This window comes from Acidovorax sp. Root219 (assembly GCF_001428665.1).
Classification (GTDB): Bacteria; Pseudomonadota; Gammaproteobacteria; order Burkholderiales; family Burkholderiaceae_C; genus Acidovorax.
In genome coordinates this window covers 57,672-115,342 of the sequence record NZ_LMIJ01000013.1, presented here as the reverse complement: position 1 = coordinate 115,342, position 57,671 = coordinate 57,672, and the positions used below count along the sequence as shown (strand labels likewise).

General features: G+C 65.4%; 41 protein-coding genes (1 of these 41 only partly in view). 22 read left to right on the top strand and 19 right to left on the bottom strand.

Going from position 1 to position 57,671, the window contains the following annotated elements; translation table 11 throughout:
- From cysW to ASE28_RS15630, 3 genes are all read left to right on the top strand, one after another.
- On the top strand, positions 1–832 hold the 3' portion of the coding sequence (gene cysW / locus ASE28_RS15640; RefSeq protein ID WP_057267417.1) for a sulfate ABC transporter permease subunit CysW. The gene continues 83 nt to the left of window position 1, outside the view; only the last 832 of its 915 coding nucleotides appear in the window; its start codon lies beyond the left edge, outside the window; its stop codon occupies positions 830–832.
- A 19-nt stretch (positions 833–851) separates the two neighbouring features.
- A complete protein-coding gene (locus ASE28_RS15635) occupies positions 852–1,976 on the top strand; it encodes a sulfate/molybdate ABC transporter ATP-binding protein (protein WP_057204261.1) in 1,125 nt (374 codons plus the stop codon).
- A 75-nt stretch (positions 1,977–2,051) separates the two neighbouring features.
- Positions 2,052–2,588: a disulfide bond formation protein B gene (locus ASE28_RS15630; protein ID WP_057267416.1), complete on the top strand. Its 537-nt coding sequence runs from the start codon at positions 2,052–2,054 to the stop codon at positions 2,586–2,588.
- Positions 2,589–2,723: 135 nt separating this feature from the next.
- On the opposite strand, the gene ASE28_RS15625 is transcribed toward ASE28_RS15630, so the two are convergent.
- The 4 genes from ASE28_RS15625 to ASE28_RS15615 all read right to left on the bottom strand — a co-directional run bounded on the left by ASE28_RS15625 (position 2,724) and on the right by ASE28_RS15615 (position 10,633).
- Positions 2,724–8,042 carry an ATP-binding protein gene (locus ASE28_RS15625; RefSeq protein ID WP_057267415.1) on the bottom strand — a complete coding sequence of 1,773 codons (5,319 nt, stop codon included), beginning with the start codon at positions 8,040–8,042 and terminating at the stop codon, positions 2,724–2,726.
- A 138-nt stretch (positions 8,043–8,180) separates the two neighbouring features.
- Positions 8,181–8,720 (bottom strand): GIY-YIG nuclease family protein, encoded by a 540-nt coding sequence (locus ASE28_RS32060; RefSeq protein WP_157421997.1) that lies wholly within the window; start codon positions 8,718–8,720, stop codon positions 8,181–8,183.
- A 252-nt stretch (positions 8,721–8,972) separates the two neighbouring features.
- Entirely contained in the window at positions 8,973–9,644 is a 672-nt protein-coding gene (locus tag ASE28_RS15620; protein ID WP_057267414.1) for a glutathione S-transferase, read from the bottom strand.
- Positions 9,641–10,633 carry a rhodanese-related sulfurtransferase gene (locus tag ASE28_RS15615; protein WP_057267413.1) on the bottom strand — a complete coding sequence of 331 codons (993 nt, stop codon included), beginning with the start codon at positions 10,631–10,633 and terminating at the stop codon, positions 9,641–9,643. The genes ASE28_RS15620 and ASE28_RS15615 overlap by 4 nt, the downstream gene beginning before the upstream one ends.
- 91 nt (positions 10,634–10,724) lie before the next feature.
- Here ASE28_RS15615 and ASE28_RS15610 point away from each other — a divergent pair, with 91 nt between their 5' ends.
- Complete coding sequence (locus ASE28_RS15610; protein ID WP_057267468.1) at positions 10,725–12,365, top strand: HD family phosphohydrolase; 1,641 nt, start codon at positions 10,725–10,727, stop codon at positions 12,363–12,365.
- Here the strand turns inward: ASE28_RS15610 and ASE28_RS15605 are convergent.
- Positions 12,362–13,222, bottom strand: a complete 861-nt coding sequence (locus ASE28_RS15605; protein WP_057267412.1) for a LysR family transcriptional regulator — start codon at positions 13,220–13,222, stop codon at positions 12,362–12,364. The genes ASE28_RS15610 and ASE28_RS15605 overlap by 4 nt on opposite strands.
- Positions 13,223–13,319: 97 nt before the next feature.
- Between ASE28_RS15605 and bla the strand changes: the two genes are divergently transcribed.
- A complete protein-coding gene (gene bla / locus ASE28_RS15600; RefSeq protein WP_057267467.1) occupies positions 13,320–14,213 on the top strand; it encodes a class A beta-lactamase in 894 nt (297 codons plus the stop codon).
- A 131-nt stretch (positions 14,214–14,344) separates the two neighbouring features.
- Here bla and ASE28_RS15595 read toward each other — a convergent pair whose 3' ends face one another.
- The 6 genes from ASE28_RS15595 to ASE28_RS15570 all read right to left on the bottom strand — a co-directional run bounded on the left by ASE28_RS15595 (position 14,345) and on the right by ASE28_RS15570 (position 22,527).
- Entirely contained in the window at positions 14,345–15,460 is a 1,116-nt protein-coding gene (locus tag ASE28_RS15595) for an acetate/propionate family kinase (protein WP_057267411.1), read from the bottom strand.
- Positions 15,457–16,389: a bifunctional enoyl-CoA hydratase/phosphate acetyltransferase gene (locus tag ASE28_RS15590; RefSeq protein WP_057267410.1), complete on the bottom strand. Its 933-nt coding sequence runs from the start codon at positions 16,387–16,389 to the stop codon at positions 15,457–15,459. The genes ASE28_RS15595 and ASE28_RS15590 overlap by 4 nt, the downstream gene beginning before the upstream one ends.
- Before the next feature lie 167 nt (positions 16,390–16,556).
- On the bottom strand, positions 16,557–17,903 hold the full coding sequence (argA, locus tag ASE28_RS15585; protein ID WP_057267409.1) for an amino-acid N-acetyltransferase: 1,347 nt from the start codon (positions 17,901–17,903) through the stop codon (positions 16,557–16,559).
- Positions 17,904–17,993: 90 nt separating this feature from the next.
- Positions 17,994–20,069, bottom strand: a complete 2,076-nt coding sequence (locus ASE28_RS15580) for an AAA family ATPase (RefSeq protein ID WP_057267408.1) — start codon at positions 20,067–20,069, stop codon at positions 17,994–17,996.
- Positions 20,070–20,081: 12 nt separating this feature from the next.
- A complete protein-coding gene (locus ASE28_RS15575; RefSeq protein WP_057204289.1) occupies positions 20,082–20,327 on the bottom strand; it encodes a hypothetical protein in 246 nt (81 codons plus the stop codon).
- Positions 20,328–20,643: 316 nt separating this feature from the next.
- Positions 20,644–22,527 carry a serine hydrolase gene (locus ASE28_RS15570; RefSeq protein ID WP_057267407.1) on the bottom strand — a complete coding sequence of 628 codons (1,884 nt, stop codon included), beginning with the start codon at positions 22,525–22,527 and terminating at the stop codon, positions 20,644–20,646.
- 197 nt (positions 22,528–22,724) lie between these two features.
- Here ASE28_RS15570 and hrpA point away from each other — a divergent pair, with 197 nt between their 5' ends.
- The 7 genes from hrpA (at position 22,725) to ASE28_RS15535 (ending at position 32,419) form a co-directional block, all read left to right on the top strand.
- Positions 22,725–26,828 (top strand): ATP-dependent RNA helicase HrpA, encoded by a 4,104-nt coding sequence (gene hrpA, locus ASE28_RS15565; RefSeq protein WP_057267406.1) that lies wholly within the window; start codon positions 22,725–22,727, stop codon positions 26,826–26,828.
- A gap of 302 nt (positions 26,829–27,130) precedes the next feature.
- Entirely contained in the window at positions 27,131–27,943 is an 813-nt protein-coding gene (locus ASE28_RS15560) for an HAD-IA family hydrolase (RefSeq protein ID WP_057267405.1), read from the top strand.
- Positions 27,940–29,274: a DUF2254 domain-containing protein gene (locus ASE28_RS15555; RefSeq protein ID WP_057267404.1), complete on the top strand. Its 1,335-nt coding sequence runs from the start codon at positions 27,940–27,942 to the stop codon at positions 29,272–29,274. Before ASE28_RS15560 ends, ASE28_RS15555 begins: the two co-directional genes overlap by 4 nt.
- Positions 29,275–29,277: 3 nt before the next feature.
- Positions 29,278–30,534, top strand: a complete 1,257-nt coding sequence (locus ASE28_RS15550) for a sodium:proton antiporter (RefSeq protein WP_057267403.1) — start codon at positions 29,278–29,280, stop codon at positions 30,532–30,534.
- A 187-nt stretch (positions 30,535–30,721) separates the two neighbouring features.
- Positions 30,722–31,288 (top strand): TetR/AcrR family transcriptional regulator, encoded by a 567-nt coding sequence (locus ASE28_RS15545; protein WP_057267402.1) that lies wholly within the window; start codon positions 30,722–30,724, stop codon positions 31,286–31,288.
- 26 nt (positions 31,289–31,314) lie between these two features.
- Positions 31,315–31,656: an SMR family transporter gene (locus ASE28_RS15540; RefSeq protein ID WP_057267401.1), complete on the top strand. Its 342-nt coding sequence runs from the start codon at positions 31,315–31,317 to the stop codon at positions 31,654–31,656.
- Between the two features lie 34 nt (positions 31,657–31,690).
- Positions 31,691–32,419, top strand: coding sequence for a pentapeptide repeat-containing protein (locus tag ASE28_RS15535; protein ID WP_057267400.1), 729 nt, complete (start codon positions 31,691–31,693; stop codon positions 32,417–32,419).
- 36 nt (positions 32,420–32,455) lie between these two features.
- On the opposite strand, the gene ASE28_RS15530 is transcribed toward ASE28_RS15535, so the two are convergent.
- Together ASE28_RS15530 and ASE28_RS15525 are read right to left on the bottom strand one after the other, a co-directional pair.
- Positions 32,456–32,941 (bottom strand): hypothetical protein, encoded by a 486-nt coding sequence (locus tag ASE28_RS15530; RefSeq protein WP_157421996.1) that lies wholly within the window; start codon positions 32,939–32,941, stop codon positions 32,456–32,458.
- Positions 32,942–32,972: 31 nt separating this feature from the next.
- Positions 32,973–34,040, bottom strand: a complete 1,068-nt coding sequence (locus tag ASE28_RS15525; protein ID WP_057267398.1) for an AI-2E family transporter — start codon at positions 34,038–34,040, stop codon at positions 32,973–32,975.
- Between the two features lie 527 nt (positions 34,041–34,567).
- Here ASE28_RS15525 and ASE28_RS15520 point away from each other — a divergent pair.
- The 5 genes from ASE28_RS15520 to ASE28_RS15500 all read left to right on the top strand — a co-directional run bounded on the left by ASE28_RS15520 (position 34,568) and on the right by ASE28_RS15500 (position 42,357).
- Entirely contained in the window at positions 34,568–37,447 is a 2,880-nt protein-coding gene (locus tag ASE28_RS15520; RefSeq protein WP_057267397.1) for a 2-oxoglutarate dehydrogenase E1 component, read from the top strand.
- Positions 37,448–37,499: 52 nt separating this feature from the next.
- The gene (gene odhB / locus ASE28_RS15515; RefSeq protein WP_057267396.1) at positions 37,500–38,786 is read left to right on the top strand and encodes a 2-oxoglutarate dehydrogenase complex dihydrolipoyllysine-residue succinyltransferase; all 1,287 of its coding nucleotides are present in this window, start codon (positions 37,500–37,502) and stop codon (positions 38,784–38,786) included.
- Positions 38,787–39,049: 263 nt separating this feature from the next.
- Complete coding sequence (gene lpdA / locus ASE28_RS15510; RefSeq protein ID WP_057267395.1) at positions 39,050–40,477, top strand: dihydrolipoyl dehydrogenase; 1,428 nt, start codon at positions 39,050–39,052, stop codon at positions 40,475–40,477.
- A gap of 93 nt (positions 40,478–40,570) precedes the next feature.
- Positions 40,571–41,668, top strand: coding sequence for a cell division protein ZapE (gene zapE / locus ASE28_RS15505; protein ID WP_057267394.1), 1,098 nt, complete (start codon positions 40,571–40,573; stop codon positions 41,666–41,668).
- Complete coding sequence (locus ASE28_RS15500; RefSeq protein ID WP_057267393.1) at positions 41,665–42,357, top strand: hypothetical protein; 693 nt, start codon at positions 41,665–41,667, stop codon at positions 42,355–42,357. The genes zapE and ASE28_RS15500 overlap by 4 nt, the downstream gene beginning before the upstream one ends.
- A gap of 58 nt (positions 42,358–42,415) precedes the next feature.
- Here ASE28_RS15500 and ASE28_RS15495 read toward each other — a convergent pair whose 3' ends face one another.
- Positions 42,416–43,249 (bottom strand): PP2C family serine/threonine-protein phosphatase, encoded by an 834-nt coding sequence (locus ASE28_RS15495; protein ID WP_057267392.1) that lies wholly within the window; start codon positions 43,247–43,249, stop codon positions 42,416–42,418.
- 190 nt (positions 43,250–43,439) lie between these two features.
- Here ASE28_RS15495 and ASE28_RS15490 point away from each other — a divergent pair, with 190 nt between their 5' ends.
- Complete coding sequence (locus ASE28_RS15490; protein WP_057267391.1) at positions 43,440–45,479, top strand: ATP-dependent DNA helicase; 2,040 nt, start codon at positions 43,440–43,442, stop codon at positions 45,477–45,479.
- Between the two features lie 14 nt (positions 45,480–45,493).
- On the opposite strand, the gene ASE28_RS15485 is transcribed toward ASE28_RS15490, so the two are convergent.
- Positions 45,494–46,291 carry an outer membrane protein assembly factor BamD gene (locus ASE28_RS15485; RefSeq protein WP_057267390.1) on the bottom strand — a complete coding sequence of 266 codons (798 nt, stop codon included), beginning with the start codon at positions 46,289–46,291 and terminating at the stop codon, positions 45,494–45,496.
- 189 nt (positions 46,292–46,480) lie between these two features.
- On the opposite strand from ASE28_RS15485, the gene dnaE reads away from it, so the two are divergent.
- On the top strand, positions 46,481–50,032 hold the full coding sequence (dnaE, locus tag ASE28_RS15480) for a DNA polymerase III subunit alpha (protein ID WP_057267466.1): 3,552 nt from the start codon (positions 46,481–46,483) through the stop codon (positions 50,030–50,032).
- 158 nt (positions 50,033–50,190) lie between these two features.
- On the opposite strand, the gene ASE28_RS33090 is transcribed toward dnaE, so the two are convergent.
- On the bottom strand, positions 50,191–50,403 hold the full coding sequence (locus tag ASE28_RS33090) for a hypothetical protein (protein WP_235516141.1): 213 nt from the start codon (positions 50,401–50,403) through the stop codon (positions 50,191–50,193).
- Between ASE28_RS33090 and clpS the strand changes: the two genes are divergently transcribed.
- The 3 genes from clpS (at position 50,348) to phbB (ending at position 54,122) form a co-directional block, all read left to right on the top strand.
- Positions 50,348–50,632 carry an ATP-dependent Clp protease adapter ClpS gene (clpS, locus tag ASE28_RS15475; protein ID WP_008904804.1) on the top strand — a complete coding sequence of 95 codons (285 nt, stop codon included), beginning with the start codon at positions 50,348–50,350 and terminating at the stop codon, positions 50,630–50,632. The two genes, ASE28_RS33090 and clpS, sit on opposite strands and share 56 nt — an antisense overlap.
- Positions 50,633–50,689: 57 nt before the next feature.
- On the top strand, positions 50,690–53,038 hold the full coding sequence (gene clpA / locus ASE28_RS15470) for an ATP-dependent Clp protease ATP-binding subunit ClpA (protein ID WP_057267389.1): 2,349 nt from the start codon (positions 50,690–50,692) through the stop codon (positions 53,036–53,038).
- A gap of 346 nt (positions 53,039–53,384) precedes the next feature.
- Positions 53,385–54,122, top strand: a complete 738-nt coding sequence (gene phbB / locus ASE28_RS15465; RefSeq protein ID WP_057204326.1) for an acetoacetyl-CoA reductase — start codon at positions 53,385–53,387, stop codon at positions 54,120–54,122.
- Between the two features lie 182 nt (positions 54,123–54,304).
- Here the strand turns inward: phbB and ASE28_RS15460 are convergent, their stop codons facing one another.
- The 3 genes from ASE28_RS15460 to ASE28_RS15450 all read right to left on the bottom strand — a co-directional run bounded on the left by ASE28_RS15460 (position 54,305) and on the right by ASE28_RS15450 (position 57,424).
- The gene (locus ASE28_RS15460; protein ID WP_057267388.1) at positions 54,305–55,459 is read right to left on the bottom strand and encodes an ABC transporter substrate-binding protein; all 1,155 of its coding nucleotides are present in this window, start codon (positions 55,457–55,459) and stop codon (positions 54,305–54,307) included.
- 199 nt (positions 55,460–55,658) lie between these two features.
- The gene (locus ASE28_RS15455; protein ID WP_057267387.1) at positions 55,659–56,678 is read right to left on the bottom strand and encodes a hypothetical protein; all 1,020 of its coding nucleotides are present in this window, start codon (positions 56,676–56,678) and stop codon (positions 55,659–55,661) included.
- Between the two features lie 86 nt (positions 56,679–56,764).
- Positions 56,765–57,424 (bottom strand): DUF4124 domain-containing protein, encoded by a 660-nt coding sequence (locus ASE28_RS15450; RefSeq protein ID WP_057267386.1) that lies wholly within the window; start codon positions 57,422–57,424, stop codon positions 56,765–56,767.
- Positions 57,425–57,671 lie beyond the last annotated feature (247 nt).

Genomic DNA, 57,671 nt, shown 5'->3' with positions numbered 1-57,671 from the left:
CGTGGCGCTGGTCTTCATGCTGCTGTTCCTGGTGCTGCCGCTGGCCGCGGTGTTCGCCGAGGCGCTGCGCAAGGGCTTTGGCGCCTACCTCGACGGCCTGCGCGAGCCCGATGCCTGGTCGGCCATCAAGCTCACGCTGATCACCGCGCTCATCGCCGTGCCGCTGAACCTGGTGTTTGGCGTGGCGGCGGCCTGGTGCATTGCCAAGTACGAGTTCCGTGGCAAGGCCTTCTTGACCACGCTGGTGGACCTGCCGTTCTCGGTATCGCCCGTGGTGGCCGGCCTGGTCTACGTGCTGATGTTCGGCGCACAGGGCTGGTTCGGCCCCTGGCTGCAGGCGCATGACATCAAGATCATCTTTGCCGTGCCGGGCATCGTGCTGGCCACCGTGTTCGTGACCTTCCCCTTCATCGCGCGCGAGCTGATCCCGCTGATGCAGGCCCAGGGCAACGACGAGGAGCAGGCCGCCATCGTGCTCGGCGCCACCGGCTGGCAGACCTTCTGGTATGTCACGCTGCCCAACATCAAGTGGGGCCTGCTGTACGGGGTGATTTTGTGCAACGCACGCGCCATGGGCGAGTTCGGCGCGGTGTCGGTGGTCTCGGGCCACATCCGCGGGCAGACCAACACCATCCCGCTGCACGTGGAAATCCTCTACAACGAGTACCAGTCGGTCGCCGCCTTCGCAGCCGCCTCGCTGCTGGCGCTGCTGGCGCTGGTCACCCTGGTCATCAAGTCGATTGCCGAGTGGCGCAACGAGCAGCAAATGAAGGCCGCAGCCGAACTGCCGCCCGAGCGCCCCGCGCCTGCCACCGCCCCCTCTGCGCGCTGAAGGAAGAAGAAAGCACACCATGAGTATCGAAATTCGCAACGTCAGCAAGCAGTTCGGCGACTTCCATGCCCTGCGCGACGTGAGCCTGGACATCGCCTCGGGCGAGCTGATCGCGCTGCTCGGCCCCTCGGGCTGCGGCAAGACCACGCTCTTGCGCATCATCGCCGGGCTGGAGACGGCCGACGTGGGCACCATCCACTTCTCGGGCGAGGACACCACCGACGTGCACGTGCGCGAGCGCAACGTGGGCTTTGTGTTCCAGCACTACGCGCTGTTCCGCCACATGACGGTGTTCGAGAACGTGGCCTTCGGCCTGCGCGTCAAGCCGCGCAGCGAACGCCCGAGCGAGGCACAGATCAAGAAGAAGGTCACCGACCTGCTCAAGCTGGTGCAGCTCGACTGGCTGGCCGAGCGCCACCCCTCGCAACTGTCGGGCGGCCAGCGCCAGCGCATCGCCCTGGCCCGCGCCCTGGCGGTGGAACCCAAGGTGCTGCTGCTCGACGAGCCCTTCGGCGCCCTCGATGCCAAGGTGCGCAAGGAGCTGCGCCGCTGGCTGCGCCGCCTGCACGACGAACTGCATGTGACCAGCATCTTCGTGACCCACGACCAGGAAGAAGCGCTCGAAGTGGCCGACCGCGTGGTGGTCATCAACCAGGGCCGCATCGAGCAGAGCGGCTCGCCCCAGCAGGTGTGGGACAACCCGGCCAGCCCGTTTGTCTACGGCTTCCTGGGCGACGTGAACCTGTTCCAGGGCCGCGCGCACGAAGGCCTGGTACACCTCGACGGCATGCAGCTCGACGCCCCCGAGCACGCCGACGCGCAGGACACCAAAGCCTTTGCCTATGTGCGCCCGCACGACCTCGACGTGCAGCGCTACGCCCCCGGCGCCGGCATCGACGCCGCAGGCCGCCCCCGCGGCATCGTGGCGCAACTGAGCCGTGCCATCGTGGTCGGGCCCATCGCGCGGCTGGAACTTATTCCATCGGACGATCACAAACCAGCGGACAATTCGAATCCCGAGATGCTGATCGAGGCGCAGATCCCCGCGCAGCAGTTCCGGGAGATGGGTTTCAAGGAGGGTGAGACGCTGGTGGTGACGCCGCGGCGCGCCCGGGTTTTTCTGGACCACGCTGCCAACATCTGACGCTTGCCTACCTGGTGCTTTTTGCTGGCACCCGGCGCAAGCCAGGGTGCTGGGGCCTCAAGGGATGACAAGAATATGGTGTTCAAGTGGATCGATAACGCGCCGCGCCGCATCCTCGGGCTGATCAGCCTGGCCTGCGTGGCCATGCTGGCCTTCGGCATGTACCTGCAGCATGTGGTGGGGCTGGAGCCTTGTCCCATGTGCATCGTGCAGCGCTATGCGCTGATCGGCGTGGCCATCTTCACGGGCCTGGCTGCTGCGCGTGATTCGCGCGGCTGGTGGATGTCGCTGGCCGGCATCGCCGTCCTCATCGCCGGCTTCGGCGCCTTTGTCGCCGCGCGCCAGAGCTGGCTGCAGTGGTACCCGCCCGAGGTCGCCACCTGCGGCCGCGACTTCTACGGCATGATCGAAAACTACCCCATCAGCCGCGCCATCCCCATGATCTTCCGCGGCTCGGGCGACTGCGCGGCGATTGACTGGACCTTTCTGGGTGGCTCGATTGCCAACTGGTCGTTTGTCTGCTTTGTGGGGTTTGGGGTGGTGATGCTGGTCGTGCTGGGGCGGCATCTCAAGGGTGGGCGCCGGGGTGGGGCCGGTTATTCGATGGCCTGAAAATTCTCTGCATCCACGCAAAAGGCGCTCCGAGGAGCGCCTTTTGTCTTTGCGAGAGGTTGGAGCGGCTATCAAACTCAGCGAAGCGGGTCTGGCAAGGCGATGCGTGGCAGGCAGCAAGGCTACTACGAAAGCTCAGTTCGTAACTCTAACAGAGCGGAAGACCTCGCTAAGCTGCACAGCAGCAGCACGCCTGTCTCCCATGTCGACGAGCCTGTCGAGTGCTCGCAAGAGCTTTTGCGACATCGCTAAGGGCATCGGTTGCTGCCGCTCGCTGAAGCGCTGAATCAAACCCGACAGCCGCCCTGGCAGCTGTGTGCTTCGCCATCCAGGAGGGGTTCCCTCTCCGGCGAGGAGGTGCTCAATGTTGTCAACGAAATGCTGAATCGGATAGTGCGCGAAGCTGCTTTCACAAAGGTTCATCCAAGAGCGAGCAACGAAGGCGACAGAACCGTGGGCTCGCAATATGGGTTCGAAAATCGGAATCACCGTTTCCACTTCGGCCCAGTTTCGGTTGGCAAAGCGAACGGCACCACCTGCGTATCCGAGGTCAGCGAAGAACAGGTGCTTGACGATGCCGACGAAGTCCTGCCCTGAGTATCCGCCGTGAGCATCGTGGCTCCATCCCTGGTAGGCCAGAACGCGTTGCGTGACAGACGAGAGCAGCGCCAACGCGGTGCGAGGAATCTCAGGGCTGTCGGCCATCTGGGCAATCAGATGATCTGTGAAGCACTCGCCCAAGCTCGCAAATGTCTCGTCATTGGTGGCCATGGCAGGCTCCAGGAACCGCCGTGTGCCTTCTTCTATAGGTACCCTCAGCGCGATCTGGGACAGGAATCGGTACAGATGGCGACGCCATTCGAAGTAGTCTGGGCCGTAGGTGTCATCAAGGTCTCGCCGGCTTCTCGCCCAAGCAGGTGCGATTCGCACAATCGTCCAATTTGCCAGACCCTCGCACCAGTCCAGGAATGGCCCCGCGTGCGGTGGATCCGCCAATGCGGCTTCCAAGGGAATGACCTTCAGAACTTTTTCCAGAAACGCGGTGTCCACGTGCATGGGGTTGACCCGCCACCCGGCATCGACAGTGCGGCCACGTCGACGGCGAGCTTGAACAGCCTCGCCTTCAGTGATTTGCACCCACGGATCAGGCCAAGTGGGTAGTGCCCCCAAGACACGCGCTCTATCTTGGAGACGTTGGAGTTCTTTGGCGACCACACCCTCAATTCGCGCGTAGTGTCGTGACTCTGGGTCTCCTTCAAGACCGTACTGAACCTCATAGAGCGCGAGCGCCGTTGCCAGCCGGATCGCCGCCCACGCGATATCTGGATACTTGGGCCACGCGCCCATCAACGCGCCGAATGCCGCGACTGCGATCTCCTCGTATGGATCGGCGCACAACTCGGTGAGCAAAGACTGAAGTGACTGGACGTCCCCGTCGTCCTCAACAACTGCGAGCAGTGCCCCCAGCCCTTTGGTGGCGTACAGCACCGGATGGTGCATGAGCTTCATGGTGCGGCTGAAGAACGGTTGTGGCACCTCTGGCGTCCGGGCAGCACGAGTGCACACATCAACCGCCCATTGCAAGTGCGGTTCAGACTTTTCAAGCATCAGGATAGCTGCTACACCTGCAACGGCCGATTGCCGTTGATGTGCCAGTTCCGTGTATTCATGTCCGGTCTCGAAGAGGTCTTCGGAGTCGAGTTCCATTGCCGCTGTTGCAGCAGCTTCGAGCGTGAGCGATTCCTTCAGCTTGCCATCATCGAAGTAAGAATGGGCCCAGTTCAGAAGACTGAGATAGCGCCCCATCTCCATGTGCCGGGCTTGCAGCGCCTGGATGTCCTCGCTAGTGGCCTTGGGGTTCTCGTGGGAGATAACCACGTTTGATTCGTCCGGGCTAAGCTCCGCGCGATAGTTCTCACGCTTGCCAATCTCCGCCCAAATCTCCGCTGTTTCCGCGAGGTCCGAACGCACTTCGGCATTGTCTCGTTGCTCGGCGTAGTCGAAGGGCAGGTCCCCTGGGAAGCCTTGGATACGCGCAGACGCTTGTTCTCCTAGCTCTCCGCCCCTGAGCACCATGAGCGTGCCAAGAGAGCGGATGTCCGCACGGCGCACTGGCAGTTCGTTGCTTTTCTTTACCGCCAAGCCGTGAGGTCTATCCTGCGGCGTGATGAATCCGATAAGGTTCGCTGTCTGCGTCATGTCCTCCACCTGACGTCGGATGTCCCAGTGCCAGAGCCGTTGATTCGTCGCGAGGGGCCAGGTTGATGCGGAGGTGTGTTGCGCCTGTAGGGCGATGGCGGCAGCGACAGCGAGGGCCCCTACGGACTGGTTTCCTTCTAAGGTCGCCTTGAGGACGTCGTCGACTGGGGTACCTTTTTCTAGCTCACGGAATGCCCAGGCCTCAAGGGCCATCCAGCCTGAGTTGACGGCCGAGGGCCCGAAGTATCCACGAGCACCCAAGTACAGGCGGCTGTCGCCCCAGAAAACTTGTCGCCCCCACGGAAACTGCATAACGAAAGGAATAGGTGTTTCATCACGCTCGTGGGAGAGGCGATGCAACTGCCTCCATGACCGAATAGCGTGGTTGGCAACTTCCCGAACCAGCCTCCTGCCCTGGTCCGGTGCTTGCTGCAGCAGTGAGTGGAACGGCTCCCTCGTCGGAGCCGCAGGAAAGAAGGAGAAATGGTCGTCGATGGAGAGATGGTCCCATTCAAAGTGACCAAAGCTGTGTGGCACCAGGTGGTCCCCGCCTCGCATTTTCTTCTTTACAACCACTGGGAGGTGCTTGCGCACCACAGACAAAGTGAAGTCGACCAACTCTGAAGGACAAGCGCGTGCGAGAAATGGGCTATGTGTGAACACGGATTTCACTGCCTGACGTGGCATTTGTTCCAGGCGGCTCAAATCTCGGAGGTATTGAGTGACCAGGTGGCCCTGGGTCAGCGAAGAGTTCAGCACTAACGTGCGCAACGCCGACTCTAGCTCGTCCAAGCCGTCCCGCCATTCCTCGATCTCGGCCCAAACCCCGCGCTCCCTCGAGAACTCCCTTCGATGACGTTGATGCTCGACGTGGTATAGCCAAGCTAGGCAAGTCTGTACGATTCGCTCGGATACCGGGTTTCGGTAATGGGAGAACATGTTCTGCCAGACCTCGAACGCCGAAACCACATCTGGTATGACATTGGTGGGAATCTCGGAAGCATGGTCCAGAAGCCAGTCGCAGAAGCGAGCCCAGGCTGCGACGTCCGAAGGATGCCCCCAAATGTCCGCATACAGCATGCGCCTAGCGAGGTCGAGGTCAGGAGCATCTGATTGCGCGAGAACGGACGCATTCGGCGTAGTCTTTTCAGCTTGGTACCAAACGACCACTTTGCGGACCCGCGAGTAGGCGGTATTGAGCATTGCTCGGTCAAACACCGCGGAGTACTGCGCGAAGGTCTCCAGGGAGAACGGACCGACCATCCATGCACGAAGCCATTGAGAGCGGAGTCTTTGATTGCCCTCCAAGGCCGCCAAACGTTCTGCCCAACTATCGCCGCGGGCAAGCTCCGTCTGGGATAGGAGTTCGACCACTCGCCCAAGCGCCGGCGGCTCTCCAATTTCGCGAATGACCTCTGGCCAGGCGTCATCCGCCCGGACCAGGTGTTGCAGGAACGACCATTCGAAAAAGATGTCATGGGAGAACTGCACGGTATGCCCGCGTCTGACAGGTCGAACGATGCCGTCTGCCTCCAGTTCGACGAGGGCCAAAGCATCGACATCGGCTATGGGGATGCGCCTTCCAAGTTGATGCGCTCCTGTTTTAGCCAACTGCACCAATACATTTCGCCGGTAGCCTACCCGCGTGGGATCAGCGCCGTAGCCCCCGCGCTCCCACCACAACGCCGCAAGATCGACTTCGGAAGTGGCCTGCGCATTCGACGAGTCAACCTCTTTGGCAAGCACGGCCGCAAAAAAGGGACGACGAACGACCGCGCGAACTGAATCACTGCCGAAAAGTAGCGATCGAAGAGCTGGCTTGGCTTGCGCAAGCGCCTCGGCTTCCTCGTCGTCGAAAGAATCGATGGTCAGGGTCCGCACTCCTCTTGAAAACAGTTGCGCAGGAAGCCAAGTGCGCAGCGGCTCAATTCCCGTGTCGCGGACTGTGGCCACAACGCACCATCCTGACAGCAACGGCGACGATTGGATGGTGTTCAGCAGGTCCAGGAGGATGCTTCGGTGTTCGACCTCTACACGGTCGATACCGTCGACAAACAGCACGCTGCCGCCGGAGGCCGAAACTTCCACAAGGAGCTCCTCCAGGCTGCCGTGCGTCATGCCTGCCGCGGCGGCGTACTGCGCCCATGTGCTCCCCCGCAAACGGTCGGACTTTAGGAAGAGGACAGTTCCAGAGGAGGCAAGTTGTTCGATCGCCGATCGGAGAACGACAGACTTCCCCGCACCCGGCATGCCGGCAATTTGCACAAAGCCAGGCGACGCCGCAGCCTCGACCACCGCTTGGACGCTGGCGTCGCGGGGCACACTCAAGCCAGAGATGCTGTTCGCGATTTCTGCGGCGGCAAGTTGGCTCTCCTGCTGTATCGCTTGCAGTGCTCCTTGCGCACTCGGTGCCCCAGCCAACCGGAAAGCGCCATTTAGGCGAGCGACAAGCGTCTTGCGGTCGTAGCCTGCAGCGCGCCCTTGCGAGACGCGCACCAAGGCCAGCAACCGGCGCCACAGGTCGTCAGCGCGGGAACGGTCTATTGGAGCCAGGATACCGGCGAGGCCAGCGACTGTCTGCGCCTCGGATGGTGAGCCTTCGGTAAGCAAGTCCAGGCGTATGAGGACAAAGTGACTCAGTAGCTTATGGGTGGCGGCGTCAATCTCGCCGGACGCAACTTTGGACGAGAGGATGTCGCGAACTGCCTCGAACTGCGAGAGCTTTTCTCCTGCGACGCCCTCGGTCTGCAGCTTCGCGACGAACTGTTCCGAGGAGCTCTCTGCTCGCGCCCACTCACAAAGCGTCTCGAAGTTTCTCTTTGCTGCGTCGGAGATTTCGCCGACGATGGCGGCCAGCCTGTCCAACGCAACCTGAAAACCTGCGTCCGAGAGTGTTTCGTAAGCGCGCTCGATCGTCTCTCGGAAGTCAGCATTCGAGCTTGCCGCGCTGATTACCAGCCTGCGCTTGACCTGCGCGCTGAAAGTTATTGCGACCTGGTCAGCGCCCTCTGCCCGAACGATGAGGTCGTCAAGAGGCTGTCCGAACGAACCTTGCTGCACGGAGACATGTCTGACTACGCGGCCCGGAAGGCCTGGGGCTGTCGTTTCGCAGAGCAGCGCTGCCACATAAACCGAAGAAACCGCATCCTCAAAGCTGAAGCCTTGGCCCCCAGTAAGTTCAGGCGACGTCCCGCTCGGTGCTGCTTGCGTGGTGCCTTGCGTCTCCTGACCGTCACTGCCTTGGTCTGTCGTCATTGCTAGGAAAGGTTGGAACAATACTGATCTGCGCGCGGCGAGAGATCCATTCTCCGCATTCAGGAGTATCACCGTGGCCGGGAGGGTTTGGTTTCGGCAGGTTAGAACTTTGTGCGCGAACTAACGCGGTTGTAGCGGTCAAGTCGCCGAGTGCGGTCGCGTGAGGATCTCCTCAAATCCTGCACGATAGTACGCTTCGAACGCCTTGCGAAATGAATCTCGAGCTCCGGCATTTGCTGAGGCGCGACGATTGAGGAGGGGGTCGAATCGTTGAATCCAATCATTTTCGACCTGACTGTAGGTCTCAAGCGATGCTGCGACGAAGTGCAGGCGAAACTGTGCTTCGGGATGCTTATCAGTTATGGTTTGCTGAAATACACGGATCTTGTAGTCGTTGGGTGAATGGGCCTGAAAGTCCTTCATGTAGTCCGAGACACGACGCGCTAGAGATTTCGTTTTTCCTACATAGATTCGATAGTTCTGGTTGCCCACGCCCATCGCCCAAAAGTAGACCCCTGGGCCGCTGTGCACACTGGCCGCGGCGGAACGAATGTCCTGCTTGCTGAGAATTGTGAGCCTGGCATCCGACAGAACCAAAGCAAAACTAGTTTGGACCTCCGCCATTTGGTCTGCACTGAGGGCAAACGGTTCAAGGCCTGGAAAATATGGGATCGACATAAGACATCTACGATGCGTTGGGAAAGTTATGCAATTGGTCATGCGACGGTCTTGTGCAGCTGTCGCATCTCGCATGATTCCATAGATCGAAAATCCTATTCGCTCTTCCCAGCCAGAATCTACATGCAGGGCATTTCTGCTGGGCGGATGGCGATGTACTGGCGGCGCGGCGGTGCGAAAAGATGACCTTACTGTCCCACATTAAACCCAAGAGGCCAAAGTCTCTAGACTTGAAAACGATGAGACTGAGATTCATAGGGCGAGCATCGCTTCCTTGAACGGAAAGCGCACGCCCTCCGTGCCATCCACCCAGGCGGGCAGCTTGTGCATCACGCTGTCGAACAGGGGGCTTGCCTGCCATCGCGCGAGCCAGGCCTGCAGCTGCGGCCAGGGCTGGGCATCCCACCAGCCAGCGTCAATGCCCGCAAACTGCCGCACGAAAGGCGCAATCGCCATGTCGGCCAGCGCAGCATGATCGCCCAACAGAAACGGTTGCCCGGCCAGCCGTGCCTCCAGCCCCTGCAACCACTCCACGGCCTGCACACGCGCCTGGGCAGCATCCGCCTCGGGATACCGGCTCGGGTACTTGCAGCGATCCAGCGCCTGCTTGAAGGGGCCGTCGCATTCGGCGATCAGCGCCAGCATGGCTGCCTCGTCGCCGTGGCTGGGCGTGAGCCAACCGGCGGGGTCGTTGCGGCCCAACGCCCAGCGCATGATGTCCAGGCTCTGCTCCAGCACGGTCCCATCGGGCAGCTCCAGCACGGGCACAGTGGCCTTGGGCGATGCCCGCATCAGGCCCTGGGGCTTGGCGCGCAGCACCACCTCGCGCAGCTCGCACACCTGGCCGCTCACTGCCAGGGCCAGGCGGGCGCGCATGGCATATGGGCAGCGGCGGAAGGAGTAGAGGACGGGCAGGGCGCTCATGCGGGCCCGCCTTCTTCCCCGTCCACACTCCCGCTGCGGGGCGGCGTGCCCGGCTGGCGGGCGCCGATGTGCTCCTCGCCCCGCGCCTTGGCCAGCTGCATCTGGCGCTCGCGTTCGGCCAGGGCCTGCTCCTGCTCGGGCGTGCGCGTGCCGTGGCAGTAGGGGCAGCTCACACCTGCCACGTAGTGGGGCGAGGCCAGTTCCGCCTCGCCCAGGGGCATGCGGCACGATCGACACAGCTGGTGGTGGCCGGGCGCGAGGCCATGGCCCACCGAGACGCGCTCGTCGAAGACAAAGCAGTCGCCATGCCACAGGCTGTCTTCCTCGGGCACCGTCTCCAGGTACTTGAGGATGCCGCCTTCGAGGTGGTACACCTCGCCGAAGCCTTGGGATTTGAGCAGCGCGGTCGACTTTTCGCAGCGAATGCCGCCGGTGCAGAACATGGCCACGCGCGGCTTGCCTTCGAGCACGCCGCCGGGGGCGGACTGCTCGGCCACCCAGGCCGGAAACTCCGCAAAGCTCTTGGTGTGCGGGTTGATCGCGCGCGCAAAGCTGCCGATGCCCACCTCGTAGTCGTTGCGCGTATCCACCACCACCACGGCCGGGTCGGCGATCAGGGCGTTCCAGTCCTCGGGCTTGACGTAGGTGCCCGCGTTGCGCGCCGGGTTCAGGCCGGGCACGCCCAGGGTCACGATCTCGCGCTTCAAGCGCACGCGCATGCGGTAGAAGGGCTGGCGCTCGCCCGGGGCCTCCTTGTGCTGCAGGGCGGCAAAGCGGGCATCGCTGCGCAGCCAGGCCAGCACCGTGTGCACGCCTTCGGGCGGGCCGGCTATGGTGCCGTTGATGCCCTCGGGCGCCAGCAGCAGCATGCCGCGCACGCTGTGGGCGTCGCACAAGGCCTGCAAAGGGTCGCGCAGATCCGCAAAGTCGGGCAGGTCGACGAACTGGTACAGGGCGGCAGTGAGGATGGATGGCGTGACAGACTGCACGGAGGCGGGTGTAAAACAGGACAGAAGGGCTGATGATAACGGTCACTTTTGGTTACGATGGGTGGTCGCCAACGCCGCAGCCAAGGTCGCCATGAGCAAGGAATCCACCGTCCATCTTTTTCGCCGGCTCGAGCAGCTCAACGGCATCGGTGCCGCGCTCTCGCGCGAGCGCGACATCGACCGGCTGCTGGAGAACATTCTGGAGGCCGCCAAGGCCATCACCGGGGCCGATGGCGGCACGCTCTACAGCGTGACCGAGGACCAGACGGCGCTGCGCTTCGAGATCGTGCGCACCGATTCGCTGGACATCCGCCTGGGCGGCACCACGGGCCGGCCCATCGATTTTCCGCAGTTGCCGCTGCGCAATGCCGATGGCTCGCCCAACGATTCGCTGGTGGCGGCCTATGCGGCCATCCACGACCGCACGGTGAACGTGGCCGACGCCTACAGCGAAGAGGGCTTCGACTTTTCGGGCACGCGGCTGTTCGACCAGCGCACCGGCTACCGCTCGCAGTCCTTCCTCACAGTGCCCATGCGCAACCATGACCGCGAGCTCATCGGCGTGCTGCAGCTCATCAATGCGCGCGACCCCGTGACCGGCGAGGTCACCGAGTTCTCGGCGGCCGACCAGAGCCTGGCCGAGTCGTTGGCTTCGCAGGCGGCGATTGCGCTGACCAACCGGCTGCTGATCACGCAGCTGGAGCGGCTGTTCGAGTCGTTCGTGAACCTGATCAACCTGGCCATCGACGAAAAATCGCCCTACACCGGCGGCCACTGCCAGCGCGTGCCGGCCCTGACCATGATGCTGGCCGAGGCGGTGAACACCACGCAGCAGGGGCCGCTGGCATCCTTCACCATGAGCGAGCGTGACCGCTACGAGCTCAAGATGGCCGGCCTGCTGCACGACTGCGGCAAGATCACCACGCCCGTGCACGTGGTGGACAAGGCCACCAAGCTGCAGACCCTGTACGACCGCATCGGCCTGGTGGACACGCGCTTCGAGGTGCTCAAGCGCGATGCCGAACTGGCCGCCCTGCGCCGCCAGCTGGCCTTGCGCCCGGTGGTGGACGCTGCCGCCGAGGCGCAGGAGCTGCAAGGCCTGCAGCACGGCATCCAGGCGCTGGAAGAGGAGCGCGAGTTCATGCGCCGCTGCAACCAGGGCGCCGAGGCCATGCGTGCCGAGGACCAGCAGCGCGTGCGCGACATCTCGGCCGCGCGCCAGTGGCGCAACCCGCAGGGCGTGCAGACCAGCTTTCTCACGGCCGAGGAGCTGGAGAACCTGACCATCCGCTCGGGCACGCTCACCCAGGCCGAACGCGACACCGTCAACTACCACATCGTTGCCACCATCAAGATGCTGGAGACGCTGCCCTGGCCGCGCCATTTGAAGAACGTGCCCGAGTACGCGGGCGGCCACCATGAGCGCATGGACGGCAAGGGCTACCCGCGCGGCCTCACTCGCGACCAGATGTCGGTGCAGGCCCGCATGATGGGTATTGCCGACATCTTCGAGGCGCTGACTGCCGCCGACCGGCCCTACAAGAGCGGCATGACGCTGTCGCAGGCGCTGGCCATCATGTGCAAGATGCGCGACAACGGCCATATCGACCCCGACCTGTTCCAGGTGTTCGTGCGCGAGGGCGTCTACGCGCGCTATGGCAAGGAGTTTCTGGAGCCTGCACAGGTGGACGAGATCCCCCCTGAGGTGATCGCCAGGGCGCTGGTCAGCTAAGAGGCCACTTGCGCCATCAGCCAGTGGTGGAAGGCCTCCATCGCCGGGCTCGGCACACGTGATTTCAGGCGCGTGAGCCAGTAGGCGCCGCGCTGCAGCTCCAGCGCAAACGGGCGCACCAGCCGGCCCTGCTGCAGCTCGCGCGTGAACATGCTCACCGGCAGCAGGGCCACGCCCGCGCCCTGCACGGCGGCCTCGGCCAGGGTCAGGGACGAGTCGAACACGGCGCCGCGCACCACGGGGCAGGGGGCACCGGCCGCCTCGAACCAGGCCACCCATTCGTCTACGCGGTAGGTGCGCAGCAGCGGCTGGCGCGCCAAATCCGCCGGGTGGCGCAGGTGGTGGGCGAGGGCCGGGGCGCACATGGCCGTCATGGGGGCGTGCAATATGCACTGCGCCTCGGTGCCGTGCCAGGCTCCGTCGCCGAAGCGGATCGCGTAGTCCAGGCCCTCGCCGGCCATGTCCACCCGGTTGTTGTGTGTGAGCAGGCGCAGGTCCACAAAGGGGCAGGCCTGCTGAAAGTCGCGCAGCCGAGGCAGCAGCCAGCCCACGGCAAAGGTGCCGACCACGCCCACGGTAAGCACCTCGCGCGGGCGGGCATCGCTCATGTGCTCCAGCGCGGCCGCAATGCGCTCGAAGGCGTCGCTGAGCACCGGCAGCAGCGCCTGCCCCTCGTCCGTGAGCGCCAGGCCCCGGGGCAGGCGGCGAAACAGCGGCTTGCCCAGCCGGTCCTCCAGGTTGCGGATGTGCTGGCTCACGGCCGTCTGGCTCACATTGAGCTCGTCGGCGGCGCGGGTCAGGTTCAGGTGGCGTGCGGACACCTCGAAGGCGCGCAGGGCGTTGAGCGGCAGGTGCATAAGTTTTTCTTGGGTCTCGGGTCGATTATTGTCGATGGTGCGCTGTGCGTCGAATCGGTATCGTTGCGGCTATTCCGTTCAACAACAGAGGTAAATGATGATTCGACGAGATTTCGTAGCCGCTTTCGGCTTGATCCCCCTGGCCACCTTGGCCCAGTCCATCCCGCAGAAAAACAGTGGGGCTGCGGCCGACGCTGCCTGGCTGGCAGACCTGAAACGCATCGAGGCCAGCGTGGGCGGCCGCGTGGGCGTGGCCGCGCTCGATACCCACACCGGCCGGCAGATCGCGCACCGGGGGGGAGAGCGCTTTCCCATGGCCAGCACCTTCAAGCTGCTGCTGGCCGCGCAGACCCTGCGCCGCGTGGACCAGGGCCACGACAAGCTGGACCGCCGCGTGACCTACGCCAAAAAAGACCTGGTGACCTACTCGCCCGTGACCGAGCCGCACGCCGATGGTGCCGGCCTAACCGTGGAAGAGCTGTGCGCCGGCACCATGACCCTGAGCGACAACACCGCCGCCAACCTGCTGTTGGCCAGCAACGGCGGCCCACCCGCGCTCACGGCCTATGTGCGCTCGCTGGGCGACAGCATCACCCGACTGGACCGCATCGAACCCGAACTCAACGAGGCCAAGCCCGGCGACCCGCGCGACACCACCACGCCCGTGGCCATGGTGCATTGCATCCAGGCGCTGGCCTTGGGCCAGGCCCTGTCACCGGCCTCGCGCGAGAAGCTGCAGGGTTGGCTGCTGGCCAACAAAACGGGTGACAAGCGCCTGCGCGCCCGCCTGCCCGAGGGCTGGAAGGCCGGGGAGAAGACCGGCACGGCATCGCGCAGCACCAGCAACGATGCCGGCGTGTTCTGGCCGCCAGCGCGCAAGCCCATCGTGGTGAGCTGCTACCTGACCGGCGGCGAGGCGCCGCCCGAGCAGCGCGATGCCGCCATGGCCGAGATTGGCGCGCTGGTGGCGCAGTGGGCCCTGGCTGCGTAAGTGTGCCTATCCGCTACCTCTGGCTGCACTTCGCGGCGCTTTGAAACTGGCACGCCCAATGCCAGTGCCCCCGTGCAAGGGCCGCCCCGCCGCGCTGGGGGCGTCCCCCTGGGGGGATGGCGCGCAGCGCCTCAGGGGGGCAGCAAATGTTTTGCGTGCAGGGCCATCATCTTTTCCTCGTTGGCCTCGATGACCAGGGTCTCGAAACCGCCCAGCATCGGCAGGCGCGCCAGCACCGCGGCGCGCACCGGCTCGGCGTTCTCGCCGATGCCACCGGTGAACACCAGGACATCGAGCCCGCCCATGGACACGGCCAGCATCGCCGTGTACTGCGCCACCTTCAGCGCGAAGTAGTCGACCGCAAAGGCCGCCTGCGGGTCGGCGCTGGCCAGCAGGGTCTGCATATCGCTGCTGACACCGGACAGGCCCTTGAGGCCCGACTCCTGGTACAGCAGCTGCTCGACCTGCGCGGCATCCATGCCCAGTTCGCGCTGCAGGTAGATCACGGCGCCCGCATCGATGGCGCCGCTGCGCGTGCCCATCGGCAGGCCGTCCAGGGCGGTCATGCCCATGGTGGTGTCCACGCTGCGGCCCGCCTGCATGGCGCACAGGCTGGCGCCGTTGCCCAGGTGCGCGGCCACCACTCGGGCCTGCCGCAGGTCGGGGCGCGTGCGGGCGATCTCGTGCGCCAGCCATTCGTACGACAGGCCATGGAAGCCGTATCGGCGCACGCCCTGGGCGCGCACGCTCTCGGGCAGCGCAAAGGTCTGGAACAGCGGGTCCATGCGCGCATGGAAGGCGGTGTCGAAGCAGGCGATGTCCAGCGCATGGCTGGCAAGGCGCTCTGATGCGGCAATGCCGGCCAGGTTGTGCGGCTGGTGCAGGGGCGCCAGCGGGGCCAGGGCCTGGAGACGGGCCACGATGTCGGGCGTGACGGCCACCGGCGCGCGAAAGTCCGCACCGCCATGCACTACCCGGTGCACCACGGCTGCCAGGTGCCAGCCGTCGTCGTGCTGGTCGATCAGCGCGATCACGGCCGCCATGGCAGTGTCGTGGTCGGCCGCAGGCAGGGGCGTGCGCAGCGGGGCCTCGGCCCCGGCCAGTTTTGCAGACAACTGCGCGCTGGTGCCGATGCCGGTCACCTTGCCCGCCATCAGCACGGCGAGCGACTCGCGCTCGAACACCTGGAACTTGATGCTGGACGAGCCGACGTTCAGCACCAGCAGCACCGGGGTGGCCTTCTTCATTTGATCAGCCCCTTGCTGCGGGCATGGGCCAGCAGCAGCGCCACGGCGCACGACAGCAGGCGTGCCCGCTGGCTGTCGGCCCGGCTGGTCAGGATGATAGGCACGCGCGCGCCCAGCACGATGCCGGCGGCCTCGGCACCACTCAGAAAGATGAGCTGCTTGGCCAGCATGTTGCCCGCCTCGATGTTGGGCACCAGCAGGATGTCGGCGTTGCCCGCGACCTCCGAGACGATGCCCTTGGTGCGGGCCGCCTCCACGCTGATCGCATTGTCGAAGGCCAGCGGCCCGTCGATCAGGCAGCCCGTGATCTGGCCCCGGTCGGCCATCTTGCACAGGGCGGCGGCATCGAGCGTGGCGATCATCTTCGGGTTGACGGTCTCCACTGCCGCCAGCACCGCCACCTTGGGCAGGATGTCGGCGCCGAACAGCGCATGCCAGAGATCGACGGCGTTCTGCACGATGTCGACCTTGGTGGCCAGGTCGGGCGCAATGTTCACCGCCGCGTCGGTGATGATGAATGCCTTGGAATAGCTCTCCTGGTCGATCAGGAAGGCGTGCGAGATGCGCCGCTCGGTGCGCAGGCCGGCGTCGCTCTTCACCACCGCGCCCATCAGTTCGTCGGAGTGCAGCGAGCCTTTCATCAGCGCATCGACCTCGCGGGCGGCGGCCAGTGCCACCGCTTTGGCGGCCGCATCGTGGCTGTGCTCGGCATCGATCACCTGCCAGGCAGAGATGTCCACGCCCGCCGCTTTGGCCGCCTCGCGGGTGCGCGCGGCGGGCCCCACCAGCACGGGGGTGATCAGCCCGGCCTCGTGGGCCTCGCGCGCTGCCTGCAGCACATTGGCGCTGACCGCGTGGACGATGGCAGTGCGCGCCGGCGCCAGCGTGCGGCAACGGGTCAGCAGGGTGTCGGCATCAAAGCTGTTCATCGGGGGATCACCAGGGTTGGTTGGAAAACAAACAGGACGCCGGACCGGGTCATATATTGGTGCTCATACGAATTTGCATTCAATCGGATAACTAGGCGGGGAGCCGCAGACAGTGCTGTAGCACGGCAAGGCTCCCCAACGACGTTAGCCGGTTGAAGGCAAATTCGTCAGAGCTTCTTGACCAGCACCTGGCTGCGCCGGTCCCAGTTGTACTTGCGCTTGCGCGCCTCGGGCAGCCAGTCGGGGTCGGCGGGCTGAAAGCCGCGCTTGATGAACCAGTGCATGGTGCGCGTGGTCAGCACGAAAATGCTGTCCAGGCCCGCAGCGCGGGCGCGCTGCTCGATGCGCTTGAGCAGCTTTTCGCCGTCGCCCGTGCCCTGGCTTTGCGGCGATACGGTGACGGCGGCCATCTCGGCCGTCTTCGCCTCGGGGTAGGGGTACAGCGCCGCGCAGCCGAAAATCACGCCGTCGTGGTCGATGATGGTGTAGGCGGAGATGTCGCGCTCGATCTCGGTGCGGTCGCGCTTGACCAGGGTGCCGTCCTTCTCGAACGGCTCGATCAGCTGCAAGATGCCGCCCACGTCGTCGATGGTGGCCTCGCGCAGCTCTTCGAGCTTTTCATCGATCACCATGGTGCCGATGCCGTCGTGCACGTACACCTCCAGCAGCAGCGAGCCATCCACCGCAAACGGCAGAATGTGGCTGCGCTCCACGCCGGCCTTGCAGGCCTTCACGCAGTGCTGCAGGTAAAAGCCGGTGTCGGTGGGCTGCTGCGCGGTGGGCAGCGTGGCCAGCAGGGCCTGGGCTGCGGCCAGCGGCAGCTCGGTGTCGATGGGGTTGTCATCGCCCTCGGGCTCGCCGGGCAGCATGCGGATGCCGGGCACCTCGGTCAAAAAGATCAGCTTGTCGGCGCGCAGCTCGATGGCCACGCTGGTGGCGACTTCTTCCATGCTCAGGTTGAAGGCCTCGCCGGTGGGCGAGAAGCCGAACGGCGATAGCAGCACCAGCGCGCCCATGTCCAGCGTGCGCTGTATGCCGGCCACATCCACCTTGCGCACCAGGCCCGAGTGCTGAAAGTCCACCCCGTCCATGATGCCCACGGGCCGTGCCGTGAGGAAGTTGCCCGAGATCACGCGCACCGTGGCGCCGGCCATGGGCGTGTTGGGCAGGCCCTGGCTGAAGGCAGCCTCGATCTCGTAGCGCAGTTGGCCGGCGGCCTCCTGCGCGCAGTCGAGCGCCACCGAGTCGGTGATGCGGATGCCGTGCGAGTATTTGGCCTCATGCCCCTTGGCCGCCAACTGCTCGTTGACCTGCGGGCGAAAGCCGTGCACCAGCACGATCTTCACACCCATGGCCTGGATCAGCGCCAGATCCTGCGCAATGCTGTGCAGCTTGCCGGCCGCGATGCCTTCACCCGTCAGCCCGATCACGAAGGTCTGGTTGCGAAACTTGTGGATGTAGGGTGCTACCGAGCGGAACCAGGGGACGAAGGTAAAATTGAAAACGGCGGACATGGGCAGCGAGGGGTGGGGCGACCGAACAATAAGAATGCGTTGGCAGGCCGGCATCATAAGGGCGTACCCCGCCCCGCGCTGCGGGCCGGTTCACACAGCCTGGCGGAACGCGCCCAGTTTGGCCGCAAACGGCTCCAGCACCAGCCCTTCGTCCGGCAGGCCGCCCTGCACCGGGGCTGCCAGCGCAATGCCGCAGTCCTTGAGCAAAGCGACCATCTCCACCGGGGCGATGGTGCCCTGGTGCAGCAGCGCGTCCACCGTGCGGCCCAGGGCCTCGCGGTGGGTCTGCAGCAGTTCCTGGGCGCGCCGGTACTGCTGCTGCATCAGCGCCTCGATGGCCTCGTTGCTTGGGGCCACGTCGGTGTTGACGTGGTTGTCCATCTCCACCGTCACGTCGGTGCGCGCCAGGCGCGCGCCGAAGCCGTGGTGGCGGATGTAGCGTGCCGCCTCGGCCGTCACCTGCTTGTAGTCCTGCTCGGCGCCGGTGGTGCAGGCCATTTCGCCGAACACCAGCTCCTCGGCCACGCGGCCGGCCAGGCCCACGCACATCATGTCCAGCGCGTTCTGCCGGGTGGTGGCTTTCAGGCTGGAGAAGCTGTTGTACCCGCCCTCGAACGACGCGATGTTGATCTTCACCTCCTGCGGGGCATGGCCGAACAGCACGCAGTAGGCCAGGCCGTGGCCGGCCTCATGCACCGCCAGCAAAGCGCGAAAGTCGGCGTTGGCGCGCTGCTTGAGGCGGTTCAATTCCAGCACCACCGGGAAGGTGGTTTCTGCCGGCCCTTGCGGACCCTGGCCCTGCACCAGCAGCTGGCGCTTGCCAGGCGCGAGGCTGATGGGGAACTCCTGCGCCAGCGGCAATTGCTCCTGCATGACCCACAGCGCTGCGTTGACCAGGTTGGCGCTCAGGATGGCGTGCACCGACGAGAACAGCGGCCGCGTGCCCTGCGCTGGAAAGACGGCATTGGCATACAGCTCATCGAGCACGTCCTGCCCGATGGCAAAGCGCACGCCGCACTGCGCAGCGATGTCGTCCACATAGCGCGTGCACAGGTTGCGGATGAGCTGCTCGTAGGTCGCCTTGCTGAACGAGGGGTAGATCACATGCTCGTTGCCCAGGCGCGCGATCTGCTCGGGCTTGAAGCGTTCGCCCAGCGCCTTCTTCACGTCGATCAGCGACAGCTTGCGCGTGAGGCGGTGGAAGATGTCGGCGTCGGTATCGCAGTCCTCCACGCGCTGGGCGGTCTCGTGGTACATCTCGTCGAGGTTGCCGCAGACGAAGACCAGCAGCTTGCTGTAGTCGGTCTCCCATGCGTGGTGCGACTGCTGAAAGCGCGTGAACAGCGCCTGCACCTTGGCGGGCGGCCACTGCATGATCTCGGCCAGCGGCTCCTGCAGCTTGAGCATGCGCTTGAGCTCCTGCCCATCCCATGCGTCGAGCTGGAAGCGGTAGGGGGCCTTGCCCGCGCGCGCGTCATCGTCGGTTTCGGCGCGCTCGGCCTCGTAGTGGGCGTCGGCCAGCTTGCGCTCGATGTTGGACAGCGCGCTCAGCGCGGGCGGCAGGCGCCCGTCGGAGAGCAGCGTCCACACGTCCTGGTAGCGCTCGACCTTCACGTCCTCGCCCTTGCGGTCCATGGTGCGAAAGCGCTGGAATTCGTCGAGCACCAGCACGCCCGGTGCGCCTTCGTGGATGCCCGAGTCGCCCAGCATGCCCGAGATGGTGGAGCTGCGGTAGCTGGCGCCATGGCTGAAGCCGTCCATCTGCACTTCCACGAAGCGGTCGTAAAAGCCCAGCAGCTGCGCCAGGCGTCGCGTGAGCTGCGTCTTGCCGGTGCCCGTGAGGCCCCACAGGCAGACGATGACCGGGCGGCTGATGAGCTGGGGCAGCACGTACCAGGCGCGCACGGCATCGATCACTCGGTCGATCACGTCGTCGATGCCGAAGAGCTCGGCCTTGAGCTGCGCGGCCGCCTGGGCCAGCGCCTGCTGGCGCACGGCCAGCTCGGCCGCCGTCACGGCGCCCGCAGGGGCAGGGCCCCCATGCGCATGCACGGGGGCCGGCGCTGCCTGCGCTGCGGTGGTGGGCAACCCGCCCGCGGCCAGTGCCGCGGTGGGGTGCAGGGGGTGCCGCAGGTGCGGCGGCACGTCGTTGGTGAATGGATTCATATCGTCAATCAATCAATCGTTCTGTAGCTTGCCTTGGGTCGCCTTGCGCAGGGCGACGTTGTCCGCGCGGCGCTGGGCCCCGCGGCTGCGTATGTGCTTGCCTGCCGCGCTGGACAGGCTGCGCCGGGCCAGCGCGGTGGCCACAGGGTTTCGGGGCGGGCCCGAGGGTTCGAGCTTCAGCACCAGGGGCTGCTTCATGCGGCGCAGCTTCTTGATTTCACCCTGGGCGTAGGCGCGGGACAATTTTTGGGCACTCATGTGCACTCCACAAACAAAAAACCCCGGCAAGGTAGCCAGGGCTTGTGGAGCGCTGCACTGGGTGCAAGGTGCGCTTGTTTGCCGTGGCTGGACTCGTGAATGCACAGTCCAGCCGGGGCGGTGGACTGTGGTCAGGCAGGAGCGAACAAGGGAACAAACATGGCGGTGACCTCCAGGGCTTTCAGCGGTGGCCGACATGGCCAAGCGTTGCGGAAAGAAGGCGCCATTGTGGCGAGCCGCGCAGCGTGTGGCAAGCCGGGGGCGTTGCGAAAAACGCTGACTGTCGCGTGAAAGGAACAGTGATGGCGTGCGCCGATCAATCGCCCTGGCGATAGACCCAGCCCGCGGCGTGCAGCCACTCCTGCTGGTCCTGCGTCCGTACGACCAGTTCGACCAGGTCGCGGCCTTCGTGCAGCGGTACCTGCACCGCCATGCCCGCGCGGTCTGCCGACAGGGGGAGCAGGAACTGGCGGTCATCCCAGAACAGGTAGCCGCGCAGCTCGGGCAACTCCCTCAGGGTGGCGGTGGCCATGCTGCCGGCTGCCAGCAGGATCGATTCCGGCGCTTCGTTGGCCTGGATCCAGGTGGTGTCCAGGCGGTCGGCCCAGGCGGCGGGCAGCGGGGCGGTCGCGCGCGGCATCTGCTGTGCCATGGGCGTGGTAACCCAGTAGTGCCCGGCGCGGGCCGGCTCGCGCGACAGCAGGTAGCGGCGGCCATCGGCCTGCTCCCAGCGGTAGTGCGTGCCGGGCTTGGCATCCGCCCACCACCAGCCATCGCTGCGCAGACGCAGGCCGTCGCACAGCGGCTCCCAATCCTTGAGCGCTGCGGACCACACCGAGATATCGATCTGCTGGCTGTCGGGCGAAACCACCTTCAACGGCTTGGACGCACGCCCATAGATGCCAAGCACGGCATCGACGTCGGTGGTGGATGACGTGGCCACCGAAGGCACGGTGGTGCTGACCTTGGCAGGCAGGGCCTGCAGTTGGCCGGTCTCCTGCAAGGCCCGCAGCATGATGCCTTCGGCGATGGGGCCGGGGCGAAAGCCCGGGGCGTTGCCCGTGAGCAGCAAGGCCATGCCGGCCTGGGGCAGCACGTAGAAGTCGCTTGCGCAGAACACCGTGCTGCCGCTCTTTTGCCAGGCCCGCACGCCGGCGGCGTCCAGGCCCGGCTGCTGCGTGCTGTCCCAGCCCAGGCCCCAGTGCCAGTCGGGGGCGAGGTCGATGCGCATGCCCTGGTTCTGGTCGCGGCCCATCTCCAGCACGCCGGCTTTCGAGACCACGCGCTGGCCATCCTGCTCGCCGCCCTGTATCAGCAGGGCGGCAAGCCGCATCATGTCGCCGGGCGTGGTGCACAGCCCGCTCGTAGCGTAGCCCATCACGAACTCCTGCCCTTGCCGGGCCTGGCCGATGTAGCCCGGCGCGAAGCTGCCCTCGGGCAGGGGCCGCAGCGTGAAGCCCGAGCGGCCCATGCTGAGCGGCGTGAGGATGGCCGACTGCACGAACGCGGGGTAGCTCTGGCCCGTGACAGCCTGCACGATGCGCTCGATCAGCGTGAAGCCATCGTTGCAGTAGACCGCCATGGCCCCAGGGGCGTGTTTGAGGTGCATGTCGGCCAGCGCGGCCTCCACCCCGGCTGCATACCCTGGAATCGGGGCAAACGCGAACATGTTGTGCAGGTAGGTGCCGGGCAGGCCCGAGGCGTGGCTGAGCAAATGCCGCACGGTGATGTCGCGGTAGCCGGACGACAGCATGCTGAACTGCGGCAGGTAGCGCACTACCGGGGCATCGAGTTGCACCAGCTGGCGGTCCGCGAGGATCATGACGGCCAGCGCCGCGACCACCTTGCTGACCGAGCCGACGTTGAACCGCGTTTCCGGCGTGGCGGGGGCGGCCGGGGTGGCTGGGTTGGCAGAGGTATCGCGCAGCACCCCGAAGGCCTCCTGCCAGACGATGCGGTCACCGTACATCACCGCAATCGAGGCGGCCCGTGTGTCACTGGCCTGCATGGCCTGGCGGATCTGGCGGCGGCCCCAGGCCATGGTGGCATCCAGGTTGGGCGCGGGGGCGCCGCTGCCACCGCAGCCGGGCAGCCAGGGGGCAAGGGCCGCCGTGCCGGTCCATGCCAGCCAGTCGCGGCGCGATGGGGTGGGGAGGCGTTCGTCCAGGGGAGGCTTGGAAGCAGATGTCTGCGGAGGCATTCGGGATATTCTGGGGTGCGCGCGGCGTGACGACATTGCCGGTTGGTGATGGGGTGATTACATCCTGAAAATCACCCGGTCCAGCAGTCGTTTCGCACCGAAAAGCTTACCCGATGGGGCGGCAGCGTGCCCCCTGGCCGCTCGCGCATGGCCGGTGTTGCACAAGGCCAACGCCTGCCTCGGATAATGCGTGCTTCATGACCGACTCCACGCTTCCCCTTTCCCAGCCCGTCCAGCCCGTCGCGCCTGCCAGGCCCCCCGCCAAGCTGCACATCGAGTTCCCCGAATCCCTGCCCGTCTCGGGCAAGCGCGAGGAGATCATGGCGGCCATCCGCCAGCACCAGGTCGTCATCGTCTGCGGCGAAACCGGCTCGGGCAAGACCACGCAGCTGCCCAAAATCGCGCTGGCCCTGGGCCGGGGCAAGTGCAATGCACCGGCAGGGCAGAAGGGCCAGATGATCGGCCACACCCAGCCGCGCCGCATTGCGGCCAGCAGCGTGGCCAAGCGCATCGCCGAAGAGCTCAAGACGCCGCTGGGCGACGTGGTGGGCTTCAAGGTGCGCTTTCAGGACCGGCTCTCGCGCGATGCCTCGGTCAAGCTCATGACGGACGGCATTTTGCTGGCCGAGACGCAGACCGACCCGCTGCTCAAGGCCTACGACACCATCATCATCGACGAGGCGCACGAGCGCAGCCTGAACATCGACTTCCTTCTGGGCTACATCCGCCAGATCCTGCCGCGCCGGCCGGACCTCAAGGTGGTGGTGACTTCGGCCACCATCGATGCGGACCGGTTTGCCAAGCACTTCGAGTCGGCCAAAGGGCCAGCGCCCATCATTTATGTATCCGGCCGCACCTTTCCCGTGGAGCAGCGCTGGCGGCCGTTCGAGGACACGCGCGACTACGGCCTCAATGAAGCCATCGCCGATGGCGTGGACGAACTCTGGCAGGGCAATGCCGCAGGCGACATCCTGATCTTTCTGCCGGGCGAGCGCGAGATCCGCGAGGCCGCCGACCACCTGCGCAAGCACCTGGCGCACCAGCCGGTGATGCGCAACGCCGAGGTGCTGCCGCTGTTCGCGCGCTTGTCGCAGGCCGAGCAGGACCGCATCTTCGACGGCCACACCGGCCGCCGCCTGGTGCTGGCCACCAATGTGGCCGAGACCTCGCTCACGGTGCCGGGCATCCGCTATGTGATCGATGCGGGCACGGCCCGCGTCAAGCGCTACAGCTTTCGCAGCAAGGTGGAGCAACTGCTGGTCGAACCCATCAGCCAGGCCGCCGCCAACCAGCGCGCGGGCCGCTGCGGCCGGGTGGCCAACGGCATCTGCATCCGCCTGTACGACGAGGCCGACTTCAACGCCCGCCCGCGCTTCACCGACCCGGAAATCCTGCGCAGCTCGCTCGCCGGCGTGATCCTGCGCATGAAGTCGCTGCATCTCGGTGACGTGGTTCAGTTCCCCTTCATCGAAGCGCCTTCGGGCCGCGCCATTGCCGATGGCTACCAGTTGCTGGGCGAACTGGGCGCGGTGGACGAGGCCAACGAGCTCACGCCCATGGGCGTGGAGCTGTCGCGCCTGCCGCTCGACCCGCGCGTGGGCCGCATGATCCTGGAGGCACGCGACCGCAAGGCGCTGGACGAGGTGCTGGTGATTGCCAGCGCCCTGAGCGTTCAGGATGTGCGCGACCGTCCCCTGGAGGCGCAGCAGCAGGCCGACCAGGCGCATGCCAAGTTCGACGACGAGAAGAGCGAGTTCAGCGGCTACCTCAAGCTGTGGAAGTGGATCAACGAGGCCCGTGGCGGGGCGCCCACGCTGCCGTCGGCCCGTGCGCAGAAGGCCATGGCCAACCAGCGTGCGCCCTCGCAGGCGTTTTTGCCTGTAGCGCAGCGCATGGTGGCCGCTGCAGCGCCAGCGCCCGCCGTGGCAAGTGCCGAGGCGCATGCGCCCACGCACAAGCTGAGCAATCGCCAGTACGAGCAGTTGCTGCGCCAGAACTTCATCAGCATCCGCCGCCTGCGCGAGTGGCGCGACATCCACACCCAGCTGCTCACCGTGGTGGCCGAGCACAAGTGGGCCATCAACAGCCAACCGGCAAGCTACGAGCAGCTGCACCTGTCGATGCTGGCCGGCCTCTTGGGCAACATCGGCGCGCGCAGCGAAGAGGAAGACTGGTACCTGGGCGCACGCGGCATCAAGTTCTACAAGCACCCGGGCGCCCACCTAGCCAAGAAGCCCGGCCGCTGGATCGTGGCAGCCGAACTGGTGGAAACCACGCGCCTGTTCGGGCGGGGCATCGCCGCCATCGAGCCGCAGTGGCTCGAAGAGGTGGGCGGGCACCTGCTCAAGAAGCAGTTGCTGGACCCGCACTGGGAGAAGAAGTCGGCCGAAGTCACGGCGCTGGAACGCGCCACGCTCTACGGCCTGGTGGTCTACAACGGCCGGCGCATCAATTTCGGCAAGATCGACCCGCATGCGGCGCGCGAGATCTTCATCCGCGAGGCGCTGGTGGGCGGCAACTGGGAGAGCAAGCTGCCCTTCCTGGCCGCCAACCAGAAGCTCATCGCCAAGGTCGAAGAGCTCGAACACAAGTCGCGCCGCCAGGACGTGCTGGTGGACGATGAGCTGATCTACGCCTTCTATGACCAGCAGCTGCCGCCCGACGTGTGCAGCGGCCATGGCTTCGAGGCCTGGTACCGCGAGGCCTCGCGCCAGCAGCCCGAGCTGCTCAAGCTCACGCGCGAAGAGCTCATGCGCCACGAGGCGGCGGGCATCACCAGCAACGCGTTTCCCAAGACGGTGCGCCTGGGTGGGGTGGATTGCGCCGCCACCTACCTGCACGAGCCCGGCGACGCGCGCGACGGCATCACCGTGACCATTCCGCTGTTCGTGCTCAACCAGGTGAACGACGAGCGCTGCGAATGGCTGGTGCCCGGCATGCTCAAGGACAAGATCCAGGCCCTGCTCAAGAGCCTGCACCAGCGCCCACGCAGCCGCTTTGTGCCGCTGCCCGAGAACGCGACCCGCCTGGCTGCACTACTGGGCACGCCCGAGCGCTTCGGCACGGGCAGCCTGACCGACGTGCTGCTCAAGCAGGTGCGCGACGAGACCTCGCTCGATGTGAAGCGCGCCGACTTCAAGCTCGACATGCTCAGCCCGCACCTGTTCATGAACTTCCGCGTGGTGGACGAGCATGGTCGCCAGTTGGGCCATGGCCGCAACCTGGGCGCCTTGAAGGCCGAATGGGGCGCCAAGGCGCGCGGCGCCTTCCAGGCGCTGGCCGGGCTCAAGCTGGCCGCAGGCGTGCCGCCGCAGCCAGAAGTGCCGGCACCCGCCGCCAAAAGCGGGTCAGCTGCGACCCTGGCATCGGGCAAGGGGCAGCCCCCGGTGCCGGCACAGCCGGCAGCCAAGCCCGCTGCACCTGCAGGCCAGCGCTATACGGCGTGGACCTTTGGCGAGCTGCCCGAGCTGATGGAGATCCGAAAGGCCGGGCAGACGCTGATCGGTTTTCCGGCCCTGATCGATGGCGGCGACGCCGTGAGCATCGAGGTCTTCGACGAGCCCGAGGTGGCTGCTACCAAGCACCGCGCCGGCCTGCGCCGCCTGTTCGCGCTGCAGATCAAGGACGCGCTCAAGTACCTGGAAAAGAACATCCCCGACCTGCAGAAGATGGCCGTGGCCTACATGCAGGTGGGCCGCAACGCCGACGGAACGGGCGGCGGCACGCAGGAGGAACTGCGCAGCCAGGTCATCGACGTGGCGCTGGACCGTGCCTTTCTGCTCGACCCGCTGCCCACCGACGGGTACGCCTTCAAGCGCCGGCTGGAAGAGGGCAGGGGCCGCCTGACCCTGATCGCCAACGAGGTGGCGCGCCTGGCAGGCACCATCCTCATCGAGTTTGCCTCCGCGGCGCGCAAGATCAAGGACACCAAGAACGCCCCCGAGGCCACGCAGGACGCCCAGCAGCAACTGGCCCGGCTGATGCCCAAGAACTTCATCGCCATCGCGCCCTGGACGCAACTGGCCCACTACGCGCGCTACCTCAAGGCCATCACCCTGCGCCTGGACAAATACCGCGCCGACCCCGCGCGCGACGCCGCTAAGCTGGCCGAGGTACGCCCTCAGGAGCAGCGCTACTGGCGCCTGGTGGCCGAACGCAAGGGCCAGGTGGACAGCCGCATGCAGGAGCTGCGCTGGCTGCTGGAGGAGCTGCGCGTGAGCTTCTTCGCGCAGGAGCTGCGCACGCCGCAGCCGGTGAGCGTCAAGCGCCTGGAGAAGCTGTGGGCGCAGGTGAACAGTTGACCTGTCCTTGCAGGCGCGCGCAGGTTTTCATCGCCGGGTCTCGCTGCCACCACTCAGACCGAGAGCCCATTGCCGACGCGCGGGCTCGCTGAATCTGTCTTTTCTGCCGGGGCGGAGTGCCCACAATGGCCTGTCTCGTCGCGTGGCACCCGGCCCTGGCGCGCCCGGATCTGGAAGTCTGATCAGGGCGCTGCACGTCTTTGCGGGCATAGGTGGGCCGCAGATTGCGCAGGGACTGGCAAAAATGGGTTAGGCTGATTCGCTCCATTGCGCAAGCGCCCACTCTTTCAAAAGGAGACTCCATGGACATCAAGGCCATCGCTGTCGACACGGGGGGAACTGTGCTGGACTGGCACAGCGGTGTTCGCGTTGCATTCCGCCGGACAGGCGGTGCGCACCGCCTGCAAAGAGACTGGCATTCCATCACCAACGACTACCGGCGCCGGGCCATGAAACGCATCGTGGGGCAGGTGGGGCCGAAATTCAACATGGACGACGTGCACCGCTCGTGCCTGTCGCAGGTCGTCGCCGACCATGGCCTGCAGGCGTTCAGTGAACAGGAGCGCGGGCAGCTCGCCGATAGCTGGCACCGCCTGCATGCATGGCCTGATTTTGCAGACGCACTGGCACGCATGCGCACCCGCTTTCCCGTGGTCTCGTTCTCCATGCTCCCTGTTGCCTTGCTGGTTGCTGTCTCCCGTCGCAACGACATCGCCTGGGATGCCGTGATCTCGTGCGAGATGATCGGTGCATACAAGCCCAACCCAGAGGCCTACCTGCAAGCGGCCGAATGGATGAACCTGCTGCCTGCCGATATTCTGATGGTGGCCTGTCACAACTTCGACTTGAACGCTGCCCGCGCCTGCGGCTTCAAAACCGCTTTTGCCCGACGCCCCGATGAATGGGGGCCTGAGGGTCCTCCCGATCCAACGGCGCATCCCGACTGCGACATCGTGGTCGACGAATTCACTGCGCTTGCGCAGGCCCTGGTTCCCTGGCGTGCCTGTCTGGCGCCGCTTCGGACCGTGATTGCCACCTTCACGAGAGTACTTATGCCCATTTCAGACCCTTTGCGATGTGGATTCCGCGCGGCATCCGGCGCTCACAATCCATGAAGGCGCGCTTTCGCCAATTTCTGAGTGCGCTCGGTGACTCCTTCTGGCTGCTGCCCGCAGCGCTGGTGGTGCTCGGGATTCTGCTGGCGTTCGGGCTGCTGCGCCTGGACCGGAGCGACCTTCTGCCAGCATGGCTCATCGGCAGCACCTGGATCTACAACGGCGGGGGAACCGGTGCGAGAACGCTGCTGGGCGTCATTGCCTCATCCGCCATTGGCGTTGCCGGGACCGTCTTTTCCATCACCATCGCTGCGCTTTCGCTGGCAGCGGGGCAAATGGGGCCGCGCCTGCTACACAACTTCACCCGTGACCGCGGCGTTCAGATCACGCTGGGTGCATTCCTGGGCACATTTTCCTATGCGCTGATGGTTCTGCGCAGTGTTCGCACCCAGGAAGAAGGTCCCTTCACGCCCCACCTGGCATTGACGTTCGGCATTGTCCTGGCCTTGGCCTGCGTCGGCACACTCGTCTACTTTGTTGCGCACATGGCTGGCCGCATCAATGTCGACACCGTGGTGAACCTGGTCAGCGAAGATGTGCGCTCAGCAGTGCGGGGTGTGCTGGCCGATGAGCCGCCAGCGCAGGTTCCACCTGGCGACTTCTGGGCACAGGCGACGCCGGTGGTGGATGCCCGGCAAGGCTATCTGCAGCAACTCGATGAAACCAAACTCGCCGACTGGGCCTCGCAGCATGGCACTGCCATCAGGTTGCTTGTGCGGCCAGGGGACTACGTTTTTCCGGGCGCACCGATTGCCTTGATGACGGTCCATGTTCCGGGCGCCGAGGCCGCCATACGCGATGCCACGGCCCTGGGCAACACCCGCAGTGGAGGCAATGCAGAGTATGCGATCCGACAACTGGTCGAGGTGGCGGTGAGGGCCCTTTCACCGGGCATCAATGACCCCAATACCGCCATGAGTGTGCTGGATCGCCTGGGAGCTGCGCTGTGCGATATCGCCGGGCACCATTTGCCCAGCGGGGTGTCTACGCGCGGCGACAGCGTGGTGTTGGTGGTTCCGGATATCGGATATGCCGGCCTGGTGAATGTGATGTTTCACATGATCCGGCAAAGCGCGGCCGCCAATGCGGCCGTGCTGATCAAGCTCCTGGACGTATTGACTGCGGTGGTCGTCTGCGAATCTGCCACTGATCGCAAGGAGTCGCTGGCCCACCACGCCGAGTTGGTGTGGGCGGACGCGCGGCGCCAGTTGGGCAACCGATCCGATCGTCAGGACGTGCACCGCCGCTATCGCAGTTTTCGAAGTGCTGCGGCCTCCGGTGTACTCGGTGCCGTCGGCGTGAAAACGGAACACTCGGAGATACGGATTTAAAACATGCTTGATATTGCCGCGATCTGCCTCGTCATCACTGCGCTCCTCGCGTACCTCAACCACCGCCTGACCCGGCTTCCCACCACCATTGGTGTGATGGCGATTGCGCTGGCACTTTCCCTGGCCATGGTGGGGCTTGACGCAGCCGGGTTGGACCATGGCCTGCGCCGGTACGAAGAGTCGTTCATCCGGTCCATCGATTTTTCCGACGTACTCATGCAGGGCATGCTGTCGTTTCTGCTGTTCGCAGGCGCGCTGCACGTGGACCTCGGCGCCTTGAAGAAATTCCGCTGGCAGGTGGCGGCGCTTGCGCTGGTGGGAACGGTCGTGTCCACCGTCGTTGTGGGAGGGTTGATGTGGCTGGCTCTGCCGCACATCGGTCTTCCTTTGCCCTTGCTGTATTGCCTTCTGTTTGACGCCCTGATCTCGCCAACCGATCCCATCGCCGTCATGGGCATTCTCAAGTCCGCTGGCGCACCCAAGGAGCTTGAACTGGTCATCGCAGGGGAATCTCTGTTCAACGATGGCGTCGGCGTGGTCGTCTTTGCACTTTTGCTGGGTGTGCTGTCCAGCGGAGAGACGCCAACGTTTGCAGCCGCCGGCACGTTGCTGCTGCGCGAGGCAGGGGGAGGCATTGCCTTTGGCCTGGTGCTGGGCTACGTGGTCTTTCGCATGCTCAAGAGCATCGACCAGTACCAGGTCGAGGTGCTGCTGACCTTGGCGGCGGTCATGGGCGGGTACGCGTTTGCCAGCCACCTGCATGTATCGGGGCCGCTGGCCATGGTGGTGTGCGGCCTGATCATCGGCAACGGTGGACGGGCGCGGGCAATGTCCGATAGCACGCGGCGCTACATCGACATGTTCTGGGAGCTTGTGGACGAGATCCTGAATGCAGTGCTGTTCGTGCTGATCGGGCTTGAGGTGATTCTTATCGCTTTTTCGGCACCATTGGTGTTTGGCGGCATGTTGGCCATTGGGATCACCCTCTGCGCCCGGTGGCTCACCGTAGGCCTGCCTGTCGCCCTCGGGCGCGGGTGGTTCGCGCTTCCTCCAGGTGCGGCCCATGTCATGACCTGGGGCGGGCTGCGCGGCGGCATTTCTGTCGCGCTGGCACTTTCCCTGCCGGCTGGTGCGCAGCGTGAGATCGTGCTGGCACTGACTTATTGCGTGGTGGTCTTTTCCATTCTGGTGCAGGGCTTGACGATTGGCCGGGTCACCCAGAAGGCTGTCGGAACGTCTGCGGTCACCCGCTTGCCATAGCAACGACCGGTCAGGCCCGCGCGCACGGCCACGGGCAGCACTGCGGCATGCTGCCCAGGCGATGCCGTCTGAAGTGATGGGGCGCAGGAGGACGCGGCCGCATTCCTCCTTGCGCAGCGGACGGTGGGCGGCCCCGACTTCTCCGCTATGGGGTACATTTAACATTCCATCCAGATGGTTTGTTTTGATGACCGAAGCCCACCGACGCCAGAAGCACCCCGAACTGGTGCGCAGCCAGTTGCTGGCCGTGGTGCGTACGCTGCTGGTCGAGCAGGGGCCCCATGCGGTCACGCTCGATGCCGTGTCGGCCCGCGCCGGCGTGACCAAGGGTGGGCTGCAGCACCACTTTCGCAGCAAGCAGGCATTGCTTGATGCGCTGAGCGACCAGTTGTTCGAAGAATTCCAGCAGGGCTACGCCCAGGCACTGGCCCAGGAAGAGGACGGCCGGCCGGGCCGGCATGCCCGCGCCTATGTCCGCACGGCGTTCGACGAGGGCACCGATTGCAACCGGGTGGAGGCCCAGCGCGCCATCGGCCTGCTGGCGCTGACCTTGCCGCACTGTCGGGAGCAGTGGAGCGCCACGATGCAGGCCGCCCTCGCTGAGGATGGCGATGACCCGCAGGTGGCCGACCGCCTGCTGGCCTGCCGCATGGCGGCCGACGGCTACTGGTTCAGCCAGATGCTCGACGTGTACCCGATGGACGAAGCGCGCAAGGCGCGCGTGCTGAAAACCCTGTTGGACCTGTGTAACTGATCCCCCTGTTGAAACGCGAGTACCCCATGAATCTCCCCACCGCCTACGCATTGCTGGGCATTGCCATCGTCTCCGAAGTGATCGGCACCTCGGCGCTCAAGGCCTCCGAGGGCTTCACCCGCCTGGGGCCCAGCGCCATCACGATCATCACCTACAGCCTGTCGTTCTACCTGTTGTCGCTCACGCTCAAGACCCTGCCTGTCGGCATTGCCTATGCGATCTGGTCGGGCGTGGGCATCGTGCTGATCTCGGCCGTGGGCTGGGTGGTCTACGGGCAGAAACTCGACCTGCCCGCGGTGATCGGCCTGGGCATGATCATTGCCGGGGTGCTGGTCGTGAACCTCTTTTCCAAGAGCGTGGGCCACTGAGCCCGCTCATTCTTTTCTGATTTCTGGTGATGCCATGACCGCTTCGTTCGCCTGCTCTTCCTCCGCTGCCACCTCGCCTGGGGTCGCGCCCATCATGGGCCAGACCCTGGCGCGGGCCGACGTGTTGGCCCTGTTGGAGCGCGGTGCCGGCCCACTGCACTTCGAGCAATGCGACTTCGAAAGGGCAGACCTGTCGCGGCTGGAGCTGCGCGGGGTGCAGTTCACCGAGTGCGCGCTGGCCGAGGCTTCTTTTGAAAAATCGAACCTCGCCGACAGCCGCTGGCTGGGCTGCCGGGCCGGGCTCGCCAACTTCCACCTGGCGGACTTGACCGATGCGCGCTGGTACCGCTGCGACCTGAACAACACCAGCTGGGCACGCAGCAAGCTGGGCTCGGCCGTGTTCGCCGAGGTCAAGCTCACCGGGGCGGGCTTTCGCGAGGCGCACACGCTGGGCCTCGCGTTTCACGATTCGCTGCTGGTGGGGGCGGACCTGCGCGGCATGTCGTTTCGCAAGCAGACCATTGGCCAGTTGGACCTGTCGGACGCCGACCTGGGCGGCTGCGATTTCCGCGATGCCGTGTTCGAGGGCGGCAGCCTGCGCGACGCCAACCTCAAGAACGCCCGCTTCGACGGTGCCGACCTGCGCGCGGTGGACCTGGCGGGGCTGCGCATCGCCAATGTGGCGCAGTTCTTCAAGGGGGCAGTGATTTCGCAGGACCAGGCGGCTGCGCTGGTGAGCGAGCTGGGGGTGCGGGTGATCTAAGCCTGGTTGGCCCTGCCAAGCGGTCCGGCACGGGCTTTAGGGGATGGCGCCTACTGCGTACTTGAGGCAAAGCATGGGATTTTTCGCCAATGTCTTGAGCGAGCCGCAACTGCTCTGGATCAGGGCCAATGCGGCCACGTAGTTGTCTTCCGGGCTCAGATCGAGGAACGTGGCGAGCTGCTCCTTCATGAACTCGGAGAGGCTTTTCGCGCCTGCGCGCCTGGTGACGATGGCATCGAGCTCCCGCAATTGCGCCGACTCTTCCTTGGACCTGTTGGGCAGCACCCGTCCATCGACTGTCAGCGGATAGATCTCGTCGGTCAGGGTGCGCTTCACTGCCAGGGTAGTGATGCCTTCCTTGCAGGGGCGCTGCAACCAGACTTCGACCGAGCCGCCATCTGAATACAGTGCACCTCCCTGGTAGGTCGTGTGGCCTTTGCAGGCGGGAGCTTGCGCAAATGCAAGGCCGCCAGCAAACCATGCGCCTGCGATCAGGAAAATTGCGTTGCGAGCGGCTGCCAACGAGTGCTCCCAGATGGTGTGCAGGCTTCGATCAGCTCGGATCGCGGTGTATCTGGGCCGGCTCGGGCGAGAACAGATCCCAGGTCGCCATGAACAGCGCCGCGATCACCGGGCCGATGACGAAGCCCGTCAGGCCAAACAAGCCCAGCCCGCCCAAGGTGGATATCAGCACCACGTAGTCGGGCATCTTGGTGTCCTTGCCGACCAGGATGGGGCGCAGGACGTTGTCCACCAGGCCGATGACGCCGATGCCGTAGGCGATCAGCACCACGCCCTGCCACACGGCGCCGGTGGCCAGGAAGTAGATGGCCACGGGCAGCCAGATCAGGCCGGCGCCCACGGCGGGCAGCAGCGACAGAAAGGCCATGAGCACGCCCCAGAGCACGGGGCCCTGGATGCCCAGGATCCAGAAGATCAGCCCGCCCAGGGCACCCTGCGAGGCGGCGACCACGATGTTGCCCTTGACGGTGGCGCGGATCACGGTGGTGAACTTGGTGACCAATTGGCGCTTGTGCTCGGTCTCGAGCGGGATGGCGCGGCCGATGCGCGCGCCCAGGGCCGCGCCGTCGCGCAGCAGAAAGAACAGCAGGTACAGCATGATGCCGAAGCCCACCAGGAACTCGAGCGTGTTCTGGCCGATGTTGACCGCCTGGGTGGCGATGAACTGGCTGGCCTGCACGGCCACGGACGACAGCCGCTCCTGGAGCTGCGCCACCGAAGTCAGGTTGAAGCGGTCCAGCAGGTTCACGGCCCACTGGGGCAGGGCGGCGATGACCTGCTGGAAGTACAGGCCGAAGTTGAGCTGCCCCGTGCGCGTGCGCTCATAGATGACCGTGGCCTCCTGGACCAGCGAGACGGTGAGGAAGGCCACCGGCAGGATCACGATCACCAGGCACAGCCCCAGCGTGATCAACGCGGCCAGGTTGGTGCGCGGGCGCAGGCGCCGCAGCACCTTGCGGTGCAGCGGTGCGAACAGGATGGCCAGCACCATGCCCCAGAACACCGCGCCGTGGAACTGCCAGAGGATGGCGCCGAAGGCCACGGTGACCAGCACCAGTAGCAGCAGGAAAGTCTTGTCTTGGAGTGTGTTGGGGCTCATTGGAACCTGTTGAGAACGTATACCCGCCCTATCGCGTGTACCCGCAATGTACGCGAGGTGCTGCGGCGCCCTGCATTTCCATGGCACGCGGATACATATGGGCCGCGCTTGGAACCTGTTTACGATCTCCCAGGGGGCGCGCAGCGGCCTTGGCGGGTGGGGTGCTAGGCGCGGTGCGCAGCCAATAGCTCGGCTATTGGCAAGCGCCGCAACGCCGCAGACCGCCCGCCAAGGCCGCCGCCCGAAGGGTTGGGGCGAAATCGGGCGATTGAATGCCCCGGCTGCTTGCATGGGCATGAGCCCATGCTGCGCATCCGAAGCATCCACTCATCCCGATTGCGCTCCAACGCGATCCCCTGCGAGATCGTAAACAGGTTCTTTGGGCTTGATGCAGATCAGTGGCACAATGCAGCCCGTACCAAGGCCCTTCCCCAGCCACAGTCGCATCCGCCAACCGGTCCAGCCGTGTCGCGGAAGGTTTCTCAACCAGCTAATGCTTCCCTCAGGGAAGCGGAGGTCAGCGGAATATGAGCGATACGACATCCGTCTATCAAGCCTACCAAGGCAACACCTACCTCTTCGGCGGCAACGCGCCCTATGTCGAAGAGATGTACGAGAACTACCTCGCCAACCCCGGCAGCGTGCCTGACACCTGGCGCGAGTATTTCGACGCACTGCAGCACGTGCCTGCCGTCGATGGCTCCAATGCCAAGGACGTCCCCCACCTTCCCGTCGTCAATGCCTTCGCCGAGCGCGCAAAGCAGGGCGGCACCAAGGTCGTCGTCGCCACCGGTGCCGATTCGGAACTGGGCCGCAAGCGCACCGCTGTACAGCAGCTGATTGCCGCCTACCGCAACGTGGGCCAGCGCTGGGCCGACCTCGATCCCCTGAAGCGCACCGAGCGCCCTGCGATCCCCGAACTCGAAGCCTCGTTCTACGGCTTCAGCGACGCGGACCAGGAAACCGTCTTCAACATCAGCAACACCTTCTTCGGCAAGGAATCCCTGCCGCTGCGCGAGCTGATCAATGCCCTGCGCGAGACCTACTGCGGCTCCATCGGTGCCGAGTACATGTACGCCACCGACCAGAACCAGAAGCGCTGGTGGCAGGAAAAGCTGGAAACTATCCGCAGCAAGCCCAGCTTCGGCGCCGAGAAGAAAAAGCACATCCTCGACCGCCTGACGGCCGCCGAAGGCCTGGAGCGCTTCCTGCACACCAAGTACGTCGGCCAGAAGCGTTTCTCCCTGGAAGGGGGCGAAAGCTTCATCGCCGCCATGGACGAGCTGATCCAGTCCGCCGGCGCCAAGGGCGTGCAGGAGATCGTGATCGGCATGGCCCACCGTGGCCGCCTGAACGTGCTGGTGAACTCCATGGGCAAGATGCCTGCGGACCTGTTCGCCGAGTTCGACCACACCGCCCCCGAAGACCTGCCCTCGGGCGACGTGAAGTACCACCAGGGCTTCAGCTCCGACGTGACCACCCCTGGCGGCCCGGTCCACCTGTCGCTGGCGTTCAACCCGTCCCACCTGGAAATCGTGAATCCCGTGGTCGAAGGCTCGGTGCGTGCCCGCATGGACCGCCGCGCCGACCCGCTGGGCAAGCAGGTGCTGCCCGTGCTGGTGCACGGTGACGCAGCCTTTGCCGGCCAGGGCGTGAACCAGGAAACCCTGGCGCTGGCCCAGACCCGTGGCTACTCCACGGGTGGCACGGTGCACATCATCATCAACAACCAGATCGGCTTCACCACCTCCGATCCGCGCGACGCACGCTCGACGCTGTACTGCACCGACATCGTGAAGATGATCGAGTCGCCCGTGCTGCACGTGAACGGCGACGATCCTGAAGCCGTGGTGCTGGCCACCCAGCTCGCCCTTGAATTCCGCATGGAATTCCAGAAGGACGTGGTCGTGGACATCATCTGCTTCCGCAAGCTGGGCCACAACGAGCAGGATACCCCCGCGCTGACCCAGCCGCTGATGTACAAGAAGATCGGCCAGCACCCCGGCACGCGCAAGCTGTATGCCGACAAGCTGGCGGCCCAGGGCATGGGCGAGACGCTGGGCGACGACATGGCCAAGGCCTACCGCGCCGCCATGGATGCGGGCAAGCACACGGTCGATCCGGTGCTGACCAACTTCAAGAGCAAGTACGCCGTGGACTGGAGCCCGTTCCTGGGCAAGAAGTGGACCGATGCGGGCGACACCGCCATCCCTCTGGCCGAGTGGAAGCGCCTGTCCGAGAAGATCACCACCATCCCCGAAGGCGTGACGCCGCACCAACTGGTCAAGAAGGTGTACGACGACCGCGCCGCCATGGGCCGTGGCGACATCCCGGTGGACTGGGGCATGGGTGAGCACATGGCTTTCGCCTCGCTGGTGGCCAGCGGCTTCCCGGTGCGCCTGTCGGGCGAAGACTGCGGCCGCGGCACGTTCACGCACCGCCACTCGGTCATCCATGACCAAAAGCGCGAGAAGTGGGACATCGGCACCTACGTGCCGCTGCAGAACGTGAGCGAGAACCAGGCACCGTTCGTCGTGATCGACTCCATTCTGTCCGAAGAGGCGGTGCTGGGCTTCGAATACGGCTACGCATCGAACGACCCCAACACCCTGGTGATCTGGGAAGCGCAGTTCGGCGACTTCGCCAACGGCGCGCAGGTCGTGATCGACCAGTTCATCGCCTCCGGCGAAGTCAAGTGGGGCCGTGTCAACGGCATCACGCTGATGCTGCCGCACGGCTACGAAGGCCAGGGCCCCGAGCACAGCTCGGCCCGCCTGGAGCGCTTCATGCAGCTGTCGGCCGATGCCAACATGCAGGTGGTGCAGCCGACGACGGCCAGCCAGATCTTCCACATCCTGCGCCGCCAGATGGTGCGTGATCTGCGCAAGCCGCTGATCATCATGACGCCCAAGTCGCTGCTGCGCAACAAGGACGCCACCTCGCCCCTGTCCGAGTTCACCAAGGGCAGCTTCCAGACGGTGATCCCGGAGCAGAACGAAGCCATCGTGAAGAAGGCCGCCAAGGTCAAGCGCGTGATCGCCTGCTCGGGCAAGGTCTACTACGACCTGGTCAAGAAGCGCACCGAGCGCGAAGACGACGACGTGGCCATCATCCGCGTCGAGCAGCTCTACCCCTTCCCGCACAAGGCGTTTGCCAACGAGCTCAAGCGCTTCCCCAACGCCACCGACGTGGTCTGGTGCCAGGACGAGCCACAGAACCAGGGCGCCTGGTTCTTCGTGCAGCACTACATCCACGAGAACATGCTCGACGGCCAGAAGCTGGGTTACTCCGGCCGCGCGGCTTCCGCATCGCCTGCCGTCGGCTACTCGCACCTGCACCAGGAACAGCAAAAGGCACTGGTGGACGGCGCGTTTGGCAAGCTCAAGGGTTTTGTCCTGACCAAGTAAGGCCGGCAACCCCCGATTACACAGAACAGAACCCCATTCCGAAAGAATTGATATGGCTATCGTAGAAGTCAAAGTCCCCCAGCTGTCCGAGTCCGTGGCAGAAGCCACCATGCTCACCTGGAAGAAGAAGGCCGGTGAAGCGGTCGCAGTGGACGAGATCCTGATCGAGATCGAAACCGACAAGGTCGTGCTCGAAGTGCCCGCCCCCTCGGCTGGCGTGCTGGTTGAAATCGTGCAGGGCGACGGCGCCACCGTGGTGGCAGAGCAGCTCATCGCCAAGATCGACACCGAAGGCAAGGCCGGCGCGGCTGCGCCTGCGGCCGCTGCCGCAGCAGCACCTGCCGCTGCGACCGCATCGGCCCCTGCTGCCGCACCAGCGGCTACCGGTGGTTCCAAGGGCGACGTGGCCATGCCTGCGGCTGCCAAGCTGCTGGCCGAGAACAACCTGTCCGCATCAGATGTGGCCGGTTCGGGCAAGGATGGCCGCGTGACCAAGGGCGACGTGCTCGGCGCGGTGGCCGGTGGCGCTGGCGGTGCGGCCAAGGCCGCCGTGGCAGCCCCCAGTGCCATCCCCACGGGCGTGCCGACCAAGGCACTGCCCCAGGTGTCGGCACCGGCTGGCAAGGAAGACCTGAGCGGCCGCCCCGAGCAGCGCGTTCCCATGAGCCGCCTGCGTGCCCGCGTGGCCGAGCGCCTCCTGCAGTCGCAATCGACCAACGCCATCCTGACCACGTTCAACGAAGTGAACATGGCGCCGGTGATGGACATGCGCAAGAAGTTCCAGGACGCGTTCACCAAGGAACACGGCGTGAAGATCGGCTTCATGAGCTTCTTCGTGAAGGCGGCCGTGCATGCCCTGAAGAAGTACCCTGTGCTCAACGCCTCGGTCGATGGCAACGACATCGTCTACCACGGCTACTTCGACATCGGTATCGCCGTGGGTTCGCCCCGTGGCCTGGTGGTGCCCATCCTGCGCAATGCGGACCAGATGAGCTTTGCCGAGATCGAGAAGAAGATCGCCGAGTACGGCCAGAAGGCCAAGGACGGCAAGCTGGGCATCGAAGAGATGACCGGTGGCACGTTCTCCATCAGCAACGGCGGCACCTTCGGCTCCATGCTGTCCACGCCCATCATCAACCCGCCGCAGTCGGCCATCCTGGGCGTGCACGCCACGAAGGACCGCGCCGTGGTGGAGAACGGCCAGATCGTGATCCGCCCGATGAACTACCTGGCCATGTCCTATGACCACCGCATCATCGACGGCCGCGAAGCCGTGCTGGGTCTGGTGGCGATGAAGGAAGCGCTGGAAGACCCATCGCGCCTGCTGTTCGACATCTGAAGAATGAGGCGACAACCCCCTGAGTCGCTTCGCGCCTTCCCCCTTCTCTCGAATTGCTGCGCAATTCGGGAAGGGGGACACCGCCAGCGCGGCGGGGCGGCCCTTGCGCGGCGGTCGCTGGCAGGGCCCAGCGCGTCTCGCAGGCTGACGGGGTTGGCGCATGGCGCCCCTTCATATGCATCGTATCGACCCACATGTGCGACTGGCTTGTGCCAGGCCCGCCGGTGGGTCTTTTTTCCAATGAACAAGTGATTGAGACCGACATGAGCAAACAATTCGACGTGATCGTCATCGGTGGCGGCCCCGGCGGCTACATCGCCGCCATCCGAGCCGCCCAGCTGGGCTTCAACGTGGCCTGCATCGACGAGTGGAAGAACGACAAGGGCGGCCCCGCACCGGGCGGCACCTGCACCAACGTGGGCTGCATCCCTTCCAAGGCGCTGCTGCAATCGTCCGAGCATTTCGAGCATGCCAACAAGCACTTTGCCGAGCATGGCATCACCGCCACCGGCGTGAAGATGGACGTGGCCAAGATGCTGGCCCGCAAGGACACCGTCGTGAAGCAGAACAACGACGGCATCCTGTACCTGTTCAAGAAGAACAAGGTCAGCTTCTTCCACGGCCGCGGCTCGTTCGTGAAGGCCGCCGAAGGTGGCTACGAGATCAAGGTGGCCGGTGCCGCCGAAGAGTCGATCACGGGCAAGCAGATCATCATTGCCACGGGCTCCAACGCCCGTGCGCTGCCTGGCACGCCGTTCGACGAAGAATTCGTGCTGTCCAACGACGGCGCGCTGCGCGTGGGCGCCGTGCCCAAAAAGCTGGGCCTCATCGGCTCGGGCGTGATCGGCCTGGAAATGGGCTCGGTGTGGCGCCGCCTGGGTGCCGAAGTCACCATCCTCGAAGGCCTGCCCACCTTCCTGGGCGCGGTGGACGAGCAGATCGCCAAGGAAGCCAAGAAGGCCTTCGACAAGCAGGGCCTGAAGATCGAGCTGGGCGTGAAGGTCGGCGAGATCAAGACCGGTAAGAAGGGCGTGAGCATCGCCTACACCAACGCCAAGGGCGAATCCCAGGCGCTGGAAGTGGACAGGCTCATCGTCTCCATCGGCCGCGTGCCCAACACCATCGGCCTGAACACCGAAGCCGTGGGCCTGGCCCTGGACGAGCGCGGCGCCATCGTGGTCGATGCCGACTGCAAGACCAACCTGCCTGGCGTGTGGGCGGTGGGCGACGTGGTGCGCGGCCCGATGCTGGCGCACAAGGCCGAGGAAGAAGGCGTTGCCGTGGCCGAGCGCATTGCCGGCCAGCATGGCCACGTCAACTTCAACACCGTGCCCTGGGTCATCTACACCAGCCCCGAGATCGCATGGGTGGGCCGCACCGAGCAGCAGCTCAAGGCCGACGGCGTCAAGTACAAGGCCGGCAGCTTCCCGTTCCTGGCCAACGGCCGCGCACGCGCACTGGGCGACACCACCGGCATGGTGAAGATGCTGGCCGATGCCGAGACCGATGAAATCCTGGGCGTGCACATTGTGGGCCCGCAGGCCAGCGAGCTGATCTCCGAGGCCGTCGTGGCCATGGAGTTCAAGGCCAGCAGCGAAGACATCGCACGCATCTGCCACGCCCACCCCAGCCTGAGCGAAGCCACCAAGGAAGCAGCCCTGGCCGTGGACAAGCGCACGCTGAACTTCTGATCTCCTCCCACGGGAGATAGATGGCGCCGTCGCCCTGTGAAGGGCGGCGGCGCTTTATGCCTTATTCATTCCTAGCACCAGGGCGAGCGCACCGTGACTGTCAAACAGACCTACCTGGCCGAACTCGAGGCCAAGGGCTTCCAGAGCGACCCTGCACAGCTGCGCGCCGTGGATGCGCTGCAGCGCTGCGCCGATGAGTGGGCCACCTATAAAGAGCGCCGCTCCAACGCCTTCAAGAAGCTCATCAACCGCCCGGACATCCCGCGCGGCGTCTACATGTACGGCGGGGTGGGGCGCGGCAAGAGCTTTCTGATGGAATGCTTCTTCGACGCCGTGCCCTTGAAGCGCAAGGTGCGCCTGCATTTTCACGAGTTCATGCGCGAAGTGCACCGCGAGCTGGCAGCCCTGCAGGGCACGCAGAACCCGCTCGATGTGCTGGGCGAGCGCATCTCCAAGCGCTACAAGCTCATCTGCTTCGATGAATTCCACGTGGCCGACATCACCGACGCGATGATCCTGCACCGCCTGCTGGCGTCGCTGTTCGAGAACGGCGTGGGCTTTGTCACCACCTCCAACTTCAAGCCCGACGACCTGTACCCGGGCGGCCTGCACCGCGACCGCATCCTGCCTGCCATCGCGCTGCTCAACGAGCGCCTGGAGGTGGTCAATGTGGACAACGGCACCGACTACCGGCGCCGCACCATGGAGCAGGTCAAGCTCTACCACATGCCCCTGGGGCCGGACGCCGATGCGCAGATGAACGAGGCCTTCAACCAGTTGGCCGAGGTGCACGACGAAGACCCGGTGCTGCACATTGAGGCGCGCGAGATCCGCGCCAAGCGCAAGGCCGGCGGGGTGGTATGGTTCGACTTCCGTGAACTGTGCGGCGGGCCGCGTTCGCAGAACGACTACCTTGAGATCGCCACGCAGTTCCACACGGTGCTGTTGTCCGACGTGCCCTACCTGCCGGTCGCCATGGCCTCGCCCGCGCGGCGCTTTACCTGGCTGGTGGACGTGCTGTATGACCGGCGCGTGAAACTCATCATGTCGGCCGCCGTGCCGCCCGAAGCGTTGTACACGGAAGGCCCCCTGGCACACGAGTTCCCGCGCACCGTATCGCGCCTGAACGAGATGCAGTCCAAGGAATTTCTGGCGCTCGAGCGCCGTACGGTGGACACAGGCTTGACATGAAGACCAGCACAATGCGGCAGTTCATCATCATCCCGGCGCTGTGCCTGCTGGCGCAGATGGGCATGGCCTCGCATGCCCTGGCCCAAGCTGTAGCCGAGCCCGAGTCGGCCGAGCGCAAGGCGGCCCATGCCCACCGGGCTGCCGAACGCGCGCACATCGCGCAGGAGCGCAAGGCCGTGGCCGCCCGGCGCCTGGCGGCCGAGACCGAGTGCTACAAGCTGTTTGCGGTGGAAGACTGCCTGCGCGTGGAGCGCAACCGGGCCCGCGAGGCCGAAGCCGGCCTGCGCTCGCGCGAGATGCAGATCAACGATGCCGAGCGCAAGGAAAAAGCCGCCGAGCGGCGGCGCAGCATCGCGGAAAAGCAGGCTACCCAGCCCGGCCCGCCGGGTGAAGCCCCTGAAGTGGGGATCGGCGTGCGTGGCCAGCCGCACATGCAGGCCCCGCGCAACCCGCGCACACCCAAGACCCCCGTGGTACCCACCCCGCGCGCGCAGAACATCGAGCAGCGCGAGGCCGAGCAGACCCAGCGCGCCGCCGAAGCCGCCCAGCGTGCGGGCCGTGCCCGCGAGCGCCATGCCGAGGAATTGAAGGCGGCCGAAACGCGCCGCGCCCGCGTGGCCCGCGACCAAGCCGCCGCTGCAGCCTCAGGCCGCAAGCCTGCTGCGCCACTGCCCGTGCCTGCGCCCTGAAGCGCAGGGGCGGCGCCCTGAAGCGCAGGGGCGGGTAGGGGGGCGGCCTCTCAGCCTCTCAGACCTTGCTGGTGGCGCCTGCTGGAACGGAGGGATGGGTGCCCATGCCCATGCCCTGCACGGTCTTCTTCTCTTCGACCAGTGCCTCGATCTTCACGATGACCAGCGACAGGTTGTCACCGCCCCCACGGGCCCGCGTGCGGGCCTTTTCGATCAGGAACTCCGTGGCTTCGCGCGGCGAGAGCGATTCGACCACCGAGGCCAGCTCGGTGGGTGAGAAGTAGTGCCACACGCCGTCGCTGCAGGCCATGAGCGTGTCGCCCGGGTGCAGCTGGGAAATCATGTGCGTGGTGATGGGCGGGTCGCTCTCGGTGCCCAGGCAGCCCACCAGGATGTTGGAGTGCGGGTGGTTGTTGGCCTCGGCCTCGGTCAGCTCGCCCCGATCCACCAGAGCCTGCACGTAGGAGTGGTCGCTGGTGCGGTGCGTCAGGCGCCCGCCCTGGAAGTGGTAGATGCGCGAGTCGCCGGCATGCACCCAGTGGCAGTCGCCACGCGGGTTGATCAGGAAGGCGGCGATGGTGCTGTGCGGCTCCTGCTCGGCCGAGATGGCCGTGAGGCGAATGACGATGTGCGCCTCTTCCACCATGCTCTTGAGCATGGCGGCCGGGTCGTCGGTCTCGGGCGAATAGCGCTCGAACAGCTGGCGGGCCGTCATCATGACCTGGTCGGAGGCCTTGCGGCCGCCGCTGCGGCCCCCCATGCCGTCGGCCACGACACCCAGGACACAGCCGTTGTGCCGTTCATGCGAGATCAGGGCCACCTGGTCTTGCTGGTACTCGCGGTCACCCTTGTGGATGCCGGTGGAGGCGATGAGGCGAAACGCTTTGGTCATGCTGGTGATTGTGGTGTGCCGACGGGCCTGGCTGTCGTTTGGGTGCTCTGGAGCGCGTATTATCCGCCCGCCTGTGGCATTTTTGCCATGACTGCCGTGCGCCCCCTTTGAAATCCACCCACCCCTCGCCCCTGCGGCCACCGATCGCGCTGCGCATGGAGCGCTTGCTACAAACCCGGGAGCCCGCCTGATGCCGTTGGCCGAGGTGGTGCAGGAGGTGTTTGCGCCCGGCGGCCTGCTGGCACGGGCCGATGCCCAGTTTCGCCCGCGCGAAGGCCAGACCCGCATGGCTGCCGCCGTGGCCCGCACCATGGAAGAGGGCGGCATGCTGGTGGTGGAGGCCGGCACCGGCGTGGGCAAGACCTTTTCCTACCTGGTTCCCGCCCTGCTCAGTGGCGAGCGCGTGCTGCTCTCCACGGCCACCAAGGCGCTGCAGGACCAGCTGTTCGCGCGCGACCTGCCGCTCCTGACCGAGGTGCTGGGCGTGCCGGTGCGCGCCGCCCTGCTCAAGGGCCGGGCCAGCTACCTGTGCCTGCACCGCATGGTGCAGGCCCGCCAGGACAGCGCGGTAACAGAACGTAATGTGGTGCGCGTGTTGGCCAAGGTCGAAGACTGGTCGCGCAGCACGCGCAGTGGCGACCTGGCCGAACTGACGGGCCTGGACGAGCGCTCCCCCGTCATCCCGCTGGTGACCTCCACGCGCGAGAACTGCCTGGGTGCGGGTTGCCCGCGCGCGCGGGAATGCCATGTGAACATCGCCCGGCGCGAGGCCCTGGCGGCCGACATCGTGGTGATCAACCACCACCTCTTTTTTGCCGACATGGCCGTGCGTGAATCGGGCGTGGCCGAGCTGTTGCCCACCGTGCGCGTGGTGGTCTTCGACGAGGCCCACCAAATCAGCGAGACCGGCGTGCAGTTCCTGGGCCTGCAGCTGTCCTCGGGCCAATTGCTCGACTTTGCGCGCGACCTGTTGGCCGCAGGCCTTCACCACGCGCGGGGCCTGGCCGACTGGCTGGCCCTGGCCGGCCGGGTGGAGCAGGCGGTGGGCGCGCTGAGGCTGGCCGGCGGCAGTGCCAGCGCCCAGGGCAAGCGCGGCTGGACAGAGGCCGCCCCCGAGGGCGCTGAAGTACAGGCCTGGGACGCCGCGCTGCGCCGACTGTCGACTGCCTGCGCCCAGGCCCAGGAGGCGCTCGATCAACTGAGCGAGACCGCCCCGGACCTGGAGCGGCTGTACGAACGCAGCACTGAGCTGCTGGCCCGCCTGGCCCGGTTCGTCGGGCCCTGCAGCCAGGACGCGGTGCGCTGGATCGACCTCGGGAGCACCCAGGTGCGCCTGGTCGAATCGCCGCTGGACATATCGCACGCCATGCGCACCCGGCTGCTCACGCAGCCCACGCACAGCGCACGCGACGATGAGTGGCCCGACCCCGAAGGCGAGCGCCCCCGTGCCTGGATCTTCACCTCGGCCACGCTGGGGACGGATGAGGGGCTGACCTGGTTCGTGGAGCGCTGCGGCCTGGAAGGCGCCGAAATTCTGCGCGTGGACAGCCCGTTCGACTACGCCACGCAGGCCGCGCTGTACGTGCCGCGCCACCTGCCCAAGCCGGCCGACCCGACCCACAGTGCCGCCATTGCGCGCCTGGCCGGCGATGCTGCCGCGCGCATTGGCGGGCGCACCCTGGTGCTGACCACCACGCTCAAGGCCCTGGCCACCATTGGCGATGCCTTGCACCGCCGGTTTGGCGACGGCCAATCGTTGTCGGTGCTGGTGCAGGGCGAATGGCCCAAGCGCCGCCTGATGGAGCGCTTTCGCGAAGGCAGCGGGCACGGCGCACCGGGCTGCATCCTGGTGGCGTCGGCCACGTTCTGGGAGGGGTTCGACGTGCCCGGCGATGCGCTGCAGCTGGTCATCATCGACAAGCTGCCGTTTCCGCCGCCTGGCGATCCGTTGGTCGAGGCGCGCAGCCAGCGCATCGAAGAGGCGGGGGGCAGCTCGTTCCAGCAGGTTTCGGTGCCCGAGGCGGCAGTGGCACTCAAGCAGGGGGCGGGTCGACTGATACGGCGCGAATCGGACCGGGGGGTGCTGGTGGTCGGCGATACGCGTCTGGCCACCATGGGCTATGGCAAGAGGCTGCTGCGCGCCCTGCCACCCATGCGGCGCCTGGAAACCCTCGAGGATTTCGAGGCAGCGCTGGATGATCTGCTGGCGGCCAGTTCAGACCCGTTCTGAACAGGTTCAGGCGCTTACCAGAACTTCCACCACGGATCCGACTTGCCCTTGAGCCCGGCGCGCACGTACTCGCTTTTCGGGTACGAGGCATCCATCACGCGGCGGGTGTCGTCGCGCAGTTGGTCCATGCCCAGGGCATCGTAGGACTGCATCAGGATGTACAGCGCTTCTTCCACGGCGGGTACGCCCTGGTAGTCGGCCACGGCCACCTGGGCGCGGCTGATGGCGGCCACGTAGGCGCCGCGCTGGTAGTAATAACGTGCCACGTGCACTTCGTACTGGGCCAGCGAATTGACGATGTAGGTCATGCGCTGGCGCGCATCCTGGGCGTAGCGCGAATCGGGGAAGCGCGTGGTCAGCTCGCTGAAGGACTCGAACGAATCCTTGGCCGCCTTCTGGTCACGCTCGGACAGGTCCTGGCGCGACAGCCAAGAGAACAGGCCCAGGTTGTCGTTGAAGTTGACCAGGCCCTTGAGGTACAGGGCGTAATCGAGCGCAGGGCTGGCGGGGTGCAGCTTCATGAAGCGGTCCAGCGTGGCCACGGCCTGGGCTTTTTCGCCCGCCTTGAAGTGGGCGTAGGCCTTGTCCAGCTGGGCCTGCTGGGCCAGCGGCGTGCCAGCGGCACGGCCTTCGAGCTTTTCGAACAGGGGCACGGCCTTGTCGTAGCCGCCAGAGTTCATTTCATCCTTGGCTTCGGAGTAGATGCGGTTGGGGCTCCAGTTGGCGGTCTTGTCTTCGGTGGTGGTCGAGCACCCGGCGAGGACACCTGCAGCCAGCAGGGCGGAGAGAAACGGCAGTGGGGCACGAAGCATCGCAAGCAGCTTTCAGGCAAAAAGAGGAAACGGGATGTTCCGGGGGCTGGCGGCGGGGAAGGGGTCCCCGCAGGCGTGCACCCCAGCGGACACCTGACGGCGCATTGTACCGGCGGCATCCGGCTCCTGAATCCCCCTGTCGCAAACGTTTCGGTTACGGGATGCAGTGGGCTTTCTACAATGGAGCCCATGTTTGTCCACTTGCGCCTGCACACCGAATATTCCGTCGTCGACGGTACCAACCGCATCGACGAGGTGGCCAAGGCCGCCGCCGTCGATGGCCAGCCCGCCCTGGCCATCACCGATCTCAACAACCTTTTCGGCGCCATCAAGTTCTACAAGGAAGCCCGGGGCAAGGGCGTCAAGCCCCTGCTGGGCGCCGAAATCTTCCTGGAGGGGGAGGGCACGGCCCCACCGTCGCGCATGATCGTGCTGGTGCAGAACCGCCAGGGCTACCTGAGCCTGTCGGAACTGCTGGCCCGCGCCTGGACGCGCAACATCGTCAAGAACCTGGCCGTCTGCACCTGGGAGTGGCTGCAGGAGCTGTCCGAGGGGCTGATCGTGCTCTCGGGCGCCCAGGCCGGCCCCGTGGGGCAGGCCCTGCTCAAGGGCGATGACGCGGGCGCCGCCGACCTGGCGCTGCGCCTGGCGGGCCTTTTTCCGCACCGCTTCTACATGGAGCTGCAGCGCGCCGGCCGCCCCGACGACGAGGCCCACGTAGTTGCAGCGGCCCAGCTGGCTGCGCGCCTGCACCTGCCGGTGGTGGCCACCCACCCGGTGCAGTTCGCCGATGCCGAAGGCTACGAGGCCCACGAGGCGCGCGTGTGCATCGCCGAGGGCGAGATCCTGGCCAACCCGCGCCGGGTGCGCCGCTTCACGCGCGAGCAGTATTTCAAGTCCTCGGCCCAGATGGAGGAACTCTTCGCCGACATCCCCTCGGCCATCGCCAACACCGTGGAGATCGCCCAGCGCTGCAACCTGACGCTGGTGCTGGGCAAGCCGCAGCTGCCCGACTTTCCCACGCCCAACGGCATGCCGATCGACGAGTTCTTCCGCTTTGCCTCGTTCGAGGGGCTGGAGGAGCGGCTGAAGATGCTCTTCAAGAAGGAGGCCGACCGCGAGGCGCAGCGCCCGCGCTACGTGGAACGGCTCGAATTCGAGATCGGCACCATCCTCAAGATGGGCTTTCCGGGCTACTTCCTGATCGTGGGCGACTTCATCAAATGGGCCAAGGAAAACGGCTGCCCGGTGGGGCCGGGCCGGGGGTCGGGCGCCGGCTCGCTGGTGGCCTATGCGCTGAAGATCACCGACCTGGATCCGCTCGAGTACAACCTGCTGTTCGAGCGCTTTTTGAACCCCGAGCGGGTTTCCATGCCCGACTTCGACATCGATTTCTGCCAGTCCAACCGCGACCGGGTGATCGACTACGTGAAGGACAAGTACGGCAAGAACGCCGTGAGCCAGATCGCCACCTTCGGCACGCTGGCGGCCAAGGCCGCCATCCGCGACGTGGGCCGCGTGATGGACATGAGCTACATGTTCTGCGACGGCATCTCCAAGCTCGTGCCAGGCAAGCCCGGCATGTCCTATACGCTGCAGTACCCGCCCGCCGTCAAGAAGGAGGGCGACAAGAACAACTACGCGCTGGAGCTCGAACCCCTGCTGGCCGAGCGCGTGGCCAAGGAAGAGGACGTGCGCACCGTCATCGAGATGGCGCAAAAGCTCGAAGGCATGACGCGTAACATCGGCATGCATGCCGGGGGCGTGCTGATCGCCCCGGGCAAGCTCACCGACTTCTGCCCGCTGTACCAGCAGCCCGGCAGCGAATCGGCCGTGAGCCAGTACGACAAGGACGACGTGGAGGCCATCGGCCTGGTGAAGTTCGACTTCTTGGGCCTGGCCACGCTGACCATTCTGGAGATCGCGCGCGAATTCATCATGAAGCGCCACAAGGGCCAGGAGAACTTCACCTTCGAAGCCATCCCGCTCGACGACGGGCCCACCTACACCCTGTTCTCCGACGGCAAGACCGAAGCCGTGTTCCAGTTTGAAAGCCGCGGCATGCAGGGCATGCTGCGCGAGGCGCGCCCGAGCCGGCTGGAAGACCTGATCGCGCTGAACGCCCTGTACCGCCCTGGCCCCATGGACCTGATCCCCAGCTTCGTGAACCGCAAGCACGGCAAGGAAGTGGTGGAGTACCCGCACCCGCTGGTGGAAAAAGTGCTGGCCGAGACCTACGGCATCATGGTCTACCAGGAGCAGGTGATGCAGACCGCCCAGGTGCTGGGCGGCTACAGCCTGGGCGGTGCCGACATGCTGCGCCGGGCCATGGGCAAGAAGAAGGCCGAGGAGATGGCCGAGCACCGGCTGATCTTCCGCGCCGGCGCGGCCAAGCAGGACATCAGCGAGGCCAAGGCCGACGAGGTGTTCGACCTGATGGAGAAGTTCGCGGGCTACGGCTTCAACAAGTCGCACGCCGCCGCCTACTCGCTGCTTGCCTACCACACCGGCTGGCTCAAGGTGCACTACACGGCCGAGTTCTTCTGCGCCAACATGACGGTGGAAATGGACGACACCGACAAGCTCAAGGTGCTGTTTGAGGACGCGCGCAAGAACTTCGGCATCACCTTCGAGCTGCCCGACGTGAACCGCGGCATGTACCGCTTCGAGCCGGTGACGGACAAGGTCATCCGCTACGGCCTGGGCGCCGTCAAGGGCGGCGGGCAGGCGGCCATCGAAGCCATCGTGGCGGCGCGCGAGGGGCGCGGCGAGGGGCCCAACGGCTCCACCAAGGGCCCCTTCAAGAGCCTGTTCGACTTCTGCCTGCGCGTGGACCGCGCGCGCATGAACAAGCGCACGGTGGAAGCGCTGATCAAGGCCGGCGCCTTCGATTCGCTGAACCTCAACCGCGCCTCACTGCTGGCCTCCATCGACCGGGCCTTCGACTTTGCCGCGGCCAGCCTGTCCAACATCAACCAGGGCGGCCTGTTCGACATGATGGGCGACGATGCCCACGGATCGAGCACGCAGGAGCCCGAGCTGGTGGACGTGACGCCCTGGGGCATCAAGGAGCGCCTGACGCTGGAGAAGACGGCGGTGGGCTTCTACCTGTCGGGCCACCTGTTCGACGAAGTGGCCACGGAGGTGCGCCGCTTCGTGCGCACGCAGATCGACGAGCTGCTGGACAGCCGCGAGCCGCAGATCCTGGCCGGCATCATCAGCGATTTGCGCGTCATCAACGGCCAGCGCGGCAAGCTCGCGCTGTTCAAGCTCGACGACAAATCGGCCGTGATCGAGGCTTCGGCCGACGAGGCGCTGATCAACACCTACAAGAACCAGCTCAAGGAGGACGAGTTCGTGGTGATGATGGGTCGCCTGCAGCTGGACCGCTTCAGCGGCGGCCTGCGCGTGAAGGTGCAGCAGGTGTGGGACCTGGCGGGTGCGCGGGCGCGCTTTGGCAAATACCTGCACGTCGTGGTGAGCGACAAGGCGCCCGAAGTGCAGAAACTGCTGCGCGAATTCCCTCCCCGCCGGGAGGAGGCGCCCGAGGGCGACCTGCTGCACGGCCTGCGCGTGCGCATGGGGCTGCGCTGCACCGGCAGCGTGGGTGGGGCCGCCAGTACCTCGGCGGTCGCCGAGGTCCAGCTCTCCGAAAGCAGCCGCTTTTACCCCAGCGATGCCGCCCTGGCCGCCTGGAGCGCCCAGGTCGGGGCCGGGTCTGCTACGGTGGTCTACGAGTGATCGTGCAGCAAAGGGCAAAGGTATGCGCGAGGAAACAACATCCAACCGGTGCCTGGCAGGGCATGCACCGCTGCCTTTTTCACGCCACGCCCTGTGCCACCGCAGGGCATTTGGCAGGGGTGGAGGCAGGGGCGAACAGGGCCTGGCAAGAATATTGCTCAGGCCAGCCTTGAAAAAAAACGGATGAACATCAGATTTCTCTTGCGGCAGCGGTACGCGCGGGTCGCTAGAATGAAATTCATGGCAACAAAACCACCTTCTCCCAAAGCCGCGCCGCCTGTCACCAGGCCTGCGCGGGATGACGGCGGTTCGGTCGTGCTGGAAAGACGCACGCAAAAGACCCAGCCCCCCCAGATGTACCAGGTGGTCATGCTCAATGACGACTACACGCCCATGGAGTTCGTCATCGTGGTGCTGCAGGAGTTTTTCAGCAAGGACCGGGAGCAGGCGACCCAGATCATGCTCAAGATCCACCTCGACGGCAAAGGCGTGTGCGGCGTGTATTCACGCGACGTGGCCGCCACCAAGGTCGAGCAGGTGCTGGATGCGGCCCTCAAAGCGGGGCACCCGCTGCAATGTGTCAGTGAACCTGTTGAATAACAGGTTTTTCATCCCGATCTACAGTTATCCATTCCACGCAAGCACAAAGGAGTTCACATGATTGCCCAAGAACTGGAAGTCAGCTTGCACATGGCCTTTGTTGAGGCCCGCCAGCAGCGCCACGAGTTCATCACCGTGGAGCACCTGCTGCTGGCACTGCTCGATAACCCCAGCGCAGCGGAAGTGCTGCGCGCGTGTTCGGCCAACATCGATGACCTGCGGTCGTCGCTGTCGAACTTCATCAAGGACAACACTCCGCAGGTGGCAGGCACCGACGAGGTGGACACGCAGCCCACGCTGGGTTTCCAGCGCGTGATCCAGCGCGCCATCATGCACGTGCAGTCCACCGGCAACGGCAAGAAGGAAGTCACGGGCGCCAACGTGCTCGTAGCCATCTTCGGCGAGAAGGACTCGCACGCCGTGTACTACCTGCACCAGCAGGGCGTGACGCGGCTGGACGTGGTCAACTTCATTGCCCACGGCATCAAGAAGGGCGAGCCGCCGGAACCCGCCAAGGCCGAGAACCAGGCCGAGGGCGAAGAGGGCGCTGCCGCCGAGCGCAACGAGAAGGCCTCGCCGCTGGAGCAGTTCACGCAGAACCTGAACCAGGCCGCCAAGGAAGGCAAGATCGATCCGCTGATCGGGCGCCACTACGAGGTGGAGCGCACCATCCAGATCCTGTGCCGCCGCCGCAAGAACAACCCGCTGCTGGTGGGTGAAGCCGGCGTGGGCAAGACCGCCATCGCCGAGGGCCTGGCCTGGCGCATCACGCAGAACGACGTGCCCGAGATCCTGGCCGAGGCCGTGGTCTACTCGCTCGACATGGGCGCGCTGCTGGCGGGCACCAAGTACCGCGGTGACTTCGAGCAGCGCCTGAAGGGCGTGCTCAAGTCGCTCAAGGACAAGCCCAACGCCATCTTGTTCATCGACGAGATCCACACCCTGATCGGTGCGGGTGCGGCCTCGGGCGGCACGCTCGATGCATCCAACCTCCTGAAGCCGGCGCTCTCCAGCGGCCAGCTCAAGTGCATCGGCGCGACCACCTTCACGGAGTACCGCGGCATCTTCGAAAAGGACGCTGCGCTGTCGCGCCGCTTCCAGAAGGTGGACGTGGTCGAGCCTACGGTGCAGGAAACCATCGACATCCTGAAGGGCCTGAAGTCGCGCTTCGAGGAACACCACAGCGTGAAATACGCTGCGGCCGCCCTGCAGGCTGCGGCGGAACTGAGCGCCAAGTACATCAATGACCGCCATCTGCCCGACAAGGCGATCGACGTCATCGACGAAGCCGGTGCTGCCCAGCGCATCATGGTGCCGAGCAAGCGCAAGAAGACCATCGGCAAGGCCGAGATCGAAGAGATCGTGGCCAAGATCGCCCGCATTCCGCCGGCCAACGTCTCCAACGACGACCGCGGCAAGCTGCAGACCCTGGAACGCGACTTGAAGAGCGTGGTCTTCGGCCAGGACAAGGCTCTGGAAGTGCTTGCCAGCGCAGTGAAGATGGCGCGCTCGGGCCTGGGCAAGGGCGACAAGCCGATCGGCTCGTTCCTGTTCAGCGGCCCCACGGGCGTGGGCAAGACCGAGGCCGCCAAGCAGCTTGCCTACATCATGGGCATCGAGCTCCTGCGATTCGACATGTCGGAGTACATGGAACGCCATGCCGTGAGCCGCCTGATCGGTGCGCCTCCGGGCTATGTCGGGTTCGACCAGGGTGGCCTCTTGACCGAAGCCATCACCAAGAAGCCGCATTCGGTGCTGCTGCTCGACGAAATCGAGAAGGCGCACCCGGACATCTTCAACGTGCTGCTGCAGGTGATGGACCATGGCACGCTGACGGACAACAACGGCCGCAAGGCCGACTTCCGCAACGTCCTGATCATCATGACGACGAACGCTGGCGCCGAGACCATGAACAAGGCGACCATCGGCTTCACCAACCCGCGCCAGGCGGGCGACGAGATGGGCGACATCAAGCGCCTGTTCACGCCCGAATTCCGCAACCGGCTGGATGCCATCGTCAACTTCAAGGCGCTGGACGAGCAGATCATCCTGCGCGTGGTGGACAAGTTCCTGCTGCAGCTCGAAACCCAGCTGGCCGAGAAGAAGGTGGAAGTCACCTTCACCGACACGCTGCGCAAGCACCTGGCCAAGAAGGGCTTCGATCCGCTGATGGGCGCCCGTCCGATGCAGCGCCTGATCCAGGACACCATCCGCCGTGCGCTGGCCGACGAACTGCTGTTCGGACGCCTGACCGAGGGTGGCCGCCTGACGGTGGACATCGAGATGAAGACCGACGACAAGGGCGTGGAAACACCCGAAGTGCTGCTCGACATCCAGCCCCTGCCCAAGAAGGAGCGCTCGGCCAAGTCGGAGCCTGCAGAGCCGGAAGAAGCCACGGCCGATTGAGTTTTGCCACCCGTGCATCGACAAAGCCCGCAGCACCCGCTGCGGGCTTTTTTCATGGTGCGTTGGCGTGATCGCCTGGCCTTGGCAGCGGCGCGCTCCTGCGCATGCAATGACTGCATGCCCTGTGTGCGGCATGCGCATGGCGCTGGCCTGCCCCATTGCAGTGCATACCGCGCACAGCAAGGCCCCGCCTGGCTTGCGGGGCATCGGCGGGCCCGCAACCCTGCAGGCTATCACACGCTTTGTTGCATGAAAAAGAAAGGCCGCTCAGTGTTTTCCTTCAGGGGAGGGTTGTATTTCTTGGGTAGAGTGGCGTGGAGCGCATCACTAAACAAGGAGTAATTACATGAGCCAGAAAGTCGCGTACGTCACCGGCGGCATGGGGGGCATCGGAACGGCTATCTGCCAGCGCCTGCACAAGGAAAACTTCAAGGTCATTGCGGGCTGCGGCCCGACCCGTGACCATGCCAAGTGGCTGGCGGAACAAAAGGCGCTGGGCTATACGTTCTACGCATCGGTGGGCAATGTGGGCGACTGGGATTCCACCGTGGAAGCGTTCACCAAGACCAAGACCGAACACGGCAGCATCGACGTGCTGGTGAACAACGCCGGCATCACGCGCGACCGCATGTTTCTCAAGATGTCCCGCGAGGACTGGGATGCCGTCATCGAAACCAACCTGAACAGCATGTTCAACGTCACCAAGCAGGTGGTGGCCGACATGGTGGAAAAGGGCTGGGGCCGCATTGTCAACATCAGCAGCGTGAACGGCGAAAAGGGCCAGGCCGGCCAGACCAACTACTCGGCCGCCAAGGCCGGCATGCACGGCTTCTCGATGGCCCTGGCGCAGGAGCTGGCCACCAAGGGCGTGACGGTGAACACCGTGAGCCCGGGCTACATCGGCACCGACATGGTCAAGGCCATCCGCCCCGACGTGCTGGAAAAGATCGTCGCCACCGTGCCTGTCAAGCGCCTGGGCGAGCCCAGCGAGATCGCCTCGATCATTGCCTGGCTGGCCTCGGAAGAGGGCGGCTACGCCACCGGTGCCGATTTCTCGGTCAACGGTGGCCTGCACATGGGCTGATCCATCCGCAAGCGGCTCCTGGCCGCCCGCAATGAAAGAAACCCGCTTCAGCGGGTTTCTTTGTTTTCATTGCCCAAGCGAGGCCCGAGGTCTGAAGAAAGCCCAGCGCAGCGGTTCTGGCTAGGCGCTGCGCCTCTAGTACGGCAAGGCGCAGCAACGACGCCAAGAGCTTTGTTCAGGCCTTAGCCCACAAAGCGGCCGTTGGAGCCCATGATGCCCAGGTCAATGAACTTGGAACCCACATACGGTGCGCCACCTGCATAGTCGACCGTGAAGCCGCCCAGGTCGTTGCTGCGCAAACCGGCCAGTGCCGAGCGCAGCTTGGCACGGCTCAGGTCGCGGCCGGCGCGGTCCAGGCCGTCGATCAGCACGCGGGCGTTCACGTAGCCCTCGAAGCTGCGCGACGAGAATTCCTGCTGGTTCACGGCACGCATGGCGCGCTGGTAGTCACGCACCAGGGCGACGCTGGTGCGCGACGCATCGGGCATCACCATCGACAGGGCCAGACCGCCGGCCTTGGTGCCCAGCTGGCGGATGTTTTCGCCGCTCAATGCCACGCTGGTGGCCGCCAGGGGCGTGCTGGCCGATGCCTTGCGGAATTCGTTGATCAGCGCGGCACTCACATCACCTGCCGTGCCGAGCAGCACCGTCATGGGCTTGGCAGCCAGCGTCTGCTGGACCACGGTGGCCACTTGCTCACCCTTGGCGTCGAGCTTGAAAGCCTTGGGCGCGGGCTGGTTGACGGCCTTGAGCGCGTTGTTCACATCGACCAGGAATTCCTTGCCGAACGCCGTGTCCTGGTAGACCACGGCCAGGTCGGTGATACCCATGGCCACCAGCTTCTTGGCCAGGCGCTGGGCTTCGTCGGAGTAGCTGGCGCGCACGTGGAAGACCGAGCGGTACTCGGGCTTGCGCAGCGACGATGCGCCGCTCTGCGGGGCCACGTAGGGGATCTGCGCCTCGTCCACCAGGGGCATGATGCGCTGGTTGTTGCTGGTGCCCATGCACGACAGCAGGGCCGCCACGTTGCCATCGGCAATCAGCTTGCGCACGTTCTCTTCGGAGCGGGCCGGATCGTAGCCGTCGTCCAGCGCCAACAGGCGCAGCTCACGCCCGCCCGTGCCGCCGCTGCGCGCGTTGGCCTGTGCAATGCCGGCGTCCAGGCCCTGCTTGAGTTCCTTGCCCAGGCTGGCCAGAGGGCCCGACAGGCCCAGCGAGCAGCCGATGGTGACCATCTTGGCGTCGATGGCGTCCTGGGGGCCGGCCCATGCGCTCGGTGCGAGTGAGAGGCCGGTGGCGGTGGCAAGAAGGGACTGGGTGAACTGGCGACGGTGCATGGAAGGAGACGACGATGGATCGAAGAAGGGGGCGCTGCCACGGGTTGCCGTGGTTGCCTTGGCCCTGGTCGCACGGATAGCGCAACCTTAGGGAAAACCCTTATTCTAGCATTCAGCGCTGCTTACCGTCAAAAGAGCGTTGCAGGACAAGTGATACCCTGGATCGCCACCGGGGGGAGGGTGCTGCAGGCCAGGCGCGTCAGGGACGCCAGTCCCAATCGACGCGCAACGCCTCCCCCGTCTTGTCGTTTCTGGGCAGCCCCTCTCTTGGAACGGCGGTTCCGCCCAAGTAGAGAGTCTCGTTCACGGATATCTTCGCGGGCAGCGACCGGATGGCGCTGTCGGCCAGGTTCAGGTCAAAGCGCACGAACAGGCCTTCGGGCAACGCTTCAATGGCACTGCCCCTGAGGTCCAACTCGTCCAGTTCGACGAAGGTCTTTGGGAGACGGCGGATCTTGGCGTTTTCCGCCCACAGGCTCACGTGCAGGGTGGTCGACTCCGGGATCTCGGTGATCGGCGTGTCGCTGATGTCCAGGGTACACAGCTCCAGGTTCTCTGGAAGCGTGTCAATGGCGGTATCGGCGACGAAAAGGTCAGTCCCCAGCGTCAGCTGCGTCGGCAACTGGGTGATGCTGGTGCCCCGGACGTCAAGGCTGTCCCCTACGGTGAAATGCTCCGGCAGTGCGGAAATCGGGCAGTCCGTGAGGATCAGGGCGCTGCCGATTTCCAGCCGGTCGGGCAGCCTGGAGATGGTGGTGTAGGCGATGTCCAGTGTGCCGGGCAGTGAAAGTGCATCCGGCAGTGCCTCGAGCGCGCTTTCACTTGCCAGGATGCTGCGGCCCACGCACAGGTCGACGGGCAGCTGGCGGAACTTGCAGTTGCCGATATGCAGTGCGCCGCCTACCACCAAGCCCGAGGGCAGGCTCTCGCTCACCATGTCGCTGCCGTGTAGTACCAGGTCTTCCGTCACTTCGAGGTTGTCGGGCAGCACCAGGTCGGGGCATGCCCAGATCTGCAGGGTGCCGCGGACGGTGAGGGGGGAGGGCAAGTTGCGAAGGCTGCCGTTGTGAAGGTGAATGGAGCCTTCCACCACCCGCACGTTTTGCGGAAATTCGCTGACCTCACTGAGCGAAATGAGGGTGTCCGTGGTGAGTGTGATTCCCTCGGACGATTCGATGGCTGCAATGCGCCGCCCTCCGATCTCGATGAAACTGCTCATGCCTTGTATTCCTTGCGGCTGGTTGTGGTGCGCGCGGATGCCGGCGCCATGCTGTTTATAGCCGATGGTCCGGACAGTGTTCGCGGTCAGCGTGCGCACCGCGCCAGGTAGGCGTCCTCGAAACGCTTGAGGTCATTGCGCTCGCCTTCCGTCAGGTCGGTGCGCGCCTTCTTGATGTTCAGGATGCGGCGCGATTCGGCGCATTGCTGTCCCCGGCGTGCTTCGTCAGCCTGCGACGCCTGCTGTGCCTGCTGCGCCTGGCGGTCCTCGTCGCGCTGCTGCAGGCGCGCTTCGCGCCGCTCCCTGTCATAGCGGGAGGAGGCTTCGCTCTCTTCTTCGCGGCAGTCGCGGTTGTATTCGCGGCGCATGCCCTCCTGCACGTCGGCCTTGATGCCCCGGGAGTAGGCCGATCGCATGGTGTCGTTCAGCGTGCGGCAGCGCTCGCTCATGTACTGCTGGTGGTCCGGTGCGGGCGAGGAGGACACCGACCGGCTGGGCGAGCGTTCGGAGCGGTACTCGCTGGCCGTGGGCCCAGCCGATACCGACGTGGTCTTCATGCCCTGGGGGCAGGCACGCGAGGAGGTGTAGTTGTTGCCGTTGTCGTCCCGGCAGGTGTAGCGCGTCTGTGCGCTGGCTTCGGACGGTGCCAGGCAGTGCAGCGCTGCCAGCAACAGGCCGGCGCCAGCAAAGCGCAGACCATGCCGGATACGCGCCGTGCGGCCCAAAAGGTGGTTCTGCATCTGCATCGGGGTCTTCCTTTCCATGGATTGAATGTCGGGTGCCGGCAAAGGGTTCGCCGGGCCGCCTCCCGACCCGGTGTGGAGACCGTGGGGTGGGGCAATGCATGGATTGTTCTGCGGCAAGGCCTGGCGGGCGTTCACCGCCTTGTCCACCGGCCCTGTGCCAGCGCTTGACAATGTGTCCACCGGCGGGCGTGAGGCGGCCGCGCAGGCGTGGGCAGGCCACCGGCTACGGCATGCGCAGGGCCTCAGA

Coding starts and splice junctions, on each gene's coding strand:
- ASE28_RS15635 (WP_057204261.1), top strand. CDS start 852: ATGAGTATCGAAATTCGCAACGTCAGCAAGCAGTTCGGCGACTTCCAT.
- ASE28_RS15630 (WP_057267416.1), top strand. CDS start 2,052: ATGGTGTTCAAGTGGATCGATAACGCGCCGCGCCGCATCCTCGGGCTG.
- ASE28_RS15625 (WP_057267415.1), bottom strand. CDS start 8,042: ATGACGACAGACCAAGGCAGTGACGGTCAGGAGACGCAAGGCACCACG.
- ASE28_RS32060 (WP_157421997.1), bottom strand. CDS start 8,720: ATGTCGATCCCATATTTTCCAGGCCTTGAACCGTTTGCCCTCAGTGCA.
- ASE28_RS15620 (WP_057267414.1), bottom strand. CDS start 9,644: ATGAGCGCCCTGCCCGTCCTCTACTCCTTCCGCCGCTGCCCATATGCC.
- ASE28_RS15610 (WP_057267468.1), top strand. CDS start 10,725: ATGAGCAAGGAATCCACCGTCCATCTTTTTCGCCGGCTCGAGCAGCTC.
- ASE28_RS15605 (WP_057267412.1), bottom strand. CDS start 13,222: ATGCACCTGCCGCTCAACGCCCTGCGCGCCTTCGAGGTGTCCGCACGC.
- bla (WP_057267467.1), top strand. CDS start 13,320: ATGATTCGACGAGATTTCGTAGCCGCTTTCGGCTTGATCCCCCTGGCC.
- ASE28_RS15595 (WP_057267411.1), bottom strand. CDS start 15,460: ATGAAGAAGGCCACCCCGGTGCTGCTGGTGCTGAACGTCGGCTCGTCC.
- ASE28_RS15590 (WP_057267410.1), bottom strand. CDS start 16,389: ATGAACAGCTTTGATGCCGACACCCTGCTGACCCGTTGCCGCACGCTG.
- argA (WP_057267409.1), bottom strand. CDS start 17,903: ATGTCCGCCGTTTTCAATTTTACCTTCGTCCCCTGGTTCCGCTCGGTA.
- ASE28_RS15580 (WP_057267408.1), bottom strand. CDS start 20,069: ATGAATCCATTCACCAACGACGTGCCGCCGCACCTGCGGCACCCCCTG.
- ASE28_RS15575 (WP_057204289.1), bottom strand. CDS start 20,327: ATGAGTGCCCAAAAATTGTCCCGCGCCTACGCCCAGGGTGAAATCAAG.
- ASE28_RS15570 (WP_057267407.1), bottom strand. CDS start 22,527: ATGCCTCCGCAGACATCTGCTTCCAAGCCTCCCCTGGACGAACGCCTC.
- hrpA (WP_057267406.1), top strand. CDS start 22,725: ATGACCGACTCCACGCTTCCCCTTTCCCAGCCCGTCCAGCCCGTCGCG.
- ASE28_RS15560 (WP_057267405.1), top strand. CDS start 27,131: ATGGACATCAAGGCCATCGCTGTCGACACGGGGGGAACTGTGCTGGAC.
- ASE28_RS15555 (WP_057267404.1), top strand. CDS start 27,940: ATGAAGGCGCGCTTTCGCCAATTTCTGAGTGCGCTCGGTGACTCCTTC.
- ASE28_RS15550 (WP_057267403.1), top strand. CDS start 29,278: ATGCTTGATATTGCCGCGATCTGCCTCGTCATCACTGCGCTCCTCGCG.
- ASE28_RS15545 (WP_057267402.1), top strand. CDS start 30,722: ATGACCGAAGCCCACCGACGCCAGAAGCACCCCGAACTGGTGCGCAGC.
- ASE28_RS15540 (WP_057267401.1), top strand. CDS start 31,315: ATGAATCTCCCCACCGCCTACGCATTGCTGGGCATTGCCATCGTCTCC.
- ASE28_RS15535 (WP_057267400.1), top strand. CDS start 31,691: ATGACCGCTTCGTTCGCCTGCTCTTCCTCCGCTGCCACCTCGCCTGGG.
- ASE28_RS15525 (WP_057267398.1), bottom strand. CDS start 34,040: ATGAGCCCCAACACACTCCAAGACAAGACTTTCCTGCTGCTACTGGTG.
- ASE28_RS15520 (WP_057267397.1), top strand. CDS start 34,568: ATGAGCGATACGACATCCGTCTATCAAGCCTACCAAGGCAACACCTAC.
- odhB (WP_057267396.1), top strand. CDS start 37,500: ATGGCTATCGTAGAAGTCAAAGTCCCCCAGCTGTCCGAGTCCGTGGCA.
- lpdA (WP_057267395.1), top strand. CDS start 39,050: ATGAGCAAACAATTCGACGTGATCGTCATCGGTGGCGGCCCCGGCGGC.
- ASE28_RS15500 (WP_057267393.1), top strand. CDS start 41,665: ATGAAGACCAGCACAATGCGGCAGTTCATCATCATCCCGGCGCTGTGC.
- ASE28_RS15495 (WP_057267392.1), bottom strand. CDS start 43,249: ATGACCAAAGCGTTTCGCCTCATCGCCTCCACCGGCATCCACAAGGGT.
- ASE28_RS15490 (WP_057267391.1), top strand. CDS start 43,440: ATGCCGTTGGCCGAGGTGGTGCAGGAGGTGTTTGCGCCCGGCGGCCTG.
- ASE28_RS15485 (WP_057267390.1), bottom strand. CDS start 46,291: ATGCTTCGTGCCCCACTGCCGTTTCTCTCCGCCCTGCTGGCTGCAGGT.
- dnaE (WP_057267466.1), top strand. CDS start 46,481: ATGTTTGTCCACTTGCGCCTGCACACCGAATATTCCGTCGTCGACGGT.
- ASE28_RS33090 (WP_235516141.1), bottom strand. CDS start 50,403: ATGACCACCTGGTACATCTGGGGGGGCTGGGTCTTTTGCGTGCGTCTT.
- clpA (WP_057267389.1), top strand. CDS start 50,690: ATGATTGCCCAAGAACTGGAAGTCAGCTTGCACATGGCCTTTGTTGAG.
- phbB (WP_057204326.1), top strand. CDS start 53,385: ATGAGCCAGAAAGTCGCGTACGTCACCGGCGGCATGGGGGGCATCGGA.
- ASE28_RS15460 (WP_057267388.1), bottom strand. CDS start 55,459: ATGCACCGTCGCCAGTTCACCCAGTCCCTTCTTGCCACCGCCACCGGC.
- ASE28_RS15455 (WP_057267387.1), bottom strand. CDS start 56,678: ATGAGCAGTTTCATCGAGATCGGAGGGCGGCGCATTGCAGCCATCGAA.
- ASE28_RS15450 (WP_057267386.1), bottom strand. CDS start 57,424: ATGCAGATGCAGAACCACCTTTTGGGCCGCACGGCGCGTATCCGGCAT.